Annotated in this window: 60 protein-coding genes and 1 pseudogene (2 of these 61 running past the window's edge); 26 read left to right on the forward strand and 35 right to left on the reverse strand. The window is 43.7% G+C overall.

Features of this window, described 5'->3' with window-relative positions; all coding sequences use genetic code 11:
* The 3 genes from QWZ13_RS19140 to QWZ13_RS19150 all read left to right on the forward strand — a co-directional run.
* Positions 1 to 342, forward strand: the final stretch of a protein-coding gene (locus QWZ13_RS19140) for a hypothetical protein (RefSeq protein WP_290283183.1). It extends 2127 nt beyond the left edge of the window; 342 of the gene's 2469 nt are visible here — the last part of the coding sequence; the start codon falls outside the window, past its left edge; the stop codon is at positions 340 to 342.
* A gap of 144 nt (positions 343 to 486) precedes the next feature.
* Positions 487 to 1704, forward strand: coding sequence for a DEAD/DEAH box helicase (locus QWZ13_RS19145; RefSeq protein ID WP_290283184.1), 1218 nt, complete (start codon positions 487 to 489; stop codon positions 1702 to 1704).
* A 16-nt stretch (positions 1705 to 1720) separates the two neighbouring features.
* Positions 1721 to 2035, forward strand: coding sequence for a flagellar basal body P-ring protein FlgI (locus QWZ13_RS19150; protein WP_290283186.1), 315 nt, complete (start codon positions 1721 to 1723; stop codon positions 2033 to 2035).
* A gap of 15 nt (positions 2036 to 2050) precedes the next feature.
* On the opposite strand, the gene QWZ13_RS19155 is transcribed toward QWZ13_RS19150, so the two are convergent.
* Positions 2051 to 3307, reverse strand: a complete 1257-nt coding sequence (locus QWZ13_RS19155; protein ID WP_290283187.1) for an ATP-binding protein — start codon at positions 3305 to 3307, stop codon at positions 2051 to 2053.
* Positions 3252 to 4607, reverse strand: a complete 1356-nt coding sequence (locus tag QWZ13_RS19160; protein ID WP_290283188.1) for a sensor histidine kinase — start codon at positions 4605 to 4607, stop codon at positions 3252 to 3254. The genes QWZ13_RS19155 and QWZ13_RS19160 overlap by 56 nt, the downstream gene beginning before the upstream one ends.
* A 132-nt stretch (positions 4608 to 4739) precedes the next feature.
* On the opposite strand from QWZ13_RS19160, the gene QWZ13_RS19165 reads away from it, so the two are divergent.
* Genes QWZ13_RS19165 through nosR form a run of 4 tightly spaced genes read left to right on the forward strand, consistent with a single transcriptional unit; the run spans position 4740 to position 7902 of the window.
* Complete coding sequence (locus QWZ13_RS19165) at positions 4740 to 5537, forward strand: response regulator (protein ID WP_290283189.1); 798 nt, start codon at positions 4740 to 4742, stop codon at positions 5535 to 5537.
* Positions 5534 to 5824 carry a hypothetical protein gene (locus tag QWZ13_RS19170; protein ID WP_290283190.1) on the forward strand — a complete coding sequence of 97 codons (291 nt, stop codon included), beginning with the start codon at positions 5534 to 5536 and terminating at the stop codon, positions 5822 to 5824. Before QWZ13_RS19165 ends, QWZ13_RS19170 begins: the two co-directional genes overlap by 4 nt.
* Positions 5794 to 6567: an HDOD domain-containing protein gene (locus QWZ13_RS19175; protein WP_290283191.1), complete on the forward strand. Its 774-nt coding sequence runs from the start codon at positions 5794 to 5796 to the stop codon at positions 6565 to 6567. The genes QWZ13_RS19170 and QWZ13_RS19175 overlap by 31 nt, the downstream gene beginning before the upstream one ends.
* A 3-nt stretch (positions 6568 to 6570) precedes the next feature.
* On the forward strand, positions 6571 to 7902 hold the full coding sequence (gene nosR, locus QWZ13_RS19180; RefSeq protein WP_290283192.1) for a response regulator c-di-GMP phosphodiesterase, NosR family: 1332 nt from the start codon (positions 6571 to 6573) through the stop codon (positions 7900 to 7902).
* Positions 7903 to 7953: 51 nt separating this feature from the next.
* On the opposite strand, the gene QWZ13_RS19185 is transcribed toward nosR, so the two are convergent.
* From QWZ13_RS19185 to QWZ13_RS19210, 6 genes are all read right to left on the reverse strand, one after another.
* Positions 7954 to 9180 carry a 2-oxo acid dehydrogenase subunit E2 gene (locus QWZ13_RS19185; protein WP_290283193.1) on the reverse strand — a complete coding sequence of 409 codons (1227 nt, stop codon included), beginning with the start codon at positions 9178 to 9180 and terminating at the stop codon, positions 7954 to 7956.
* Between the two features lie 10 nt (positions 9181 to 9190).
* The gene (locus tag QWZ13_RS19190; RefSeq protein WP_290283194.1) at positions 9191 to 10168 is read right to left on the reverse strand and encodes an alpha-ketoacid dehydrogenase subunit beta; all 978 of its coding nucleotides are present in this window, start codon (positions 10166 to 10168) and stop codon (positions 9191 to 9193) included.
* Positions 10165 to 11331: a thiamine pyrophosphate-dependent dehydrogenase E1 component subunit alpha gene (locus QWZ13_RS19195; protein ID WP_290283195.1), complete on the reverse strand. Its 1167-nt coding sequence runs from the start codon at positions 11329 to 11331 to the stop codon at positions 10165 to 10167. Before QWZ13_RS19195 ends, QWZ13_RS19190 begins: the two co-directional genes overlap by 4 nt.
* Before the next feature lie 145 nt (positions 11332 to 11476).
* A complete protein-coding gene (locus QWZ13_RS19200) occupies positions 11477 to 12256 on the reverse strand; it encodes an enoyl-CoA hydratase/isomerase family protein (protein ID WP_290283196.1) in 780 nt (259 codons plus the stop codon).
* Positions 12257 to 12269: 13 nt separating this feature from the next.
* The gene (locus QWZ13_RS19205) at positions 12270 to 13415 is read right to left on the reverse strand and encodes an acyl-CoA dehydrogenase family protein (protein WP_377362832.1); all 1146 of its coding nucleotides are present in this window, start codon (positions 13413 to 13415) and stop codon (positions 12270 to 12272) included.
* A gap of 279 nt (positions 13416 to 13694) precedes the next feature.
* Positions 13695 to 14072, reverse strand: coding sequence for a DUF2750 domain-containing protein (locus tag QWZ13_RS19210; protein ID WP_290283197.1), 378 nt, complete (start codon positions 14070 to 14072; stop codon positions 13695 to 13697).
* Between the two features lie 32 nt (positions 14073 to 14104).
* Between QWZ13_RS19210 and QWZ13_RS19215 the strand changes: the two genes are divergently transcribed.
* The 6 genes from QWZ13_RS19215 to QWZ13_RS19240 are packed head-to-tail and all read left to right on the forward strand — an operon-like array spanning position 14105 to position 20146.
* A complete protein-coding gene (locus tag QWZ13_RS19215) occupies positions 14105 to 14233 on the forward strand; it encodes a hypothetical protein (protein ID WP_290283198.1) in 129 nt (42 codons plus the stop codon).
* The gene (locus QWZ13_RS19220) at positions 14230 to 15456 is read left to right on the forward strand and encodes an imelysin family protein (protein WP_290283199.1); all 1227 of its coding nucleotides are present in this window, start codon (positions 14230 to 14232) and stop codon (positions 15454 to 15456) included. The genes QWZ13_RS19215 and QWZ13_RS19220 overlap by 4 nt, the downstream gene beginning before the upstream one ends.
* The gene (locus tag QWZ13_RS19225) at positions 15437 to 16858 is read left to right on the forward strand and encodes a di-heme oxidoreductase family protein (RefSeq protein ID WP_290283200.1); all 1422 of its coding nucleotides are present in this window, start codon (positions 15437 to 15439) and stop codon (positions 16856 to 16858) included. Before QWZ13_RS19220 ends, QWZ13_RS19225 begins: the two co-directional genes overlap by 20 nt.
* 9 nt (positions 16859 to 16867) lie before the next feature.
* Entirely contained in the window at positions 16868 to 17743 is an 876-nt protein-coding gene (locus QWZ13_RS19230) for a hypothetical protein (protein WP_290283201.1), read from the forward strand.
* Positions 17736 to 18785 (forward strand): DUF1513 domain-containing protein, encoded by a 1050-nt coding sequence (locus QWZ13_RS19235; protein WP_290283433.1) that lies wholly within the window; start codon positions 17736 to 17738, stop codon positions 18783 to 18785. Before QWZ13_RS19230 ends, QWZ13_RS19235 begins: the two co-directional genes overlap by 8 nt.
* 53 nt (positions 18786 to 18838) lie before the next feature.
* Complete coding sequence (locus QWZ13_RS19240) at positions 18839 to 20146, forward strand: NAD(P)/FAD-dependent oxidoreductase (protein WP_290283202.1); 1308 nt, start codon at positions 18839 to 18841, stop codon at positions 20144 to 20146.
* Between the two features lie 25 nt (positions 20147 to 20171).
* Here QWZ13_RS19240 and QWZ13_RS19245 read toward each other — a convergent pair whose 3' ends face one another.
* Both QWZ13_RS19245 and uvrD read right to left on the reverse strand, forming a co-directional pair.
* Positions 20172 to 20681: a DNA-deoxyinosine glycosylase gene (locus tag QWZ13_RS19245; RefSeq protein ID WP_290283203.1), complete on the reverse strand. Its 510-nt coding sequence runs from the start codon at positions 20679 to 20681 to the stop codon at positions 20172 to 20174.
* 16 nt (positions 20682 to 20697) lie between these two features.
* On the reverse strand, positions 20698 to 22860 hold the full coding sequence (gene uvrD, locus QWZ13_RS19250; protein WP_290283434.1) for a DNA helicase II: 2163 nt from the start codon (positions 22858 to 22860) through the stop codon (positions 20698 to 20700).
* Positions 22861 to 23012: 152 nt separating this feature from the next.
* Here uvrD and QWZ13_RS19255 point away from each other — a divergent pair, with 152 nt between their 5' ends.
* Together QWZ13_RS19255 and QWZ13_RS19260 are read left to right on the forward strand one after the other, a co-directional pair.
* The gene (locus tag QWZ13_RS19255; RefSeq protein WP_290283204.1) at positions 23013 to 25766 is read left to right on the forward strand and encodes a putative bifunctional diguanylate cyclase/phosphodiesterase; all 2754 of its coding nucleotides are present in this window, start codon (positions 23013 to 23015) and stop codon (positions 25764 to 25766) included.
* Positions 25767 to 26011: 245 nt separating this feature from the next.
* Entirely contained in the window at positions 26012 to 26206 is a 195-nt protein-coding gene (locus QWZ13_RS19260; RefSeq protein ID WP_216000553.1) for a PA3496 family putative envelope integrity protein, read from the forward strand.
* A gap of 51 nt (positions 26207 to 26257) precedes the next feature.
* Here QWZ13_RS19260 and QWZ13_RS19265 read toward each other — a convergent pair whose 3' ends face one another.
* Together QWZ13_RS19265 and QWZ13_RS19270 are read right to left on the reverse strand one after the other, a co-directional pair.
* A complete protein-coding gene (locus QWZ13_RS19265; protein WP_290279890.1) occupies positions 26258 to 26398 on the reverse strand; it encodes a hypothetical protein in 141 nt (46 codons plus the stop codon).
* Positions 26376 to 26921 (reverse strand): gamma carbonic anhydrase family protein, encoded by a 546-nt coding sequence (locus tag QWZ13_RS19270; protein WP_252729015.1) that lies wholly within the window; start codon positions 26919 to 26921, stop codon positions 26376 to 26378. The genes QWZ13_RS19265 and QWZ13_RS19270 overlap by 23 nt, the downstream gene beginning before the upstream one ends.
* A gap of 215 nt (positions 26922 to 27136) precedes the next feature.
* Between QWZ13_RS19270 and QWZ13_RS19275 the strand changes: the two genes are divergently transcribed.
* Positions 27137 to 27697 carry a phosphoribosyltransferase gene (locus QWZ13_RS19275; protein WP_290283205.1) on the forward strand — a complete coding sequence of 187 codons (561 nt, stop codon included), beginning with the start codon at positions 27137 to 27139 and terminating at the stop codon, positions 27695 to 27697.
* Positions 27698 to 27761: 64 nt separating this feature from the next.
* On the opposite strand, the gene malG is transcribed toward QWZ13_RS19275, so the two are convergent.
* The 3 genes from malG to malE all read right to left on the reverse strand — a co-directional run bounded on the left by malG (position 27762) and on the right by malE (position 32001).
* Positions 27762 to 29021: a maltose ABC transporter permease MalG gene (gene malG / locus QWZ13_RS19280; protein ID WP_252729017.1), complete on the reverse strand. Its 1260-nt coding sequence runs from the start codon at positions 29019 to 29021 to the stop codon at positions 27762 to 27764.
* A 16-nt stretch (positions 29022 to 29037) separates the two neighbouring features.
* On the reverse strand, positions 29038 to 30606 hold the full coding sequence (gene malF, locus QWZ13_RS19285; protein WP_290279897.1) for a maltose ABC transporter permease MalF: 1569 nt from the start codon (positions 30604 to 30606) through the stop codon (positions 29038 to 29040).
* 240 nt (positions 30607 to 30846) lie between these two features.
* Positions 30847 to 32001, reverse strand: coding sequence for a maltose/maltodextrin ABC transporter substrate-binding protein MalE (gene malE, locus QWZ13_RS19290; RefSeq protein ID WP_290283206.1), 1155 nt, complete (start codon positions 31999 to 32001; stop codon positions 30847 to 30849).
* Here malE and QWZ13_RS19295 point away from each other — a divergent pair.
* Positions 31973 to 32095, forward strand: coding sequence for a hypothetical protein (locus QWZ13_RS19295; RefSeq protein WP_290279901.1), 123 nt, complete (start codon positions 31973 to 31975; stop codon positions 32093 to 32095). The genes malE and QWZ13_RS19295 overlap by 29 nt on opposite strands.
* Before the next feature lie 10 nt (positions 32096 to 32105).
* Here the strand turns inward: QWZ13_RS19295 and QWZ13_RS19300 are convergent, their stop codons facing one another.
* The 5 genes from QWZ13_RS19300 to serA form a co-directional block, all read right to left on the reverse strand.
* Positions 32106 to 32234: a hypothetical protein gene (locus tag QWZ13_RS19300; protein ID WP_290279903.1), complete on the reverse strand. Its 129-nt coding sequence runs from the start codon at positions 32232 to 32234 to the stop codon at positions 32106 to 32108.
* A gap of 45 nt (positions 32235 to 32279) precedes the next feature.
* Entirely contained in the window at positions 32280 to 32456 is a 177-nt protein-coding gene (locus tag QWZ13_RS19305) for a hypothetical protein (RefSeq protein WP_216000557.1), read from the reverse strand.
* A 136-nt stretch (positions 32457 to 32592) separates the two neighbouring features.
* Complete coding sequence (locus QWZ13_RS19310) at positions 32593 to 34341, reverse strand: methyl-accepting chemotaxis protein (protein WP_290279905.1); 1749 nt, start codon at positions 34339 to 34341, stop codon at positions 32593 to 32595.
* 94 nt (positions 34342 to 34435) lie between these two features.
* A complete protein-coding gene (locus QWZ13_RS19315; protein ID WP_290279907.1) occupies positions 34436 to 34903 on the reverse strand; it encodes a hypothetical protein in 468 nt (155 codons plus the stop codon).
* Positions 34904 to 34943: 40 nt separating this feature from the next.
* Positions 34944 to 36173 (reverse strand): phosphoglycerate dehydrogenase, encoded by a 1230-nt coding sequence (gene serA, locus QWZ13_RS19320; protein WP_290279908.1) that lies wholly within the window; start codon positions 36171 to 36173, stop codon positions 34944 to 34946.
* Positions 36174 to 36204: 31 nt separating this feature from the next.
* Here serA and QWZ13_RS19325 point away from each other — a divergent pair, with 31 nt between their 5' ends.
* From QWZ13_RS19325 to QWZ13_RS19335, 3 genes are read left to right on the forward strand one after another with little or no spacing between them, the layout of a single operon-like run.
* Positions 36205 to 36411 carry a hypothetical protein gene (locus QWZ13_RS19325; RefSeq protein ID WP_290279910.1) on the forward strand — a complete coding sequence of 69 codons (207 nt, stop codon included), beginning with the start codon at positions 36205 to 36207 and terminating at the stop codon, positions 36409 to 36411.
* A gap of 22 nt (positions 36412 to 36433) precedes the next feature.
* Positions 36434 to 36844, forward strand: a complete 411-nt coding sequence (locus tag QWZ13_RS19330) for a c-type cytochrome (RefSeq protein ID WP_290279912.1) — start codon at positions 36434 to 36436, stop codon at positions 36842 to 36844.
* Positions 36845 to 36877: 33 nt separating this feature from the next.
* A complete protein-coding gene (locus QWZ13_RS19335; protein ID WP_290279913.1) occupies positions 36878 to 37084 on the forward strand; it encodes a hypothetical protein in 207 nt (68 codons plus the stop codon).
* 13 nt (positions 37085 to 37097) lie between these two features.
* Here the strand turns inward: QWZ13_RS19335 and QWZ13_RS19340 are convergent, their stop codons facing one another.
* The 5 genes and pseudogenes from QWZ13_RS19340 to QWZ13_RS19355 all read right to left on the reverse strand — a co-directional run bounded on the left by QWZ13_RS19340 (position 37098) and on the right by QWZ13_RS19355 (position 43573).
* On the reverse strand, positions 37098 to 39923 hold the full coding sequence (locus tag QWZ13_RS19340; protein ID WP_290279915.1) for a M16 family metallopeptidase: 2826 nt from the start codon (positions 39921 to 39923) through the stop codon (positions 37098 to 37100).
* 62 nt (positions 39924 to 39985) lie between these two features.
* Entirely contained in the window at positions 39986 to 42052 is a 2067-nt protein-coding gene (locus QWZ13_RS19345; protein WP_290279917.1) for a peptidase domain-containing ABC transporter, read from the reverse strand.
* A gap of 231 nt (positions 42053 to 42283) precedes the next feature.
* The gene (locus tag QWZ13_RS19350) at positions 42284 to 42451 is read right to left on the reverse strand and encodes a hypothetical protein (protein WP_290279919.1); all 168 of its coding nucleotides are present in this window, start codon (positions 42449 to 42451) and stop codon (positions 42284 to 42286) included.
* 18 nt (positions 42452 to 42469) lie between these two features.
* Positions 42470 to 43063: pseudogene (locus QWZ13_RS19970) on the reverse strand (CPBP family intramembrane glutamic endopeptidase); the annotation flags it as partial.
* A gap of 264 nt (positions 43064 to 43327) precedes the next feature.
* Positions 43328 to 43573 (reverse strand): hypothetical protein, encoded by a 246-nt coding sequence (locus tag QWZ13_RS19355; protein ID WP_290279921.1) that lies wholly within the window; start codon positions 43571 to 43573, stop codon positions 43328 to 43330.
* Positions 43574 to 43590: 17 nt separating this feature from the next.
* Between QWZ13_RS19355 and QWZ13_RS19360 the strand changes: the two genes are divergently transcribed.
* Positions 43591 to 43728 carry a hypothetical protein gene (locus QWZ13_RS19360; protein ID WP_290279923.1) on the forward strand — a complete coding sequence of 46 codons (138 nt, stop codon included), beginning with the start codon at positions 43591 to 43593 and terminating at the stop codon, positions 43726 to 43728.
* On the opposite strand, the gene QWZ13_RS19365 is transcribed toward QWZ13_RS19360, so the two are convergent.
* The 4 genes from QWZ13_RS19365 to QWZ13_RS19380 all read right to left on the reverse strand — a co-directional run bounded on the left by QWZ13_RS19365 (position 43703) and on the right by QWZ13_RS19380 (position 48224).
* Positions 43703 to 43861, reverse strand: a complete 159-nt coding sequence (locus QWZ13_RS19365; protein WP_290279925.1) for a hypothetical protein — start codon at positions 43859 to 43861, stop codon at positions 43703 to 43705. The two genes, QWZ13_RS19360 and QWZ13_RS19365, sit on opposite strands and share 26 nt — an antisense overlap.
* Before the next feature lie 197 nt (positions 43862 to 44058).
* Positions 44059 to 44211, reverse strand: a complete 153-nt coding sequence (locus tag QWZ13_RS19370; protein ID WP_290279926.1) for a hypothetical protein — start codon at positions 44209 to 44211, stop codon at positions 44059 to 44061.
* Positions 44212 to 44403: 192 nt separating this feature from the next.
* Positions 44404 to 45705: a beta-barrel domain-containing protein gene (locus QWZ13_RS19375; protein WP_290283212.1), complete on the reverse strand. Its 1302-nt coding sequence runs from the start codon at positions 45703 to 45705 to the stop codon at positions 44404 to 44406.
* 314 nt (positions 45706 to 46019) lie between these two features.
* Positions 46020 to 48224: an ATP-dependent helicase gene (locus QWZ13_RS19380; RefSeq protein ID WP_290279928.1), complete on the reverse strand. Its 2205-nt coding sequence runs from the start codon at positions 48222 to 48224 to the stop codon at positions 46020 to 46022.
* 108 nt (positions 48225 to 48332) lie between these two features.
* Between QWZ13_RS19380 and QWZ13_RS19385 the strand changes: the two genes are divergently transcribed.
* Entirely contained in the window at positions 48333 to 48587 is a 255-nt protein-coding gene (locus tag QWZ13_RS19385; protein WP_290279930.1) for a DUF4404 family protein, read from the forward strand.
* Here the strand turns inward: QWZ13_RS19385 and QWZ13_RS19390 are convergent.
* From QWZ13_RS19390 to QWZ13_RS19400, 3 genes are read right to left on the reverse strand one after another with little or no spacing between them, the layout of a single operon-like run.
* The gene (locus tag QWZ13_RS19390) at positions 48584 to 49813 is read right to left on the reverse strand and encodes a DNA recombination protein RmuC (RefSeq protein WP_290283214.1); all 1230 of its coding nucleotides are present in this window, start codon (positions 49811 to 49813) and stop codon (positions 48584 to 48586) included. The two genes, QWZ13_RS19385 and QWZ13_RS19390, sit on opposite strands and share 4 nt — an antisense overlap.
* On the reverse strand, positions 49806 to 50462 hold the full coding sequence (locus tag QWZ13_RS19395; protein WP_290279932.1) for a TIGR01621 family pseudouridine synthase: 657 nt from the start codon (positions 50460 to 50462) through the stop codon (positions 49806 to 49808). Before QWZ13_RS19395 ends, QWZ13_RS19390 begins: the two co-directional genes overlap by 8 nt.
* Positions 50453 to 50887 carry an SRPBCC domain-containing protein gene (locus QWZ13_RS19400; protein WP_290279933.1) on the reverse strand — a complete coding sequence of 145 codons (435 nt, stop codon included), beginning with the start codon at positions 50885 to 50887 and terminating at the stop codon, positions 50453 to 50455. Before QWZ13_RS19400 ends, QWZ13_RS19395 begins: the two co-directional genes overlap by 10 nt.
* A gap of 57 nt (positions 50888 to 50944) precedes the next feature.
* On the opposite strand from QWZ13_RS19400, the gene QWZ13_RS19405 reads away from it, so the two are divergent.
* A complete protein-coding gene (locus QWZ13_RS19405; RefSeq protein ID WP_290279935.1) occupies positions 50945 to 51919 on the forward strand; it encodes a hypothetical protein in 975 nt (324 codons plus the stop codon).
* Between the two features lie 12 nt (positions 51920 to 51931).
* Here the strand turns inward: QWZ13_RS19405 and QWZ13_RS19410 are convergent, their stop codons facing one another.
* On the reverse strand, positions 51932 to 52189 hold the full coding sequence (locus QWZ13_RS19410; protein ID WP_290279937.1) for a PilZ domain-containing protein: 258 nt from the start codon (positions 52187 to 52189) through the stop codon (positions 51932 to 51934).
* Between the two features lie 213 nt (positions 52190 to 52402).
* Here QWZ13_RS19410 and QWZ13_RS19415 point away from each other — a divergent pair, with 213 nt between their 5' ends.
* Positions 52403 to 55015 (forward strand): bifunctional diguanylate cyclase/phosphodiesterase, encoded by a 2613-nt coding sequence (locus QWZ13_RS19415; RefSeq protein ID WP_290283207.1) that lies wholly within the window; start codon positions 52403 to 52405, stop codon positions 55013 to 55015.
* Here the strand turns inward: QWZ13_RS19415 and QWZ13_RS19420 are convergent.
* Together QWZ13_RS19420 and QWZ13_RS19425 are read right to left on the reverse strand one after the other, a co-directional pair.
* A complete protein-coding gene (locus QWZ13_RS19420; protein WP_290283435.1) occupies positions 55007 to 55756 on the reverse strand; it encodes a DMT family transporter in 750 nt (249 codons plus the stop codon). The genes QWZ13_RS19415 and QWZ13_RS19420 overlap by 9 nt on opposite strands.
* Positions 55651 to 55920 carry a hypothetical protein gene (locus tag QWZ13_RS19425; protein ID WP_290283208.1) on the reverse strand — a complete coding sequence of 90 codons (270 nt, stop codon included), beginning with the start codon at positions 55918 to 55920 and terminating at the stop codon, positions 55651 to 55653. Before QWZ13_RS19425 ends, QWZ13_RS19420 begins: the two co-directional genes overlap by 106 nt.
* Positions 55921 to 56155: 235 nt before the next feature.
* Between QWZ13_RS19425 and QWZ13_RS19430 the strand changes: the two genes are divergently transcribed.
* Together QWZ13_RS19430 and ylqF are read left to right on the forward strand one after the other, a co-directional pair.
* On the forward strand, positions 56156 to 56713 hold the full coding sequence (locus QWZ13_RS19430; RefSeq protein ID WP_290283209.1) for a hypothetical protein: 558 nt from the start codon (positions 56156 to 56158) through the stop codon (positions 56711 to 56713).
* A 38-nt stretch (positions 56714 to 56751) separates the two neighbouring features.
* On the forward strand, positions 56752 to 57323 hold the 5' portion of the coding sequence (gene ylqF / locus QWZ13_RS19435; RefSeq protein WP_290282558.1) for a ribosome biogenesis GTPase YlqF. It continues 289 nt past the right edge of the window; the window shows 572 of its 861 coding nt (coding positions 1-572); it begins with the start codon at positions 56752 to 56754; the stop codon falls past the right edge of the window.

Consider the following 57323-nt stretch of genomic DNA (forward strand, 5'->3'; position numbering starts at 1 on the left):
AACAATAGCTCTGCGCACAACGGCGCCGTATTCTTCCTAGAGTATGGTGGCAAGGGTCAACTTCATGGCTTACCGTGGGAGGGCTCAGAAAATGGCTGGAACCCTATCTTAAGCCTTGCTGATGGCACAATCATGGGCGGCAATGACCAATACGTTATTAAAGCGTTGGATGTAGAGCAGAAGATGGCCACCACGGCGTTGTCGAATTGTTCTGCACTGCCTTTGACTGAACCGTCACAAGCGGTACCTACTAGCATTGCCCAAGCCGTCTTTAACATTGGCGCTATGCCGAATGTTGGTGATCAACCACCGGCAGTGATCGACGGAGAAGTTGTCGAATAACCCGAAAACTACTTTTTAATAAAGCCAGCGCCGCTTGAGAAAGCCGCGCTGGCTTTTTTTTGTTTTGGTTCTCACTTTAGAATCAGGTTCGATTCAGGCTCGAATCTGCTAAACTACCGTGGATTATTCTAATAGGTTGTATTCATGACATTTGCTTCATTTGGCTTAGCACCTGCACTGTTAAAAGCAGTTGAGGCTAAGGGCTACCAACAGCCAACGCCCATTCAATCGGCTGCCATTCCTGAGATTTTAAACAAACACGATGTGATGGCCGGAGCACAAACAGGTACCGGTAAAACGGCCGCCTTCGCCCTGCCCATTTTACATCGGCTGCACGAGACCAACAGCGACCAGCCCTTGGTTAAAGCCTTGGTGCTTGCGCCCACTCGCGAGCTGGCTCAACAAGTGAGCCAAAGCTTTTCATTTTATGGCCAACATACCCATCATAAAGTAGTTATGGCTTATGGTGGCGTTAGTATCAACAATCAGTTAAGCGCCCTCGAACAAGGCGTCGATATACTTGTAGCCACGCCTGGGCGATTGTTAGATTTGCTTTCTCGAAAGGCCGTAGATTTATCGGCGCTTGAATTTTTAGTGTTAGATGAAGCCGACCGGATGCTCGACATGGGTTTTATAGACGATATAAAACGCATCTTAAAATCAGTACCCAGCACCCGACAAACTCTCCTATTTTCGGCCACCTTTGATGATGCGATCTTTAAATTAAGCCAAGGGTTACTGCAAGACCCAAAACTCATTGAAGTGGACCAGCGAAATGCCGCAGCGAGCCAAGTAGAGCAAATAGCCTACGAAGTTGATAAACATAAAAAGCGTGAAATAACCTCTTACTTAATTGGTTCCAACAACTGGCAACAAGTTTTAATTTTTACACGCACGAAAGTAGGTGCCGATACGCTAGCGAAAGAAATGTGCAAAGACGGTTTAAAAACCCAATCTATACACGGAGATAAATCCCAAGGGGCTCGTGAACGCGCCTTAGCCGATTTTAAAAATGGCAGCATCCGTGCGCTGGTTGCAACTGATGTCGCCAGCCGAGGTTTAGATATTGCTCAACTTAAATATGTTATTAACTACGAGTTGCCTCACAATGCTGAAGACTATATTCATCGAATCGGTCGCACGGGTCGTGCCGGCGAAACAGGTAAAGCGATTACCTTGTTAAGTGCCGATGAAAAATGGTTGCTCGATGAAGTTCATAAAATTTTAGATACTCGATTACTTCAGCAATGGCTACCCGGGTACGAGCCAGATTTAGATCAAAACTTTTCGCCCGAAAAGCCCAAAAAATCTAAACGCGGCAATAGCGGAAGCCATCGAAAATCAAGAAGACCACGTCGATAAGGCACTTGGAGGCCATATGAAAACCATCTTTCTCATTTTATTAATATCCTTGAGCATGGCTGCGCATGCCGAACCGCTGGGTAACTTAGCCTCAGTTGAAGATGGTTTAGACTCAACAAACCTTGATAATGTTTCTGATGATTATATAAGGCTGACGTTAAATGTGGCCTCTTACCAAACCGCAAGCGCTATAAAAAATGCGGTTGAATCCTGGTTAGGTCCCGACATGGTGATAGTAGAAAGCGCTTCCTTGTTAAAAATTCAAGCACCGAGAGACAGTACTGCGAGAGTAGAATTTTTGAGTGCGTTATTGAACTTGGATATTCAATAACGCTATAAAGATGCTTTATTCTTGCGCGCTGCTGAGTTCTTCTTCAGTTTGCTCAGGCTGCTCTTTGGGTAGACTGATTATAAAAGTAGTGCCTTCGCCTTCGACACTGTCAACTTCAACATTACCATTGTGACGCTCAATAATCGATTGAGTAATGGCTAAACCAATACCCGTTCCTTTTCCAATGCCCTTGGTGGTGAAGAAAGGGTCAAAAATTTTACGTTTCACTTCTTCGCTCATCCCCTTACCATTATCCGAAATAGAGACAACGATGTTGTCAGCATCGGCGGTAGTCTTAACGCCTATACGACCAAACTCCTCAATGGCATGGCAAGCATTGACGATTATGTTCACAAACACTTGCCCTAACTGCGAAGCAATACATTCCACGGTTGCATCGTTGGCCAAATCAAATTCGACTTCGGCCTTATATTTAATCTCATTGCGCAGTAAATTCACTGACGACTCAAGAAGGTGGTTAATATCGGAATGTTCAAACTTAACTTCACCGATATGAGAATACTCTTTTAAATCTTTCACGATATCACGAACCCGTACAAGGCCATCTTTTGATTCGCCGGTTATTTCTTCTAAGCTTTCCATATACATTGGGATTTTGGTTTTCGCCGACCAAGTAGCATATAGAAGTGTGCCTGCACCTGTTGGGTCTTGTTCACAGTGTTCCTTTAATGCCTCTAATTCTTCATTTATTTTACCCACGTAACGACCAATGAGATTCATATTGGAAGAAACAAAGCCAATGGGATTGTTTATTTCATGCGCCACGCCGGCGGCCAGTTGACCTAGCGCCGCCAACTTCTCTGATTGGATTAACTGATCTTGGGTTGCATTAATTTGCTCCGTTTGCTCCCTTAACCTCAATTGGATAGCGATTCGATTCAGCAAAATTTCAGGGTGAATCGGTTTGGTTACAAAATCTGTCGCGCCGCAACTGAGCAATTCAGACTCGACCGAGCGTTCGCTGTCAGCGGTTAATATCATCACAGGAATATTCTTAGCCTTAAAATACTCAACCACATCTCGGCCTGTGGTGTCTTTCATGTGTAAATCGGATAAAACCATATCCCAACGAGTGCCAGCTTGGTAGGCATTGAACAGCTCTTCGCCCGAACTGAACAGTTCTGAGTCATAGGTTTCAGAAACCACTTTTTGAATAATCAAACGACTGGATTTTTGATCATCAACAATTGCGACTCTATTCATTGACAACCACCTCCTTTGGAAAAAGCATCGTAAACTCAGTACTTTCATTCAAGACACTTTTTGCTTTCACCGCACCATTCACCATTTTCAATAAATTCTCACTTAAGGCTAACCCTAACCCGACTCCTTCACCCACTGGCTTAGTGGTGAAAAACGCATTAAATATATTAGGTAAGTCTTCTTCAGTAATGCCGACGCCGTTATCTAACACGCTGACACCAAAATTTAATTCGTCTTTAAAATAGTACACACTGATTTTAGGGTTTGCTTTGTCTTTAACGGCGTATACGGCATTTCTGACGATATTATCAAGAGCTAGGGTAAACACCTGCAAAGGTAAGCAAACCGAAATTGGTTCATCGGGTAATATTAAATCAACGTACTCAGAGCCTTCTTCCAAACTCATGATGTAAAATTCAATAGAGCTTTTCACATCAAATACTTGCGGTTCTTCATCGGCCAGTTTATTCAATGGTTGTAAGAGCGACACGATATCTGAGACTCGATCCAAGCCTTCAACAGATTCATCGATGACTTGATCGACTTCTTTCAACATTTGACTGGGCTTATTCAAACTATCTAAATTTAACGCTTCAATAGACTCTAAAACTTTAGAGCTTACTTTGCCGATGTAGGATAAATTACTTTTTATGAAACTAATGGGGTTATTAATTTCATGAGCAACACCCGCGGTAAAATGGCTCAAGGCGTTAGCTTTCTCAGTATCGACCAATTCACTTTGGGTACTCGACAAGCTATCGATGGTCGCCTGAAGCTCGCTGGTTTTTTCATAAATTTGTTGTTCGAGCGTGTCGGTCAGCTCATGCAATTCCATTTCCGTTCGTTTACGGATGTACCACTGCCCAAAAATGGTGCCGAAAACCGCTATGACATCCTTTAGGTGCGCGGTCATGGGTGCTCCTTTAATAAGGTTATCACACGCAAACCAGCCAATCGGTTTTTCACCATGCCAGATAGAGACAATTGCGTTCCAACCGGTTCCCACTTCTTTGTCGTAACTTGTGAGGGGTATGTTTTCTTTTACAATTAATGCACCTTTTTGTTCAAGCGAGTCTTTCATCCAGTGATTATCGTAAAGCGACATTTCTAAATCATGCTCGTCTTTAATTTGCCCGTTTTTGTCTGTTCCCCAGGTCCCTTTCACCTTTGTTTGATCATCGGACAGCAAAAGTATGCCTGCCCGATCAATACATAAGACATTTAAGGATATTTGCACCGCTTCATGGCAAATGTCGTCTAAATTTTTACAGTGTGCGAAAGCATGTTCAGCTTCCGATAATAACCAATGTAGATCTACAGATGGCTGTTCGGATGAGTTCAGTTGCATTGTTTCTCCACGCTCAAACGGGCCTAAATTCGGCCGCCCTACTTAAGACTTTAGCAGAGAATTAGAACTTCATTAGAAATCTTTGCGAAAGGTTAACCCCTGTCTATACTGCCATTAGATTACCTAAAGAAGATGCCTAGAGGATATATGGCTAAGATACTCGTAGTAGACGATGAAGCGAACGTTGCTAAGTCTGTGATGCGCCTTTTAGAAGAGCAGGGATTTCAAGTATTTACCGCTGAAAATGGCAAAAACGCACTCGACATACTTAATAGTGAAAGCGACATCAGCGTGGTCATTTCTGACCAGCGAATGCCGGTGATGACGGGGGCTGATCTGTTTAAGCAAATGCAACTCGATCACCCACTGGTGAAACGAGTATTGCTCACAGGTTACACTGAAATGGAGACGTTGCGAAAAGCCATCAACCAAGGGTCCATATTTAGATTATTGCTAAAACCCTGGGATGACAGTGAGCTCATAAATTGCATCCAAGAAGCCGTTGCTGCCTTCAATTTAGAACGTGAGAACAGATCGATCAAAGAAAAATTAACCAAGCTCAATATAAATTTAGAGCGATCGGTAGATCAGAAAAATCGTGAATTGAGTATGAATATTCATTCACTAGAGCGCTATGAGTTAATTATTTCTCAATTACCTATCGGAATAATTTGCCTTAGCGATGAAGGGATGATCGTGCTCGCCAATAAGCAATTTTACCATGACTTTAACATTGACCATGCTATTGAAGGCTTACCGTTCAATAGAATTCTACCAGCTGAGATGAACAACCTTATAGAGAATTTTGAAGACGGTCGCCACCACACTATTGAAACAGACACCGCCAAATTTGATGTCACCTCTAACTTTTTACGAGACAATAACCATGTATTTGGGAAAACGCTCTCAATAAGGGTTTTAACTAAATGAATATACAGATTACGGAAGCCGTAGGCCGAACCACATCTTTGGCCATTGTGAACAGTCGCGGGGCGGTTTTAATTCCAGCCGGTTTTGAGTTGTCTGAAAAAGTTATTGAAGCCTTAATTAAGCAAGGGATTGAATCGGTAGAAGTTTTAGAAAGCAATGAAAACGACGTCATTGCAGAAATCATGCAAAAAAAGATTGATCGAATTGAACACCTTTTTTATCCATACGATTCACTAAAAATGAATGAGCTAAAAACATGCTTGATCAATCAAACCCTGAACTCTTAGAGTGGCTAACGAGCCTTGAAAAGCTCGATCAAACTAAAATCATAAGCTCTGAAACCCAGAAGCTACTAGATGAACTCGGCAGTGAAGATTTAAACATTGCTCGAGTGAGCCAGCTGCTTGAGTCCGAGCCCATTCTTTGTGCCAGAATTTTGATGATTGCCAACAGTCCATTTTTTGGTTTTGCCCGACAAATTGACCGCATTGAAGAAGCCGTCGTCATCATCGGCAGTAAAACACTGACCTCATTGATTTACACCAGTACACTGCTAAAAAGCACCAGTAACCCTTCTGTATTGCCTTATGCAAAGCATTCGCTGACCACAGCCTTGTTCGGCAAAGCGCTGGCTGAAGCTACTAACGAAGACAAAGACCAAGCTTACTTAGGCGGCTTGTTGCATCTACTACCGGTTATTGCCAACTATCACCCGAAATTAGAAGGCCAGCTCAGCAATGAATTATTGCAGGCGGCGGCTTCCACCTTATTGGTAAAAATAGGCATGCCAGAGTCGACATGCCACAATATAACCAACTTATACAGTGACAACCCCAACAATAGCCAATCTAAAATATTGAAATTGGCTAACGCCATGGCGATTATTCTTACCACTGAGGATTGTCCATTCTCATCGATTCCCAATTTAGAAACATTGCTTTCTGAGTTATCCATTAAGCCTTCTGAGCTGGCGACTATGTGTGCCCGCGTTGAATCAGAACAGCACAGTTTATTCAGGTTACTAGGTTAAAATATGACGGAAATTTCGAGTGATCAAATAAAAATATTATTTGTAGACGATGAAGAAAACATTTTAAAAACCCTTAAACGCTTAATGAGTTTTGAGGACTACGAATGTTTTTTTGCCTCTAACGGAAAAGAAGGGTTAGAGCTACTTCAACAAACACCCATTGATATCATTATTTCTGATATGCGTATGCCGGAAATGAATGGCGATGATTTTTTAGCCGCCGCGCGTGAGATTTGCCCAAATTCAATGCGATTTATTTTGTCGGGTTACTCCGACTTTACCTCCATGATTAAGGCTCTGAACGAAGGCGGTGTACATCAATTTATCTCCAAGCCCTGGGATGATGAAGCCCTCCTTCAAAAAATTCACGATGCCGCTGAGTCTGTAAAAATAAGAAGCGAGCGCGATAGACTACGAGAGCTTACAGAGCGACAAGCTCAAGAGCTCAAAGATGCCAACCAAGGTTTAGAAGCAAAAGTTAAGGCACGTACCAACGAACTGGAACAAACTTCCGACATGCTCGATTTAAGCTTTCAAGAGCTTAAAGCCAGTTATGGCGTTTTTATTGATGTGATTGCGCAGGTGCTGAGCCTTCGTTCGGTTGCGCCTAAAGATTACCTTAATGATATTGCCGATACGGCAAAAGCCTTAGCGGCCGCTAAGGGCATGAACGAAGATCAGCAAGATCATGTTTATAAAGCTGCAAAACTGCACGAGCTAGGGAAAATCAGAATACCTGAAAACATTCTAAAAAAACCATTAACACAAATGTCAACTCAAGAGCTTAAAGAATACAAAACCTACCCAATGCAAGGTTATGCGCTGTTAGCAAGCTTGGATAACCTAGGCGAAGTTGCGAACTATATCCAGGCGCACAGCGAGCACTTTAATGGCAAAGGTTTTCCAAACCGACTCAGTGAAGGCCAAATTCCGCTCGGCTCTCGAATCATTTCGATTTGCATGTATTACTTCATGTATCGGAACGGGCTCATCGATGGCAACAGCCACGATGAAGACGAATCGGAGAAGTTTATTCGACAAAAGGCCGGTCAATGGGTCGACCCTGATTTAGTGGAAGCATTTTTAGAATGTGCGGAAGAAGAGTTAGCCAAAAAAGGTCAGTTTGAAAGCCGTATCGCACTGTCACAAGCTCAACCAGGCATAGTGTTATCGCGTGATTTATTTAACGTACGTGGTGTCATCATGCTAACGAAAGGCACCATGGTTACGCTGAAAACATTGGAAAAACTCAGATACATCGCTGAGAAGGACTCCACCGACTACACACTCTATATTGAAGTCACGAATACGTTACCAACAGAAGGTGACGCTTAGTTTTTGTTTAAGACTCATGCACAATTAGAAGTGCATGAGTCTATTTTGAGATTACTTTAATGTCATCATCATTGTCATTGGTGATTCTAAGAATTGCTTCCAGCGATTATTAAAGCGAGCAATGGTGCCACCATCGAGTACACGGTGATCGCCCGACCAGCTGGTTTGAATGATCTCTCGTGCCACGACTTGACCGCTGCTGTCAAAGCGAGGCAATGACTGTATTCGGCCAATGCCAACAATAGCGACTTCAGGCGCATTGACAATGGGAGTTGTCACCGTGCCACCAATAGACCCAATGTTCGAAATAGTTACCGTGCCGCCTTTTAAATCGGCTGGCGATAAACGGCCCGCGCGCCCGGCTTTTGTCAGCCGCTTAATTTCGGCTGATACTTCCGCTAACGACATCCGATTCACGCCTTTAATATTTGGCACCATTAACCCCATTGGGGAATCGACTGCCATGCCAATGTTATGATCAGAGAACTGGTGTATCTCTGTTCCAGCATCATTTACATGGCTGTTAATGATCGGAAATTCTTTCAGCGCCAGCGATAAACTTTTTACTAAAATGGCCATCAAGGTTAACTTTTGCTCACTGTCTTCCGATGCCTCATTCAAGGTACGACGCATTTCGTTGGCGGCGGTAATATCCACTTCTTCAGCAAAGGTGAAATGCGGAATGGTGGAGACACTGTGCAACATTTGTTTTGCCATCGCCGCACGAATGCCTTTAATAGGAATAATATCTACGGCCGATTCAGCTGCGGGCGTTGCGTTGGCAGAGACAGCTGGCTGGCCGCCTTCGACAAAGTTAAGCATATCTTCTTTTAGCACTCGGCCATTTGGCCCTGTGCCTGGAACCTGCGCAATGTCGACATCTTGCTCTCTAGCAATGCGCCTTACCGCAGGCGTAGCCAATACTTTACGGCTGGTGCTTGGTTCAGTTTTTAAGCTTTGCGTTACGGCTTCTACTTTGCTTGGCTTGGTCTCTTGCTTTTCTTCAGCCGCAGGTTCTGCTTCGGTACTACCGGCTGAAGCAGATAACTCTATTTGGAACAATGGCGCATGCACTTTAGCAATCTCACCTTCTTTCACATAGTGTTTTACTAAAACGCCAGCGTGCTTGGCAGGAATCTGCACCAACGCTTTATCGGTTTGAACATCGGCAATGGCCTGATCTTCTTCGATCACATCGCCTTCTTGTGCTAACCATTCAACCAGCTCACACTCCACAATGCCTTCGCCGATATCCGGTAAAATAAAATCTTCTTTCATGGTCGGCTCCTTAATAATTCATGCTGTGTTTAATGGCTTCAAATACTTTACTGGCATCAGGAATGTATTCGGCTTCATGCGATAACGGGTAAGGGACATCCATTCCGCACACGCGTAATATTGGCGACTCTAAGTGCAAGAATGCATGTTCTTGAACCGTCGCAGCCACTTCAGCACCAAAACCATTTGTCAGGGTCGCTTCGTGGGAAATGATCAGTCGGCCAGTCTTTTTCACTGAGTTAACGATGGTCTCGACATCCCAAGGTACAATGGTTCTTAAATCGACCACTTCACAAGAGATGCCCTCTTCTTGCGCTAGCTTGGCGGCTTCAGTAATGATCTCCATCTGAGCACCCCAGGCTAACAAGGTGATGTCAGTACCTTCTTCAACGACCTCAGCCACACCCAAAGGAATTTCATAATCTTCTTCGGGTACTTCACCTACAGAGGCGCGATACAAGCGTTTCGGCTCAAAGAAAATTACAGGATTATCGTCTCGAATAGAGGCCAACAATAAACCTTTTGCTTGATGAGGATTGCGAGGCACCACAACTTTTAAGCCTGGCGTATGGGCGAAATAGGCCTCGGGCGATTGTGAGTGATAATGCCCACCATGAATGCCACCACCGTATGGTGTTCTAACGGTAAGACCACCAACATTAAATTCATTACCACTGCGGTAACGAAATTTAGCCGTTTCATTAACGATCTGATCAAAGGCTGGGAATATGTAATCGGCGAATTGGATTTCTGCAACGGCTTTAAATCCGTTGGCTGCCATGCCATTGGCAAACCCTAAAATGCCTTGCTCCACTAATGGAGTGTTAAACACGCGATCTTTGCCAAACTTTTCTTGCAAGTGGCTGGTTGCTCTGAAAACGCCGCCAAAGTGGCCGACATCTTCACCAAAACAAACGCACTTTTCGTCTTCACGCATGGCCGTTTCTAAAGCGCTGTTTACGGCCTGAAGGAGATTGATTTTACTCATGAGTCTAACCTCCCAGAAGTTTTCGGATAAGCCGACGGGTACTTTCTAATGTGTGATTTAAGATCGGCCAACTGGCTTTCTAAAATAGCTGAAGGTTCATCAAATACGTCGGTGATGATGTCATCAATTTTATTCACTGGACGTTTTTCAGCTTCTTTCATTTGCGCAAGAATTTCTTCGCGGTATTCGGCATAGAGCGCGTTTTCTTGCTCATCGTCCCACCAGCCTTTTTTGGTCAGCCAATGCTTATAGCGTAAAACTGGGTCTTTAGTGGCCCATTTAGCTTCTTCTTCTTTTGAGCGATAACCAGTAGGATCATCTGACGTAGAATGCGCACCTAAGCGATAACTCATGGCTTCGATTAACACAGGCGCATTGTGCTCGATGGCATACTCACGAGCGACTCGTGTGGCCTCATAAACTGCGAGCAAATCGTTACCATCTATACGAATGGTTTTTATCCCATAACCTACGCCTCGGCTTGCAATGCCGTCGCCAATGTATTGTTCTGAGGCAGGGGTTGAAATGGCATAACCATTATTTCGACAGAAGAATATGGTTGGGCATTTAAGTACGGCCGCCATGTTTAAGCCAGCATGAAAATCACCTTCACTTGCGGCGCCTTCACCAAAGTAACAAATAGTACAGGCTTTGTTACCTTCTAATTTTTGACTGTAGGCGTATCCCGAGGCTTGCGGAATTTGCGTACCCAAAGGTGAGGAGATGGTCATGTAGTTCAATTCGCTAGAACCATAATGAATAGGCATCTGACGACCTTTACCCAGATCGCGCTCATTTGAAAAACACTGATCCATGAACTGCTCGGTACTAAAGCCACGATAACGCAAGGTGCCCTGCTCACGATATTGAGCAAACACCATATCTTTGGCTTCTAACGCTGCTGCCGAACCAATCGACGCGGCTTCTTCACCTAAGCAAGGCATATAGAATGAAATACGACCTTGACGTTGGGCGCTGACCATTCGTTCGTCAAACACCCGAATAAAGGCCAGGTCGCGATATATTTTAAGTGCAAATTCTTTCGACATCTCAGGTTCGACAGCCTTGGGGTACAAGGTGCCATCTTGCTTCAACACTTTAAAGATGGGTATTTCTAAAGCGTCGCCTGAGATAAATGTAGGTTTATGAATGGTCTTACTCATAAAAACCTCCTCTCGTGTTATTTTAATTAGACGTGGTTAGCCCAAGAATCATTCTGATAAACTTAGACAGCCTTTTTCGAACTGAACTTGTGTTACTTTTTATTATTATTTTCATTTTTAATATTTTAATTTTAGTTTGGCGCTTTTAATTTAAGAACCAATTAGGTTTTCGTTTTTCAAGAAAAGCACTCAACCCTTCTTGGCCTTCATCTGAAACACGTTGATTAGCAATTCGCCAAGCTAAGTTTTCCATCAATGTTTCATCTATCGTTCGAGTGCTGACATCTCGAACCAGCTTTTTAATTTTTCGATGCGAATTTGGTCCGCCGGCACACAAGTGATTCTCGAGCGTTGAAAGCGTTTCATCGATTTCATCAGAAGCAACTACCTCGTGTACGAGCCCCAAGCTTAGCGCTTTTTCGGCACTGAAACGTTCACCTGTTAGCATATAACGTTTAGCTTGTCTGGCGCCCAATGCCTTGACGACAAATGGGGAAATAGTGGCCGGGCTTAATCCTAACCGTGTTTCAGACAACGCGAAAAAGGTTTGCTGTTCAGCAATAACTATGTCGGCACAGGCGGTTAAACCAACACCGCCACCCATTACAGCCCCATGAACAATGGCAATAACAGGCTTTCGACAATGCGCGAGATTAAACATGAGATCGGCCAATTGCTTCGCATCGGCTACGTTGTCTTCCATGCTGACAGCTTTCATGCCCTTCATCCAATTCAAATCGGCACCGGCACTAAAGTGCTTGCCATTTCCGCGCAAAACAATGGCACGAATATCCTCTGAATCTTGAGCGTTCTCTATGTGCCCATTCAACGTGTTGATTAACTCGTTATTAAAAGCATTAGAAACGTCTGGTCTGTTCAGACGTAAGGTTAAAATGTGATTTTCTAGTTCGGCTATTACGGTCATTGAGACTTACCTATTAACTGAATCGTTTTTCAATGTCGCGCGCAATGATCATTTTTTGGATGTCACTGGTGCCTTCATAAATTTTTGCCACACGAACATCTCGATAAATTTGTTCTAATGGGAAGTCATTTAGGTAACCGTAACCACCTAACACTTGCATGGCCTCTGAAACGACCGATTCCGCCATTTCACTGGCCATCAGTTTGGCCATCGCCGCTTCTCTCAGTGCGGCTTCACCTCGATCTTTTTTACATGCCGCCAACCAAACCAACTGTCGCGCTGCTTCTATTTTGGTGTCCATATCGGCCAATCTAAACGCAATGGCCTGATGTTCCATTAACGGCTTATCAAAACTTTGTCGTTCAAGGGCGTAGTTTGCAGCAATATCAAAGGCGGCTTGAGCCATGCCGACACATTGTGCCGCGATACCAATACGACCACCTTCTAAATTAGCTAAGGCAATTGCGTAGCCTTGGCCTTCCTTACCTAATAAAGCATCACTAGGTACAATTACATCGTTGAAATGCAATTGAGCCGTATCAGAGGCATGTTGACCCATTTTCTTTTCAATGTTGGTCACTTCAAACCCAGGCAGTTCAGAGGGCACTAAAAACGCACTCATGCCTTTTTTGCCTAATTCTGGGTTTGTTACGGCGAATATAATAGCAACATCGCAGATTGAGCCATTGGTGATGAATTGCTTAGTTCCACTGATTCGCCAACCACCGTCTACTTTGGTGGCTTTGGTTTTTAACGCCGCGGCATCTGACCCGGCTTGTGGTTCCGTTAAACAAAATGCACCCAGTTTTTCGCCAGTCGCTAATGGGGTTAGCCATTGCTCTTTCTGTTGGTCTGAGCCAAATGCATTTACTGGTCCGCAAACAACCGAATTCATAACCGAAGTCACTGTGGATAAAGCACCATCGCCTTTGGCAATTTCTTCCACCACGAGCGCTAGAGATAAATAGCCTGCGTCACTTCCACCGTAAGACTCGGGTACTAACATACCGTAAAAGCCCATTTCACCCAGCTCTCGAATGGTATCAACGGGGATTTCGCTGCTTTTGTCCCAGAGTGCACTGTTCGGTTTTAGTGCATTAATAGAAAAATCTGAGGCGGCATCACGCATCATGCGTTGAATGTCGTTTAGCTCTATCACAGTGACCTCTTCGGCAGTTCGCCTTGGTAAGGATAGCTTAAGTCATCCGCTCTAGGCTGTTTATACAGCTTCTTTAGACGCAGAATCCCTAAGGCTTAAATCGTTCATTTTTATTTGGGGTGTAGGCTAATTCAGGTTTACGTTAACGTCAATTCGGTGAAAATATAAATTTGTCAGTTAATGTGTACGGTTAACTCAGAAAGGCTGATAAACAGGAGGTTACAAGCAGAGTGAGTGTGTGCTCACTCACTCGAATCGGTGTTGTAAGGCAAGCCTTACTTAGAACGACATGGCATTTGATAAATCATCATCGATATCACTTGGGTTAACCACTATGGCTTCCTCTTGGCGATTTGGGAAGACCGCGACCACAACTTGATCTTCTGTTAACCCAGGCACCCAACGAGTCTGCCATGCGTTTAAATCTATCGACTGAGGTTCACAAGCTTTCCAATCTCCATGAACCCACTGCTGCGCACATTCTTTATGAGGCCAAATAGGTAAACAATCACCATCTTCACTGTTCAACAACACAAAGCCTTTGTTGTCGGACAGGATCCAAATTTCCTGCTGCTCAAGCGCCGTTTCGACAAGGTATTCATACCTTTCTTGTGAATCGAGTTGCTCTAGGTGCTGGTAAGGGTTTGGGTTACTCATAAAACTCTTCATCGTTGATATTTGAGCACAGTGTGCGGTGGTGTAACGCAAAGGTCGAGGTTTTTTATGTGAATATTTACTTTGGTATTGATAATCATTATCAACTAATGTTTAATCGCACGCAAATGATAACCATTCCCAATAGAAGAGAGTCTCCATGAAAAAGTTTCTGCTCGCCCCACTTTTTGTTTGCGGCATTGCTCAAGCCGACATTACGCCTAGCCAAGTGATTGAAGGCTATGCCGATTTAGCGCTGGCCACTTACAGTGATGCTCTACATACGGCGGAGCATCTGCATGAGCATTTAGAGAGGCTGGTTAAATCACCCTCACAGAGTGCACTAGACGAGGCAAAGGCCGCTTGGATTGCAGCGCGACCTTCATACCAACAATCTGAAGTATTTCGTTTCGGGAATAGTATTGTTGATGATTGGGAAGGCCAGTTAAATGCTTGGCCGCTCGATGAAGGCTTAATTGACTATGTCGACAACAGTGCCTATGAACATGAATTAGGTAACGATGGCAGTATGGCTAACATAGTAGCTAACAAGAAGGTTGGCGATCTAAAAGTATCACGACTTAACCCGAAAACATTAGCCAATTTGAACGAGTTTGGCGGATCAGAAGCAAACGTTGCCACCGGATACCACGCCATTGAGTTTCTACTTTGGGGTCAAGATTTAAATGGTCACGCGGCCGGTGCGGGTAATCGACCTTGGACCGATTATGCAAAAGGCAGTGAGTGTCGCGACGGTCACTGCAAGCGCCGTGGGCAATATTTATTGGCCGCCAGTGAATTGCTGATTGATGATTTAGCCTACATGGTGAATCAATGGGCACCAAACGAAGACAACTACCGAGCTGAATTATTATCGCTAGATTCAAAACAAGCGTTAAACAGAATGCTCTTTGGTATGGGCTCATTAGCCTTAGGTGAACTGGCAGGCGAACGCATAAAAGTAGCTTTAACCGCTAACTCTACCGAAGATGAACACGATTGCTTTTCTGACAATACTCACAACTCTCACTACTACAACGCTCAAGGCATCGCCAACCTTTACTTTGGCCACTACACCGATGCTAATGGTGAGACGTTGTCTGTGCCTAGTTTGCGCGACTACTTTGCAAGCCAAGGAGATTTTGAGTTTATTAACAACGCCGATGCTGCTTTTAATGCGACCGAAGCAAGCTTAATGAAAGTGGTTAAAAGCGCTGAAGCGGGCATTGCATTCGATCAACTCATCGCACCAGGTAATGCCACTGGCAAAGCCTTGTTAACAGACGCCATTAATAGTCTTGTAAATGAAACACATGTCATTGAGCGTATGGCTCAGCTTTTAGACATTGCACAACTAACACCTGACGATGCTGGACATGAATTTTAATCACCTCACCAAACGCTTAGTTGGTTTAAGTATGGCGGTGGCTGTTTATTCAGCCACCGCTTTTGCGCAACTGCCACTGACTGGCGGGCAAACCACCACACAAAAAACCGGCTCTGCGGCCTTTAGCCAACCTGCGGCCAACTTACCTTTACTCGATCAAGTCGATTTCAGCGTAGGGAACTCATTTTTTCGCAACCCTTGGGTGATTGCACCCAGCTCCACCATAGCCCGTGATGGGCTCGGGCCACTATTTAATACCAATGGCTGCCAAAACTGCCACATACGCGACGGTCGTGGTCATGCGCCCATGAATAAAGACGATACAGCGACTTCAATGCTGGTGCGACTATCGCTTGCGGCTTTGACCGCCGAAGATAAACGCCAACAACTTAAGAAGGGGCCAATAGCCGAACCTAGATACGGGCACCAATTTCAAGATGGTGCTGTACCAGGCGTGGCTCCAGAAGGTCGCATTGAAATGGCTTGGACTACCGAGTCGTTTCGTTACCCAGATGGCGAAAAAGTTACGTTAAGATCTTCGCAATTATCACTGGCCAACCTTAACTATGGCGAGCTGTCTGAACGGGTACAAACCTCAATACGAATTGCGCCCCAGATGATTGGGCTTGGGTTGCTCGAACAGGTAAGCGAACAAAGCATTCTCGCAAATGCTGACCCAGATGATGTCGACAATGATGGTATTTCTGGCCGAGCCAATTTTGTTTGGAATGTTCGGCAACAACAAACTCAGTTAGGTCGATTCGGTTGGAAAGCTGGCATGCCCACCTTAGAACAACAAAATGCTGCGGCTTTTAACGGTGATTTGGGGATAACCAGTGAGATGTTTCCTAAAGATCACTGCACAGAAATTCAACGTCAATGTCTTAGCGCCCCCAATGGCGATTCAGGTGCTGAAAAAGAATTGCAAAAAGATATACTCACCGCGGTCACTTTTTACACTCGTCATTTAGCCGTGCCTATGCAACGTAACCATGATAATAAAGAGGTTACGCAAGGAGAAGTGTTATTTAAATCGACAGGTTGCGCTGCTTGCCATACACCCACAATGAAAACACCTTATCTAGCCGATTTACCCGCGCTGTCTGAGCAAACCTTTCATCCCTTTACCGATTTATTGTTACACGATATGGGACCTAAGTTGGCTGATCATCGAGAAGAATTTTTAGCCAGTGGTCTCGAATGGCGAACGCCACCATTATGGGGGACGGGCTATGCACTTGAAGTAAATGAACAGGTGGCGTTATTGCACGACGGTCGCGCGCAAAGTGTCGAGGAAGCTATTTTGTGGCACGGTGGTGAAGCCGAACAAAGCCGACAACGTTTTATCCATTTAACGAAGCAAAAGCGAGACGCCTTAATTGCATTCGTTAACTCACTTTAAAAGGTTTATATGAAGCGCTTTCTATTTTTACTGGCCACTGGCTTCTATTCTTTGCTGGGTTCATTGAGCGCGGAAGAAAACCGTTACGACTTGGACGTTTTAAGGCAATTTAAAACCTATACAGCACAACTAGAAAATGCTGTGACCAGCCAATGCGCAACCGGATCTGGTGTTCACTTCACTCAACTATGGACAGAAACCGCATCGCAATGGTTTTTAATTAAAGGGTTAGGGTTACCCGCGCTTGAGTTTTTACAGTTAGATCATCAAGTTGTGTTTTGGCCCGATTCAAAAGATCGTTTACGGCAACAAGTAATCAATGCTCTCACCACACAACCAAGCTCATCTCAATTAGATGCCTTACCAAACTCCGTGATGAGCTTATCGGCCATTGAATACATTCAAACGCTTACGCCCAGTGATAAACATTGCCAATGGCAAAAGGCCATAATGGAAAAGCAAACTGGAGTCGCAATAAAACTGTTTGAACTTCAACAGTATTATGAGTTTTCAACCTTCGAACAAGTCACCGCGTTGCACTCGAGTGTGTTGCTTAGTCAGAGTTTATTGAAAGAAGTATTATCGAATAGCGATAAAGTTAACTGGGCTTTAGCGCCGGGGTGGCGGTCTCAATCTGGTTGGCCAATTTTACAGGCACTGAGCGCTCAAATTAACACCTTGTTTACGCAGCTCGACCCTGGTTCTGATCAGCGTGCACGAACAGAACAGTTGCTTTCTCAAGTGATTAATTCAGACTTATCTTTAACTCAATCAGAGTTAACAAACTTAAACCAACAACTCAAATCGCTTGCGCAATATATAGAAAATGATCTTGCCTCATCACTCGATGTTTATTTAGGGTTTAACAATTTTGACGGTGATTAGTCGGCGAGCGTTTTTAGGCCAAGGGTCGGCTTTGGCGTTAGCCACTCAACTTAAATCTTTAGCCTTTGCAAACGCCACGACCAATACTGACGAGCTAATCATTGGCGCGTCCAGATTAGGCAGCGACCACTTTGCCATCAGCGCGGTAAACCTCAATGGCGCGCTGCAATGGCAACTGCCTTTACCGGGCCGCGGGCATGATATTGCACTGCACCCAAGCCTAGACTTTGGTATTGCCATTGCGCGTAGACCAGGCCGCTATTTACAGTTATTTAGCTCACGAACCGGCCAAGATTTAGGGCTAGTCAGAGTTAGTAATCATTTAAAGTTAAACGGCCACGCTTGCTGGGTAAACAACAAGCTCATTGTCAGCGCCAGTCATCGAGCCAGCTCTCAAATGTGTTTACTCAGCTACAAATTAGCTGACAATAAATTGGTTGAAGTTGGCCAGCAGTTTTTTGATTATGTTGGTCCACATGAAATCGCCTCTACGCCCAATGCCATTTGGGTTGCTGTTGGCGGCTTAAAAACCAAGGGTCGAGAAGTGACCAACAAAAATAGTCTAACCTCATTTTTGCTTCAGCTATCACCCAATAACTTGACTGTTGAAAAAGAGTTCCCGGCTCCTTTTGCCGGGCTTAGTTTAAGGCACCTTGCCTGCTCTGACAGCGGAAGCCCTTATATTGCGGGCCAATACCAACTGGACCCAGGCGACAGCCCGCCACTGTTGTTTGCGCTAAAAAATGAAACGCTCACGCCACTGAAGGCACCGCCTAGCCTTTGGGCTCAACTGAAAGGCTATATTGGCAGTGTGGAAGTCAGTGAAGGAATGATTGTAGCAACCAGCCCTCGTGCTCACTGGCTAGGCTGGTTTGCAGAGCATAATTTTGAATTGACCGATCAGTTTTTACTGCCAGACGTATGCGCGCTGGCAGCAACCTCGCAAGGTTTGTTCGCAGGTTCAGGCACAGGGAGAGTCTACAACCAAGGAGATGTGATTCCGAGCAAGATACGATGGGATAACCATTTCAGCGTGACTTGAACACAAGCTAAAAGCCTGAGACTATCAGGGCATATATCACACCCGAGGTCTGTATGATTTTTCCAAACAATGATGATGGCTGTGGCTGGCTTAACCAACTCGCACCACGTACGCCTAACGTTGAACTAAAAAAAGCGATCCAATGCGATTGGCTGATCATCGGCGCGGGTTACACGGGCTTGTCTGCAGCACGACAACTTGCAGCACTGCGACCCAATGACCGTATTGTTATTGTTGATGCACAACGCGCGGGCGAAGGTGCCAGTGCCAGAAATTCTGGCTATTTAGTTGACTCAACTTTGAACGACGGCCACCTGACCGGAGAGCACCTCAGTTTATACAAGCAAAAATATGATTTAAATCGAGCCGCCTTAGAAACAGTTAAAAGATTTGTGGATGCTTATCAGGTAGATTGTGATTGGGATGACTCAGGAAAATTTCACGCAACGTCGATGCTCAAAAACGAAGCAAAGCTCACTCAATTTCATCAAACATTGGCCAGCTGTGGCATTAAAAGTTCATTGCTGGCGGGTAGCGAGTTACACGAGCGCCTTGGTACCAAATTTTATCGCATGGCGGTGCACACGGAAGGTGGAGTCATGTTACAACCGGCTAAATTAGCGCGCGCTATGATTACCGCTTTACCCAATAATGTGGCGTTATATGAGAATACGCCTGTCCACAAAATAGAATACGGCTCCAAAAAAGTATCGGTGACTACACACCAAGGTTCAGTGACGGCGAAACAAATTTTATTATGTGCTAACGGCTTTTTGCCATCGTTAGGTGCATTCACGCAACGCGCCTTTCCTTTGACGTTAACCGCTAGCTTAACCCGTACGCTTACCGAACAAGAATATTCATCAATCGGCTCGCCAAAACCTTGGGGGTTATTGTCGGCACAAGCTATGGGCGCAACCGTACGGTTAACCGAAGATAAACGCATTATGATTCGTAATACGGCTGAAGCGATCACCGGTGTTCACTTATCAACTCAAGGGTTGCAACGGCGTATTCATGTTCACAAGCAGGGCTTAGAAAAACGTTTCCCTTCTCTGCCCGATAACCTCATAGAGCACAGCTGGGCAGGCATCACCTGTATCAGCGGAAACTCAGCGAATATTTTTACTCGGGTCTCAGAAAATTGCCTTGCCGCTGGCTGCTATAACGGTGGAGGTATTGGCTTGGCTACGCACTTTGGTGAGCAGCTCGCTTATTTAGCCATCGGCGAGAACACGCCAGAAATTGAACAGATAAACCAGCGCCCACAACCGAATTGGTTGCCACCCCAACCCTTTTTACAGTGGGGAGTTAAAATGCGTTTAGCCAAAGATAGGCTGTTCGCAAAAGCCGAGCGTTGATTAAAACGCTTAAGTGAGTAGTTCTCTAAAAGTACAAAGATAAGCATTGGTGCCATTGCTGACACTTTTGTTCAAATGACATCGCCGCAAAAGCAGGGCTTGTTGATGGCAACTTGTGTGTGGCGATGTTGGCAAATACAGGCTGCTTGGCAAATACTTTTTTAAAACTGGATTCTGCTTTACCCCCGTTGAATAAAATAGCCTCCACACTTGTGTGTTGCGTTATAAAAGCATCAATGGGGTTTGCTTGTTCCGTTTGTATATTGATGGCGCTGTCTAAACTGCCTTGACGCTCTGCCCGGCCAAGCACATCCCACAAGGCTATATTTTTATCGAGTAAGCCCGCTAGGCGGTGTTCATAGTCTGACTGTTCATCTAGACCAAAATAGCGACACATGATGGACCAAAAAGCATTTCTTGGGTGCGCGTAATATTGGTGCGCGTTGAGAGAAGCAACGCCAGGAATCGAACCCAAAATTAATACTTTGGGCTCGCTCTTTGTTTCCGCATCAAAAGACTGAATGGCGTTATTCATAAACTGCTATTTTTGCTTACAACGGAATCAAGTTAGCGTATTGCAGCATGAGCACGCGCTCTTTACCTTCATCAAAGGCAACGGTAATTCGAGTTTGGGCACCTCCGCCTTCGGCGTGAACAATGGTGCCTTCGCCAAACATGGCGTGTTCGACGCGCTGCCCCATAGACAAACCTGCATCTTCTACAGCCATGTTTTGTTGCAAACCAAAATTAACTGGACGAGAGACTTGGGCGCGTAAGCGAACTTCATTTAAGTATTCATCGGGTATTTCACGTACAAAGCGTGACACACTATTAAATGTTTCATTACCGTACAACCGTCGGCTTTCTGCATAGGTCAGCGTTAACTCTTTTTTGGCACGCGTTATACCAACATAGGCGAGTCGACGCTCTTCTTGAATGCCGCCGACATCATCCATCGACATTTTATGAGGAAAAAGATTTTCTTCCATCCCGGCTAAAAATACGTGATCGAACTCGAGCCCTTTTGCACTGTGCAACGTCATTAGATTTACGCTGTCTTCAAATTCATCGGCTTGGCCGTCACCAGCATCCAACGACGCTTCCCCTAAAAATTGCGCCAGTAATTCACCTGTCGATTCAACATCGACTTCGGTTGAAAAGCTTTGTGCCGCGGTAATCAACTCGTTTAAGTTCTCTATACGAGTGCGCCCTTTTTCACCCTTTTCTTTCTCGTGGTATTCGATCATGCCTGAAGCGTCGTTTACAAACTTCACTATATCGCCCAGATCATCTTGTTCGATAACCTCAACTTCGATATCTGAAATGAGTTGCATAAAATTCTTGAGCGCATTGCCTGCGCGTGCGGCAAATACACCATTTTCTAGCGCTAGCTCTGCCGCTTGCCACAAAGAGCAGCCCTGATCGCGAGCAAATAATCGCAAAGTCTCAACCGTTTTATTACCAATGCCTCGAGGAGGAACATTGATGATTCGCTCCATAGATGCATCGTCTAATCGGTTAACCACTAAACGTAAATAAGCGACTGCATTGCGTATTTCCATTCGCTCGTAGAAGCGAACACCGCCATAAATTCGATACGGCACCTGAACCTGAATAAGCGCTTCTTCGAGTACGCGTGATTGAGCATTTGAACGGTAAAGTAAGGCTATTTCGCTCGGGTTTGTCGAGGATTCGATGAGTCGCTTCATTTCGTCTGCAATAAATCGTGCTTCATCTTGCTCGTTAAAACCCGCATATAAACGGATAGGCTGGCCATCGTCGCCTTCTGTCCAAAGTTTTTTACCTAATCGGCCGCTGTTGTTTTCTATTACCGCATTCGCGGCATTCAAAATATTGGCCGTCGAACGATAATTTTGCTCTAAACGCACAACTTCGGCATCACTTTGAACCGCCGAAAAATTTTGAATGTTTTCTACTTTCGCACCACGCCAACCGTAAATTGATTGGTCATCATCGCCTACGATCGTTAAGCTTAGCTTCTCTCCGACCAGAACACGTAACCAAGCGTATTGAATTTCGTTAATGTCTTGAAATTCGTCGACCAAGACATGCGTAAATCGGTCTTGGTAGTGGGTCAATAAATCAGGTTGATTCAGCCATAACTCGTGAGCACGCAACAACAATTCACCGAAATCGACCAAACCGCTTTGTTGGCAAAGCTCTTCGTAGCGGCTATATAAATCTTTTAATGTTTCTTGATACCAATCACCTTGGGTTTGAACATATTCCGCTCGGCGACCCTCATCTTTTTGCCCGTTAATAAACCATTGAACTTGCTTAGGCTGAACACGATCATCGGTAATATTGAGATCGGCCATGATTCGTTTAACTAATCTCAGCTGATCGTCAGAATCCATGACCGTAAAGTTTTGCGGTAGATTAGCTTGTTGCCAATGTGCTTTTAACAATCGATGCGCTAAACCATGAAATGTGCCAACCCATAAACCGTGAGAAGGCGTTTCCAATAACTCTTCAATTCGGCCTTTCATTTCTCGTGCAGCTTTATTTGTAAAGGTAACCGCTAAAACACTGTAGGGAGAGGCAAGCCCTGCTGCAACGAGCCAACCAATGCGATGCGTTAATACGCGTGTTTTACCAGAACCAGCGCCCGCTAATACGAGTAAATGCTGTGCATCGCTAGTTACCGCTGCTCTTTGTTCGGTATTAAGCAAATCTAGTTGCAGAGAATTCATGAAAAAGCCTACTGTATATAAAAACAGGCTAAGTTTATCAGAATGAAATAAAAAAGGCTTGGCCATTGAAAATTTTCAATGAAATCAAAGAAAAGCGCGTCATATCCCAAAAACTTGCTTAAAAGTATCTATAATTAATTCACAGACTATAAATGAAGATACAGATGTACTCAGAATTTGAGACTTTAAGGCACCGACGCCTACAATATTTACTGAAAAATGCACCCTATTATTGGCTCACTAGCCTTGGTTTAAGCATCCTCTGTGCAATATATGAGCTCAATTTCAAAGAAACTCTGCACCTGGGTTCTATCGCTGTATTAGTGTGTGTATCTATTGCGGGTTATTTATCAACAGTTTTCAGCCAAGTACAGGCTCGCAAAGACCCTTTGTGGAGCCCGGTGTTATGGTTTTTGGCTATTTTATTGTGCAACAGCATGGTTTGGGGGCTTTTTGCACGCCACGAGCCCTTTTTTAACTCGCTTGCCCTTGTATTAGCAGCGGTTGCCAGTATGGCCTTCTACTCGCATGGCCGCCTAAGTGCTGCAGCCATCATTCCAGCAACGTTAATTCCAATTCCTTTTTTGTATTTTTCAAACCTTGAGTTTTTATGGCAACTTCATTTGCCCGCGATCATTTTAATATACATTGCCAGTAAGCAGCGCCACTCAATGGGTTTGGCGAACGTCCGGAGCGATTTTGAAGCATCGCGCTTGAATCATATGATGACGACAACGCAAACCGATCTGCAAAAAACCATTCAGCAAAAAACCCACGAATTACAGGAAGCAAATGCACGACTCAGTACTGAAGTCGATCTGCGTAAAGACGTAAACCAAGCGCTTATTAATAGCGAAGAGCAACTTAGTCTAGCTATTGCAACTGCAGGCATTGGGTTTTGGGATTGGGATATTCCCGCACGCAAAGTTTACCACTCAGACACCGAGCGCTTTTTTGGGTTTCAGCAATTGCCAGGACAAGAACCTTTGGATTTGTTCGATATCGTGCTTGAAGACGATATCCTTGTGATCAGAAAAGCCATGCTTGACCACCTACGTGGAAGGACAGATTACTATACCGCGCGGTATCGCGTTAAAACGATACGCAACCAAGATATCAAGTGGATCGAAGACACCGGGAAAATCAGCGAACGGGATGATTTAGGACGCGGCGTTCGTTTACTGGGAACGCGCCGAGATATCACCTTAGATATGCAACAGCAAGAAGAGCTGAGTTTGGCGGCCAGTTTATTTAATACCAATCCAGACGGTGTATTTATTTTAGATGCACAACAAAACTTCAGAACCTGTAACCGTGCATTTTGTGACATTTTACAACGACAAAAAGGTGAGTTACTTGGTGAGCCTTTATTCAAAGTATTGAGGACAGAGCAGCACGCACGGATAGAATTAGGTGTAGCCAACAATGGACGATGGAATGGCGACATTGTCGCCGCCAGAGGAAAAGATGAGCGTATACCTATTTCCTTAACTCTGACCGCCGTCACTCGAGATGATAAATCTGTATCGCATTACTTAGGCATTTTTAGAGACTTATCCGACGTGAGCTCGGCCACGGCCAACACAGAAACGCTCGGTCATACCGATAAACTCACTGGCTTGTATAATCGTGGTTATTTTCATCAGGTTTTGAATCAATTCCATGAACACCGCCCATTGCAAGAAAATCATTACGCCGTGTGTGTTTTAAACTTGGACCGATTCAAAACCATCAATGAAAGCTTAGGCATCGAAGTTGGGGACCAACTGTTAAGTGATTTGGCGGCTCGCTTAAACAACTTGCAAGAGCCGGTAAGGCAGGTGTCTCGCTTAAGCAGTGATGAATTTGCTTTAATTATCGAGTATGAAAACGACCAAAATCACCTGCATGAAATTTTAACCGCTATCCAAGCCGATGTGACTCGTCCATTCTTAGTGGACGACCATGAGCTCATAGTTACGGCCAGTATTGGGGTTTGTATCGTTTCAGAAAATAACCTGAGCCAATTAATGAATCACGCAATTGCGGCTATGAATCAGGCGCGTTATAAAGGCGGCAATAATTTTCAGTTCTATCATCAAAAACTCGCGACTTCGCCTTTAGAGCGGTTACAACTTGAAAAATCGCTGCGCAAAGCCATCGTAAACCATGAATTCTCTGTCGAATTCCAACCTAAATTGAACCTCTCCAGTGGCATTATCGATTCTGTCGAAGCGCTGGTTCGCTGGCGGCACCCACACAAGGGCTTACTCGATCCACAAGATTTCATCCCATTAGCAGAAGAAACAGGATTAATATCGGCCATTGGCGAGCAAGTGCTGAATAAAGCCTGCATGGAGGCCTCTACTTGGCGTGACCGAGGGTTTGGTGATATATCCGTTTCGGTTAACTTATCTAGCCACCAGATAAGACGTGATGATCTCTACGAAGTGATACAAAATGCACTCAAAACCTCGCAGCTACCGGCTGAGTACCTTGAGCTAGAGCTGACCGAAAGCATGTTGATGGAAGACATCAATCATGCTCAGGACTTTTTGAATCAATTAAGATCTCTCGGTGTGCGCTTGGCGCTAGACGATTTTGGCACGGGTTATTCCTCTTTAAGTTACTTAAAGCGATTGCCAATAGATACCCTGAAAATAGACCAATCGTTTGTGGCAGAGATACGCCCGGGAGAAAAAAGCCCGATCGTTGAGGCCATTATGGCTATGGCCGACAGTTTGAATTTAAGCGTTGTCGCAGAAGGCGTTGAAACTCGCCAACAACTGGAATATTTAGAATCGCTGGCTTGCGATTACGCACAAGGATTTATCATTAGCCGAGCGTTACCTGCATCTGAAATTCTCACCTTAATCAGGCATTCAAACTTACAAATGCTGAATCAAAGCCCCGAATCAGTGCATTAGAAATGCGCTGATTGACCTCTCAAGACATAAAAACGCGACTTTAGCATTGTTGGCGCGACACTTGCTTACTTAATAGCGACCAAGTGACCTAGCCAATTTGGAAAGCGTCTTCATTGCTACGATGAAGTTCACAGAAATGTCATCCGAAATGGCTAAAATTACTCTCGAACTGAGCGATGATACGTACTCTTGGTTGAACGACTTATAACAATAATACGGCAGTAGCCTCTAAAGGAGCCATGTAAATGTCTACAAACCTTTTTGAACTCGAATTGGCCAATATTGAAGACTCTATCCTCCACAAGCCAGCCGATGCTAGCCAAAACAAGCGACAAGAAAACCATCGTCGTCTTGCGGCTCGTCGAGCTATTGAAGACTATATGGAGCAGCAAAGAATGCGCTCTGAGTATCACGACCTTGAGTTAGACGTTTTTAACTAACAGGGTAAACAATAAAGGCCGCATTAGCGGCCTTTATTGCTTTTGAAGCTGTTACTTAACTCTACGCGAGATGTTACCGATGGTTACCTGATCGCAGCACTCACCTTTTTCTTGATGGGGAGAACGGCCAGTCTGCTCAAAAAACTTACAAAAATTAACACCCTGCCAGTTATACGACTGATAAACCTTCATCAATGTACTGGTCTTTCAATTTACAATAGTTTTTGGCTGAGTATTTAAAAAAACTCAATTCTTTGTCGGTCAACTTTCGAGCTTGTTTCGCGGGTGAGCCAATGTACATATAACCCGATTCTAAGCGTTTTCCAGGTGGTACTAAAGCACCCGCCGCAATGATGACCTTATCTTCTACCACAGCACCATCTAATACCGTTGCTCCAATACCAATCAACACTTCACTTCCAATCGTACAGCCATGCAAACAAGCTTGATGCCCAATTGTGACATCTGAGCCAATAGTTAAGGGGTATCCTAGTTCATTGTAATCACTGGCGTGAGTAATATGCAGCACGGCACCGTCTTGTACAGAGGTTCGAGCACCGACGGATATTCGATGCATATCGCCTCGTATAATTGCGCCAGGCCACACAGAGACATCATCTTCTAAGGTAACATCACCCAGCACAAAACTGAGTTCTGCAATCATTACTCGTTGCCCGAGCCTAGGCTGCTGATCTCCTAACGTATGAATTGCCATGCGACTGTACCCTCCTGAAGTTTTTGGTTTTATCGCAAAAACTTACCACAGACACAGGTTAAAACACATGATTCTTTCGGTAAGCGCTCCTGAGCTTGCTTAAATGCTGAGATTATTGAGCGAACCGTTGCAATTTAAACTAAAATTAACCCATTCTCGTCAAGGTCGTTTATAATTCTGGCCAACAGGTTAACTTTCCTTTTAAGGTTCTCAACATGACAGACAAGGTTTTTATCAGCTCGCAAGAGCTCTTGCAGGACTCCTTTCGCTTGGCACATAAGGTATTAGAAGATGGCTTTCGTCCAGATTTTATTATTGGTATTTGGCGTGGGGGCGCTCCGATTGGTATCGCAGTACAAGAGTACTTTGATTTTAAAGGCATAGAAACCGATCATATTGCGGTTCGAACATCGTCTTATTACGGTATAGGAAAGCAATCTAAAGAAATTAAAGTACATGGTTTACACTACTTAATTGATCACGCCAATGCTGACGATTCGCTACTTATTGTTGACGATGTTTTTGATTCAGGTCGCAGTGTAGACGCCCTGATCAAACAAATTCGCCAGCAGTCTCGGTTAAACACACCGAAAGATATTCGCGTTGCCTGCCCGTGGTATAAACCTAAAAACTCACAAGTGGACATTGTTCCTGACTACTACGTTCAGCAAAGTGAAGAGTGGTTGGTTTTCCCACATGAATTATCTGGCCTTACGCCAGAAGAATTAGTCGAAGGCAAAAAAGAACTCAGTGCGATTAAAGATATACTTCTTTAAAAATGCCGATATAAAAAAGGCTCCTAAACGTAAGTTTAGGAGCCTTTTTTTGTGCTGTTAGAAATTAACCTTTCACACCACCAGAGGTTAAACCACCTACAAGGAAGCGCTGAGCAATTAAGAATACAATTGTAATTGGAACGCCGGCTAAAACGGCGGCCGCAGCGAAGTCGCCCCACAATAAATTTTGATCTTGAATGTATTGCTGTGATCCTACTGCGAGCGTCATCTTATTAATGTCACTGATTAACAAAGCCGCCAAAGGGTACTCATTCACAATACCAATAAAAGCCAAAATAAACACGACGGCCAATATAGGTACACTTAATGGCAATAAGATTTTATAAAATGTTTGCCACGGTGTTGCGCCATCGATTGAAGCAGACTCCTCCATCGCGGGATCAATGGTATCGAAATAGCCAATGATCAAGAAAATATTCAAAGCCATCCCGCCCATATAACCAAAGATGAGCGCCGAGTGCGTATTAAGTGCCAACAGATCAATAAATGCACCCAACTTATCAAAGATTAGGTACAACGCGACCAAGAATAAGGTATTCGGAAACATTTGAATAACCAGTAAACTTTTAAGCATCTGATCTTTACCCGTAAAGCCTAAACGCCCAAAAGCGTATGCTCCCGTGGTAGAGAACAATAAAATTAGGAAGCCGGTAATACTGGCTACTTTTACTGTATTCATTAACCAAGACAACACAGGGAATTTAGGAACCGCTACATAAGCATCCCCGTATTGTAAGGTCGTTCGCGTTGCACCTTCTGGTAAACTCGGTACATCTAACTGCCCATTGATCGAGCCCTCGGGCGTTGTGAAATGAACATCACTTGAGTATTGATCACGGTTTTCTTCTAGATCTAATACAATTTTCTGATAATCGTAAAAGCCTCGCTTGTCTGCCCCTTCAATGATGATTTTGTCGCCTACTTGATTCAAGAAGGAAATCGCCAAGTAACTGGTAATAGGAAAGTCTTCTTCACTGAATTCCGTGTCTGCTTGCAACGACCAGCGACCATCAGCGTAAAAAGTAAGATCCCCTAAGCCGTTATTTAACTCAACAACCTCGACACCGTCTAAATCTTTCTTAAGCGGGTTCATACCGGTGTAATTGTTCTCCAGCGCTAACGCCCAGTGCTCCATTGTAGGGCTAGACGGTATAAGCAAATTAACTGGATCTACTAAGGTTTGGCCACTGCGAAATGAAATCGAAATAACATAGAGCAATGGATAGATAACAAAAAACAAGAATGCTAAGAGTAAAATGTGTACGCCAACAACTCGGGCGAAAAACGATTTTGATTTAACCATGTGAATTCTCCGAGAATTATTTTTGCACGCCAATTTTTACTTTCAATGCTTTGAGATAAAACACAGCCATGATGCCAATCATCACAAAGATAAAAGTCGATATGGTTGCACCCAGTGCATAATCTTGCGTATCACCCAAAAAGGCCAATCGGTAAGCATAGTTCACCAGTAAATCGGTTCCACCAGCGGGAGGATTAGAGGCCAACATCAGTGGAGCGCCTCGGGTTAAGAGCTGAATTAATACAAAGTTGTTAAAGTTAAATGCAAAGGAGGCAATCAACAACGGCAACAAAGGTTTAATGATTAACGGCAAAGTAATCTTAAAAAAGTTTACGATGGGGTTCGCTCCCTCTAAGCTCGATGCTTCGTATAGATCTTTCGGGATTGATTGCAACATGCCTAAGCATAAAATAAACATATAGGGGTAACCTAAATAAACATTCACCAGCAAGATTTTGGTTTTCGACATGGTGATGTCAGTATCCCAAGCCACCTGAAATTGAAACAGCGCATCTAAGGCGTGGTTAATCTGCCCAAAGTTCTGATTGAACAGTGCTTTAAAAACGAGCATTAGAATAAAGGCTGGCACCGAGTAAGGTAAAATCAATAGCAGCTGATAAATACTGCGGCCTTTGATTGGGTCCCATTGCACGAAACTCGCTAAGACAATTCCCAGCATAAATGTTGCGGCCACGGAGAATATAGAAAAGAAAATGGTCCAGGTAAAAATTGATAAAAATGGTTTTAACATATCTTTATCAGTGACGACTCTTATGTAGTTATCCAAACCAACGTTAACTTGGAAACCGGGAGAGACATAATCGCCATTGGGTAGCTCGAAGAAGCCAGTTTCAAAATTTGCGGAAACCTGCTCCCCTGTATCTTGATTGACCAACACATCGTCTTTTTCAGCGATCCACAATGGGTGTATTTCTGCATATTCCCGTAATTTAGATTTCGCGAGCTCTGTACCATTAGGCAGCACCAGCTTGATATCGGCGAGTGGTTGTCGGTAAGTAATCACAGACTTTCTTGGGGCTTCTTCCAGCGCTGGCTCTTCGTTGATTGGCACCATGGGTAGTTTAATGGCTTCAGAATTGTCTAATCCAATCGGATCTTGCGTGATGAACATTTGATCATCGTTCGCCACCAGCGCTAGGTGAAACTGATCACCTTGGTGATAAATTTTTAAACCATAAGATTCACTGCCTTCGGCAATATACGTTTGGCTTAAGAAATAATTCTTAGCTTGCTCATATTCGAGTAAGTGCAGGTTTGACTTATTCGTAAAGGTCAGCCCTAAGGTGTATAAAATCGGCATGATGATAAAAAAGGAAACGCCAACAAGTGACGGGAATATATAGCGCCAGACATAAGCTCTATCTGACGTAAATACGAATGCAAAAGCACACGTAAACACCAGCATAATGCCTGCGTATAGCATTTCACCTTGGGCATACATTAAAAAGGTAATGTATAAAAAAAACACCGACAACGTGCAGACTAAGCCGTACTGAATTACCGTTTTCCATCGCTCCTGGGCCGTCATTTCTGGCGCCATCGGGATGGCGTTTGCATTCGCCATGTTCCATCCTTTAATTTACTTGTAATTGATAGGGCTAAGATTAAAGTTTAATCGTTGATTTGTAAGGGTTGAATTTAACACAGTTGGGCAAAACCCAGCTTAATCCATTTCGTTGGTGGACTGCCCCTTAAGCTCTTCACTTAGATTATAGTTAAGCTCAAAAAAAAGGGCTTACAGCCGCAGCTATAAACCCTTTTTTAACCCCCGAATAGAGTTACGGGGGTCTAGCTAACGGATCACTTATTCAGTGATACGAGCCGCTGCATCATTCAATGCCGCTTCAGCTGTTTGCGCACCTTGAGTAATAGAGGTTAACGCAGCTTCCATGTTGCTCCAGAACGCATCCATTTCTGGTACGTTTGGCATTGGCTCACTGGTTGTCCAAACTTTAAAGGCTTCAGCAATACGCTTATCTTCTTTACCCACTTTCTTCATGAATTTCTTATGAGTCACGGCACCTAGGGCACGATCATCATTAACCATGGTCAAACCTTCTTCAGTTAATAGGTAGTTTTCAATGAACTCTACCGCTAACTCTTTGTTTGGAGAAGAAGCGTTGATACCAGCAGAAAGTACGCCAGTGAAAGCTCTTGGCTTACCTTTTCCTACTTTAGGATAAGGTGCAAGTTCGAAATCGATGCCCGCTTTTTGGTAATCAGCCCAAGCCCATGGTCCGTTAATGACACAAGCTACTTCGCCAGCTTTAAATGCGGCATCGAATACGCCGTAGTCAACACCAGCCGGCATAACACCTTCGTCGATTAAATCTTTAATCATTTGAGCACCAGCAATGGCACCCGGAGTATTAACACCCGTTACTTTAGAATTGTAAGAACCATCAACCTGTTCAAACGCGTAACCACCTTCAGCTGTTAAGAAGCCATAAGTGAAGTAAGTGTTGTTGTAATCCCACATAAGCGCTTTTTTACCTTGAGCTGCTAGGCCAGGCGCTGCTTCACGTACTTCATCAATAGATTTAAATGGCTTGTCAACGATATCGGTGTTACAGATCTGAGTAGGACCTTCAACGTTGATTGGGTAACCATAGACTTGACCGTTATAAGATGTAGCCGACCAGAAAGAGTCATCTAATGCTTTCATAACATCTTTACTTGGAGAAATTGGAGAGATCAAACCAGACTTCGCCCAAGAGCCAAATCGATCGTGTGCCCAAATGAAAACGTCTGGACCTTTACCAATAGCAGCTTCTTGCTGGAATTTACCGGTTGCATCATCAGGCGTTTCAACAGTTACAGTAATACCAGTGTCATCGGCAAAAACATCACCGACTTCTTGCAAACCGTTATAGCCTTTATCTGAACCAATCCAAATGGTCAGAGAGCCTTCTTCCCAAGCCATTGCTTGAGTGCCTAAGGTAGCACTGGCAACAGCCAACGCCGTAACTAATGTTTTCTTCATCATTGTTGGAGCTTCCTATCTTATTATTGTCGTGTGCCTAAGAATTACTTCATTACAGCACTTAAATTAACGTCTTCTACTTAAGTGTCCAAGATCGGTTTTTTCATTCTACGGTAAAATCCACCTAACCCACCCCATCTAACTACCACTTTTGGCAAATTAGACGGAATGGCCATGAAATGTTTGACGATCTTAAGTCTATTGCTCAAAGGGTGAACAATAGCTGAATGCCAACTTTTTATTTGCCTTACGCTCTATTCATCGTCTAATAACGAATAATGCGTTTGCAATTGATACGCCACCAAAAAGGCAATCAACGCCCCGAGTGTGCAAAAAATCGATAAGCTGAACAGGCCACTGTCAATAAGTACCATGGCAGTACCTAATAAAGCGCAAGCGGTAAAAACGGTAATCAAGAACAACCCTTTCATACAACCCCCTCTCTTCAGAATTCTAGCGCACCCTGCGCCAACTGGTTAAAGAGAGTTTAGTTCACATATTTCAGGCCTGCATCGAATCGTACAAAACAACACTATTTGACGACAAATTGACAGCTCAAAAGACCCCTTATGATTTGAGCTGATCACTTATTTTGTGCACGGAGCCTGCCATCTGATCAAGCAACAGGGCATGTTCAGTTAAGCGCGTAATCTGCTCTGTGATACGCATGACGCTGTCGTCGACACTGATGGCTACCGAAGATTGCTCACCCGTTGCCTCGGCTATTTGATTATTTAACTTTTGCATCTCACTCACGAGCTGAGCCACCTGCTCTATCGAATCTTGAACTTGCCGTGCATGTGCCATATTTTTTTCGCTGCTGGCACGAGATTCACTCATTTCTTTTACGGCCTGCTCGGCACCTTGCTGAAGCTTTTGTACAGTCTCTTGAATCTCAACGGTCGATTGCTGGGTTCGGCTGGCCAAGCTCCGTACTTCATCCGCGACCACGGCAAAGCCGCGGCCTTGATCCCCTGCTCTGGCGGCCTCAATAGCAGCATTCAATGCAAGTAAGTTGGTTTGCTCTGATATTCCACTGATCACTGACAACACCGTGCCGATTTCTTCGGTGTTTTTAGCCAACTCGTTCACGACTTCGGTAGAATTGTCGATCCGATGAGTTAATCGCTCCAAGCTTTGAACGCTCTCAGCAATCGTTTGCTGACCAAAAGTGACTGCACTGGTTACTTGTGAAACTAATTCAGACGCCGTTTCCGTGGTGGATTTTACCTGCTCCGCACTGTCGGATAATTGATGCGTGGCGACCGATACCATCTCTATTTCTTTTTGCACTTTGTTGGTATTTTCCGATAACCCTTCTTCTTTTGGACTCGCTTGAGCCATTAAAGAATCAAGTAGCTGAGCACTGTGTTCCGTTGCTTGCCGTGATGAGTTTATTTGCTCAACTAGCTTGTTATAAGCAGTAACTACGCCATGCAACTCTGGATCGCTATGCGCTTCTAAAAGCGGCCATTCGTTTCTTTTAATACCAGCCTGTATCCGTTTCGATAACTGTTGAATAGGTTTTAACAGCATTTGGAATGCAACCGCCGCCGCTATAACAATAATAACCAATAATGCAACGCTGTAGGTCAGTGCAGATCCGATAATACTCTTTGCGGTTCGTCCAATATTTTCTCCTGCAGCATAGGCTGCATCGCCAGCTTGCTTAATCGCGTTAGAGCCTTGGCTAATCTGATCCATTGAATTGGCTTGTTCATTCACGTATTGGTCACGTAAGGCATTGAGCAACGTCAATACTTTATCGGCCTGCAATTTTGCACCTTCGCCCATCGACTTACCCATAGACACCGAATTACTTTCGAACATTTCAAACATACGCTCAGCGTAGAGTTGAAAGCTTTCAGCCTCTTTTGTGATGCCTACAAAAACTGCAGCATTTTCGGGATCACTTCGGCTCATAGCCGTAAGCTGTTGCAAAAGCTGGTCATGCTTTTCTCGGCCAGACTCTAATGAGGCGGTGACCAACGTCAACGCTCCTTGAAAATACCAATAGGTGGTCTCATTCAGTAAATTAATGGCACCGTTTATTTGATGTACCCGCTCGATATTAATTTGCTGATTTGCGATTAACTCGATGTGCTGTGTTGATTGCGCTGCTTGCGTTGCTATGAGGGTTAATTGTTGATCGACTATCGGATGAACCGTCTGAATCTTTTTTATAATAAATAGGTTTACAGCAAGCACTGCCAGCGCAATCGCTAATATAAAACAGGCAAAACGCACCTTAAGTGACCCGCTTCGAGACTTAGGCTTTTCTGGGGAGTGGTTTTTCATTAAAGGCGCCTCAAACATAACTATACCTAAGGAGTAGCCTAGCAGCCTTTGCAAAAATAGTGAGATCAGGCTGATAGAGAAACAGAGTCTTATTTATCGGCCATTGTTTGAGTTACTTGAAGGGCTTTTCTTTCTCGAAACGAGCCTTATAAAAGGCATCATTCTCTGGGAGACCAATTAATAGCCACAATTCGCCTTTAGGACTGACCCGGCTACGAATGACTCGAGCTTCTCGGTCTAGGTATTTTTGTAGCCACTCTAAAGCGGCTTGCCTTGAATTAGGGAGCCGATACCACTGGTTCGCCCATTCATTACTCCATGCCATTATTTGATCTTCATACACATGGCGAATGCGCTCATCGACACTGGCGTCCGATAAAGGAGACTGCCGAAGTTGCGTAACAGGGTAACCCGGCATTTGAGGATCACACACAAATGCCGGCGCAGGAGTGCGGGGGCTATCGGGGTATACGCAACGAGTCATCTCGGTATTTAAAGACCGAGAACTACAGGACAACATCAAGCACCCTATGGCCAAATAGGCCAACAAAGACTTAATGTGGAGCCAAACGTTCGCCATAATTACCCTCGTACTACCTTTAAAACCCGAGCCTGTATTATTAAAACAATATACGAGCTCGAATTGTTCCCGTTACTGCCAATACTTTTTCTAATGCCGTTTCAGAGCAATCTGCCGAAACATCAATAACAACATAACCGATTTGCTCAGAAGTTTGTAAGTACTGACCAATAATGTTGATGTTATTTTCAGAAAACACGGTGTTAATTTCCGATAATACGCCAGGAATATTTTTATGAACATGCAAAATTCGATGCGCATTGGGGTGCGATGGTAATGCAACTTGTGGGAAGTTAACGGCCGACAGCGTAGTACCGTTGTCGGAGAATGTCGCCAGTTTTTCGGCTACTTCAATGCCAATGTTAAGTTGCGCTTCAAGCGTAGACCCACCGACATGAGGTGTAAGAATGACATTGTCGAACTCCCTTAACGGTGAGACAAACTCATCCGTATTTGAGCGTGGCTCAACTGGGAACACATCAATAGCGGCACCTAAAAGCTTGTTACTTCGTATGGCATCGGCTAAGTCGTCTATATCTACTACTGTGCCTCTAGCTGCATTAATGAAGACGCTATTCTCTTTCATTTGATCAAACTGCGCTTTTGCCATCATCCACTTAGTTGAAGTCGTTTCTGGCACATGAAGCGATACTACATCGGCTTTACTCAGAAGATCATTTAAAGAACCGACTTGTTGAGCGTTGCCCATTGGAAGCTTGGTCACAATGTCATAAAACAGCACTTCCATGCCCAGCCCTTCAGCAAGCACACCTAACTGGGTGCCGATACTGCCATAACCCACAATACCGAGCTTTTTGCCACGGATTTCATAGCTGTTCTCGGCTGTTTTTTTCCAACCACCTTGATGGCAGGCGGCGTTTTTCTCAGGGACACCGCGTAACAATAATATGGCTTCGGCCAAGACCAACTCAGCAACCGATCGAGTGTTTGAATAAGGAGCGTTAAAAACAGCTATACCACGGGCGGCTGCGGCTTTTAAGTCTACCTGATTGGTTCCTATGCAAAAGCAACCTACCGCGACCAGCTTTTTCGCGGCTTCGAATACTTTTTCAGTCAATTGCGTGCGAGAACGGATGCCAATAAAGTGGACATTTTTGATTTTTTCGATCAGTTCGGCTTCAGGAAGCGAACCTTTCAGTAATTCTATGTTGCTGTAACCAGCATTGGTTAGTGTATCTAAGGCGCTTTGGTGAACGCCCTCTAAGAGTAAAATGCGAATTTTGCTTTTATCGAGGGAAGTTTTGTTCATCTTTGGGCTCTGCTAAAGGTGACTAATAGGGTTGCAACTCCATGATAACACAGGCTTTATGTGGATTTTCAGCCAAATATTGCAATGTAATCATTCATTTCAGGGTATTTTCGCCCTTTTTCTAACTCAATCACAACCAGATACGAGTTATATTGAGTATTCTAACCTCTTTACCCTTGGGTTATTGCCGCCTAGGCCACTATATCGTTATACTTGCCGCCATTCTAAAAATTGCTGACTTGAATAAAACGGACTAATACATGAAAAAACTGCTTATTTTAATTAGTACATTGACTGCAAGCTTCGTGTTTGCCGACTATACAAGCTATGAAGACGAAGTAGCCGAACGTTTGAAACCGGCCGGAAACGTCTGTGTGCAAGGCGAAGAATGTACAACCGCCACGGCTACAGCGACCGTTGCTGACACGGGTCCTAAAAGTGGTGATCAAGTTTATACAACAGCCTGCGCCGCCTGCCACGGCACTGGTGCCTTAAATGCGCCGAAATTAGGTGATGCCGCAGCTTGGGCGCCTCGCCAAGCCAAAGGTTTAGACACACTTTACGCAAATGCTATTAATGGCTTCAATGCGATGCCGCCTCGTGGTGGTAATGCCGCGTTGAGCGACGATGAAGTGAAAGCCGCCGTTGATCACATGTTGAATGGTCTATAAAACATTGATCTGAGTACAAGCAAAAATTTAAGGGTGGCCTATGCTGCCCTTTTTAATGCCCATCCTTTGAGCGTCAGCGCCAACCCTGCTTTTGTGAACAGTTCGACTTCAACTTCTGTATTTAACTCCAATGTACGTACTACTGAGTCTACCACCAAAATAACTCTTCGTTTTTTCACTAATTTATACAGCCAGGTAAGAATAGGGCTAAAGACAAACACCTGCTTTAACCCTAAATAAAACCAATTCGACGTTATGGGTGGTGTACCGCGACAACTTTTTTCCCATTTAACAACAAACCAAGTAAGTCATTCACCTGCTCAGTTGTGACAGTGGCTAGCATAGCCTCACCATTATCATAATCTGTAATATCGCCGCCTAAAAATAGAATACCGGTTAGATTATTCAAAATACCTGTATTGGTGGCGAGGTTTTGTTTTTCTGATTCCGCCACACGATGACTTGCTTCCAAGACCTCCTGGTCCGTCAACGGGGTTTCTATCAGTTTTTGCAAGGTTTCATCCAATGCGGTTAGGGCTTCTTTTTCTCGAGCTGGTTCTGTACTCAGGTGAATTTGTAATTGCCACTGCTGTTGATCAAAGGTCTGAATACCCTGAGAAACCGCCGTTCCGTATGTGAGACCCGAATCTTCACGTATCGCTTTATGCAAGCGTTTTTCTACAGCTTGAATCATCACTTCCGACGCTAAGTAGCGTTGCACGTCAACGGGTAATTCTGTCTGTGCAAAAAGGTAGGTTATGTCGGTTTTTTCTTCAGCTTGACCCGCAACGCGGATAAATCGGCTCTCTGTGGTAATTGGTCCCAAGCTTCTGCTAACACTTGGCCCAGGCAATGGCAAACCCGCCAAATAAGTCTTTAAGGCGGGGGCAACTTGATCTGGCGTTACATCACCCACAATAGCCACTATAACTCCCTGATTATCCTTTAAAATCGACTCTTGCACCGCAACAAGATCAGCACTTGTAACCGCAGCAATATCGTCTGGGCTGAAATAGACATAACGTGGATCTTCAACGCCATAAACCGCCGCTAAGAACTGCTTTTCAAATTCATACGTCGGGGTAGTTTGGTATTGTGCACTGTGTTCCACACTGCTGTTTAAGGTAAGAGCGATCATTTGCTCGTTCAATGCAACATCGGTCAATGAACCAGATGTTAGCTTTAACATTTGGCCTAGCTGGTCTGCTTGACCGGAAAGTTCGACCCCGCTAGCGTTTCCATCAATAAAGACATTGTAACCAATGCCATCAAGATCTAATTTATCGAAAAAATCTTGGCCGCTTCGGCCTTCTAGCCCAGAACGAATACGGACCTCACTCCATTGCTCCGAAGCCGCAATGAGGTCATTGCTCATTTGACGGTTGCCACCAAAAACCATAGTTTGGGTATAGACACGACTCGGTTCAATGTCACTTTGCTTAAGAACGACGGTAATTCCATTCTCTAGCGCCCAAATAAACAAACCTTCCTCTTCTGTTAGGTCAAATTCTTGGCTAATGGAGCCTCGGAATTCATAATTAAGCCCTCCCCCTGCAGCAGAAGTTTCAACTGGCGAACTCACCTCTTGCTGCCAAGCCTTCGCGTATATTGCGGCCCAGTCTTGCGTCTCAGGTGTGATTGTTTTTGGGTGATAAAAATAGGCGGCCAGGTCTTGTGAACCGATGGTTTGAGCAATGTAGTGATTGATCTTTTCAAGTTTAACAGCAGCTGCCATTTTTTCCGATTCAATAACCGCGGCATCAATGTCTTCTAACGCCATGTTTGTGCTTAAAAAGTACATCAAATAATCGGCATGACTCCCGCTATCGGCACCTTGCAACCAGCTTTGAATGTTCTTATTCTGCATAAGAATTTTTTGTTTGGCCGTTGCAAACTCGGAGGCCGTAATACCATATCGTTGTAGGCGGTTAAGCTCTAGTGTTATATCGTTTAGCGCTTGGTTTTGTTGCCCATCATAAGCCGTCGCCCATACATTTAGGTATTTAGTTTGTTCAAAGAACTCCCCTATTTGAGAGCCAGCATCAATAATTGCAGCATCTGAAACTTCGCCCAATCGTTGTAACCTTGCACTTAAAACAGACGTATAGACCTGATCGATAAAATCAATCTCGCGGGCAATTGGCGTGTCTGAGCCATACCGATGTACTGGCAAATATAACTGCCATTGATGGCTTGTGACATTACTGTCGGTGACACCTTTAAAACGAGATCCTTCTATTGCTACGGCACCTAATGCGTAATTGATTTCAGGGGTTGGCTCAGCAGTCCAGGGCGTAAAAACAGTATTAATCGTTTCAACCGCATCAAAAACGCCTTCTGGATACACCACAACAAACTCAGCGTTGTCTGGGCGGTACCATTTCTGATAATAATCTCTTAGCTGTGTGGCCGTTGCGCTGGCCACGATATCATTGTCGCCAATAGGCAAACGATTCAGTAAATGCGTCCCCTGATACAAGTCGTTATATTCTTGCAACCAAGACTGCTCTTCTGTTCCAAAGTTAGAACGCCATTCTTCAATGACCACTGGAGCCTCTTTAGACACCTCTTCTTGCGCAAAGCTAATGGCCGTTGCCCAGTCGTACATTACTTCAAAAGCGGTTTTGATAAGCTCTGGTTGATCGGCGGGAATAGTCAGTTTGTAAACAGTCTCGCCAAACGAGGTATGAGCGTTGATATCGCCACCAAAACTCATGCCTGCCGATTCAAAAAACTCGACGATGTCATTTTTAGGAAAGCGTTCAGTGCCATTAAAGGCCATGTGCTCAACAAAGTGCGCAAGTCCTAATTCAGTATCCGTCTCAACCAACGAACCTGAGCGTATCCGTAAGCGCAACTCTACTCGGTCACGAGAACCGTTATCGGGTAACGTTTTTACATGCCAATCTAACCCATTAGGCAATGTACCACTTTGGATATGCCGATCGGGCACCGCCTGCCATGCTTGCTCAGCGCTGAAAGAAACGACTTGCGAGCGTTCTGTGGACTGCGATGACAGAACACTGCAACCTGCGAGTACAACTGCAGATAAGGTAGCTCCGATTACTGACTTTTTCATTAAGGTTCCTTCTATGATTTTAGTAAATAACTAATGGGTAAATATGCTTAGATTGGTTAATATCAATTACTTACAGAATTATTAAGCTGGCCCATATTAATAGCCAAGTCCGCACTTTTTATAGTTTCAGGGCGATGGGCAACAATAATGCGTGTCACGTCCATTTTCTTTATATTGCTATTCACAACGGACTCACGCTCAACATCTAAGTGACTGGTGGCTTCGTCTAGAAATAATAATTTTGGTTCACGGTAAAGTGCTCGCGCTAGGATCACGCGTTGTTTTTGGCCGCCGCTAAGAGAGGTGCCCATGTCCCCGACCAAGGTATTGTATTGCATGCCAAACTTTAAAATATCTTCATGCACGGCTGCTTTTTGGGCGCATAAGGCTATTTTCTCGAAATCGAGTTTAGGATCAAAGCAGGCTATATTGTCAGCTACCGAACCCGACAAAAGCTGATCATCTTGCATCACTGCGGCTATTTGGGTGCGATAATCATCTCGCTTAGTAATGTCCACTCCATCAACTAAGACTTGCCCGCTATTAGGTTTTAACAAACCCATCATTACTTTCAGTAAGGTAGTTTTGCCGCAGCCACTAGGGCCGACGATAGCAGCCGATTGACCTGCGGGGATGCGAAAGCTAATATTTTCAAAGATAGAATCGTCTGTTTCAGAATAACGGAAAGTTAAGTTCTTAACTTCAATAGATCCTTTAACATCAGATAGATGTTGAAGCTTTGAGGTATAACGGTCTACATCTTCGGCTTCGGTAAAGGTTATATCGGCAAGCCGATCAAGATGAAGGCCAATCATTTTGAATTCGATGAGCATATCTATTAGCCCATCCATACGGGCAACAAACTGGTTTTTATAGCTCATAAACGCATAGAGCATACCCAAAGACATTAGGTTACCCATCACCGACGTTGCCAATAGGTATATAACGACTATGTTTTCTATACCAAATAGCAGACTATTTAGGGTTTCATAGGCAATGCCCCATTTTGCAACGGACACGTCGGTATTTAGAGCTTCAGTGTATTTATTTTGCCATAAATTTTGTCGGTCATTCTCCCGCTGAAAAAGTTTAACCGTTTGAATGGCTCGAACAGACTCCATAAAATTAGAATCTTCTTTGGCATGTGCAATTATACTTTCTTCAGATAAGCGACGAAAAGGGCGATAAAGAGCAAAGCGCAATAGGGTGTATAGGCCTACGATAACTAAGACCACCAAGGCAACTTTTACAGAGTATATAAACATCGCCGTTAACGTGATTACAGCCATTACGCCATCGACTATGGAGCTAACTAAGCCCGTGGTAAGCAAATCTTTAACGGACTGTAACGACCCAAAACGAGAAACAACATCACCTATATGGCGTTTTTCAAAATAGTCTAAAGGCAACCTAATAAGGTGACGAAATAAATTGGCGGCCATCTGATAGTTCAATTTTGTCGATAGATGCAAGATCACAAAGCTACGCAGAGTATCAGTTGCGGTTTGCAACAGCATAAGTAAGCCAAACCCCAGCGCCAAGACCAACAACAAACTGCTGTCGTTCCGTAACAGCACATCATCAACAACCGTTTGCATATAAAAAGGTGCAACCACTGCAAAGAGCTGCAATAGAAAGGACAGCGCCACAATGGTGATTATATTTCGCTTAAGTCCAAAAATACGCTGCCAAAAGTGAGACAAGGTCAGCTTTTGTCGCACCTCCTTTCTCTCGAATTTTGCAGTGGGTGTTAGCTCAAGCGCAATTCCCGTGAAGTGCGCTGAAAAATCAGTGTGGCTATAAGTGACTTCTCCGATCGCAGGATCAAGAACCGTAACTTTGTTTTTGCCTACGGCCTTTAAAACAACAAAGTGGTTCATATCCCAATGCAAGATGCAAGGGAGTTGAAGCTTATATAAATCAGCAAGGTCTAATTGCAAAGCTCGACCCGCTAATTCTAACTTCGCAGAGATATCCATGAGCTGCTTTAAGTTTGTGCCTTGTGAAGAAATCTTAAATTGATTTCTTAAATTTGAGAGGTCAGATACATAGCCATAGTGGCCCGCAATCATGCCGACGCAGGCAAGTCCGCATTCTGAAATTTCCGTTTGTAGTATTAATTTAAGCATAAGTTATCTTGATTTTACTTCCTTGTTTTACTTTTTAACGTCGAAACACATAAACCCTATTAATACTTACCCAACACCTCTAACAATAAAGTCGGTAGTAGCTATATGTAAAAATAACAATTTATTTTTATTGGGTTAATATAAACGAAACTTTTATAGCAAAAATCTCGCCCAGAAAACAACGAAACTAAGCTTTGTAACTTCATAATACCTCACGTTATTTAGAGGAAATTAAACTTCTTCAAGGCTTCTAATATACCGCGTCGTAAGCCAGTATATTGAAATACTTGAAGTTACTATTAACATCATCAAAACAGCGATGTTTTCACTTAGGTAGACAGACGCAAGAGTATCTAGATCACCAATAATTTCATTGTCTATAAAGAACTGAAAAACCACCAAAAATCCGTTAAAAGTAGCATGAATAAAAATATTATTAGCAATACTTATAGAGCTTATATAGTAAAAGCTTAAGACCATCGAAAAAACAAATGATCCAATCAGGTCAATATGTACAATTCCAAAAATAAGTGCTACCACAATGATACTAAAAAGAGGCTTCATTCTATTTTTCAGTTTTTCATAAAGCCACTGTCGAAAGAAAATCTCTTCTACAATTGGAGCAATGATGATGAAGAGAAAAACATCCGAAATGAAATAAGGAATATTACTGTATTTTAGATTTGAGCCATCCTCAACCAGCCAACTCCAACCCAACACCTCCGTTTGCAAAATTATACAGCAGTAGGAAAAAGCTAAAAGGGAAATAGCAATCGGAACAATAGGCATATTGGGGCGAGTACCTACTTCGTCTATATACCTCTTTGGTTCAAAAGCTATTAATAGTAGAAATCCGTATATAGCGAGTACATATAAAAGAGTAACTACCCACTCTTTAGACAATGCCAAGCGATCCAAAAGAAACAATGTTATAATTATATATACAATGGAAATATAATATCTATTCTTTAACAATCTATCTAATATATTCATTAAATTTTTCCAAAACATAAAATTGTTACACAGAACCGTTTAAACTACATTTAGAAAATTTTCATTTCATTAATTTATTATGAATAAAATGAGATTTAATATAGTACTTATCAAAATAATATTTTTAAACTTTAGATTTTATTTTCTAGATTAAACCGATTCCGTGAATATAACACCAGCATTTTAAAACTACTAAGTTCTACAAGAGTTCCAAGTCAAACTAATATCATAAACAATTTTTCACTTTAAAATTAGAATAATTCCAAGTGTATATTTACATTGTCAATTTTCGTTTAGCTTTAATTTTAGGTGTTTTAAAATTTTAGAAACTCTAGTTAACGCATACCAAGCAGAATAAAGTAAGAAGACGTTATTCTCACTGTATTCAAAAGACACATTTATGTATACCACGCAACTGAATATGGATAGAAGCAATACTTCAGCAATAAGTCTAGCAGGCTTAACGCCTGCTATATTCTTACTTTTGGTGTCCACTATGTCGTACACTTTGGACTTCAGAAATAGCACCTATTGATGCTGCCGTCTTGCTCTTTGAGGACCTTCTAATTTTCTTAGCTGCCCATTTAACACTCTTAATTACTAGCCTGCCAACACCTCCTCTAACATGGGTGATATCTTCATCAATCAAATATTTCATTATCTTCCTCCAGTGCAGTATTTAATTCCACCGTTTGAAACATGGCATGAACCTGAAGACTTTCCGGAGTTAGACTTAGGTTTGGTTAGCATTTTGTAAGCCTTTTCAGCGGCCTTGGATACCGCATATCCTGCTGCAGTGTTCCCTAACCATTTCACACCTCTTTTAATAGCCTCAATTCGGCCACCACCAATTACTTGCTCTTGATGAAAATCTGCTAATTCTTTCATTTTATTTTCCTTTCCGTTTAAAAAATAACAACCCCAGTCATCTTGGCGATTTCCTCAAAGGCTGCTTTGCTTTACAAGCAAGTGAACCATTTCACTCCCTCGATTTGCTCTATAGAGCAAATTCTTTAATACTTATTTAGTCCAACTATCCCTGGCGTCGGCAATGGACGTTTCTGACCGCCTGCTTTTGGCAATGGTCTGTTTTGGCTTCTTATTACTACCGTACTTCGACCTGCGCCTTTTACTTCTACTAGATTTTTAGTGCCAATATCTTTCATGTATTTTCCTTTTCAAGTTTTATTGCTAAACTCGAAAGACCTCATTCCTTTTCGAGTGTTGGTTAGGGGCGCTTCCAGTCATCTTGGCGGATATCTCAAGGGGCGCCCCGCTTTTGTCACCATCAAACGAGTGATTCTTGTCTGTTCGTTTATCATTTCTAATTTTCACTATTGCAATTATGCAGCCAAGCACTACAACCTACCTTTTAAACTGAATAGGGGCTCAAATAACCATTCTAATAGGGTTCGTTCTGCTAATTTAATATCGGCTTCTAATGAAATACCTTCTTTAAGGCTCAAAGGTTTTCCATATGCGTCAATATTCTGCTGGGCAAGCTTTGCAGTCACTCTGTACATGGGTTCTTGAGCATTGATAGCCAAGCCTGTTAATTCATTCGGCAACAATACGGTTTGAGAGACATTCGTTATCGTTGCATCATATAGGCCAAACTTTTGGAAACTAAAAGCCGAGTAACGTATTTTGACGGCTTGATCTTTTTCAACAAAACCAATTGCACGGGCGGGCACCAATAATTCTGCCTCAAGCTCGCTGCCCTCTGGGGTTAGAGTAAGCAACGGAATATTACCAAGTGCTTCTTGCCCTTCACTTATTTGAATATTTGAAACAACACCTGCACTACTTGCCTTTAATATGTACGCTTGCTGGCCATGAAGCTGTGTAATACTTTGCGCAATAGCTGAAAGGCTGGCTTGCAACTGGTCTTCGCTATCCATTTGCTCAAAGCTTAGAGCCGTGCTTTGCAGTTGAAGTGTTTCTAGCGTTATTTTATGGGCATCTGAAGTACGAGCGATCTCTTGGAGTTGGGACTTTAACGACAGTACTTTTTCTATGGCTGCATCGACATCGCTTTGAGTTGCTAAGCCCTGATCAGCTAATGACTCCATATTTACTAGCTGTCTTGAGGCTAAATCAAGTTGTTGCGTTATTAGAGTTCGCTGTTTAGTTAAGTGCTTTAGATCACTCTTTGTAGCCTCTATGCGCTTGTCTAGCTCATTCGCCTTACCTGCATATACTTCTGGCAAGCGACCAATTTGATTGGAAAGTGTATGTTTCTGAGATAAAAATTCATCTAACATCAATGTTTCTAGGTGATCACCACTGGCTAGAATTTGATCGCCGTTTATCAATACGAGTGCTTGATCTTTAACAACTTTGTCACCTTCTTTTACGAAGATCTGGCGAACTATCCCTGAGCGCGATGCATATACTTTTAGCACTCCGGTATTGGGTACCAGAAAGCCCTGCACAGTTTCTTTACGCGCATAGCTGCCATTGACTAATAGAACCATAGCGGCTGTCACAAACAATATGAGGGTGATCGTTATGATGGAATACGACAGTGGCGGGATTACTAGAACATCGCCTAACAGTCTGTCTTGTTGTTTTTCAACAGCTTGTTTGCGAAATAAACCATGGCGCTCTTCTTTTTGTTCACCAGTATCTAGCGATGCATTGTCCATGTGAGTAGTCATTGCCAATCCCTTTTAAACCAAATAAAACATGACAAACTCTATTGTCAGTTCTGAGCAATCCTTGCTCGATCTGGCTTATATATTAGGGTGTTTTTTGAAACAAACAACAACTCTTTAAAGCAACAATCAATTTTGTGACCGTGATCAATAATTAGAATTAGCTAATTAATAGGAATGAAGAGATTGGTGTTACATGCGTTAAGAACATTGTGCTGCTACTAAAATTTTAATTGGCGATTCCATATAAAAATATTACTTAATAGGAATTTATCTCTTACTCTTTTAATACTTTAGTCAAGGAGTATTCAATCAAGTTAAAATTTAATCAACGGCAGCACTATGTCGCGTTCAAATTCTCTTATTTTCTTTTCGGTCAAAAAATGGATCGAAATTCTACTTGAGCTTTCTTTGACTATTTGCCCAATTCCTAACTTTGGATGTGAAACTGTTTGCCCAACCAGGCTATCGATCGTACTGCCAATAGACCAATCAATGGTTACTTCACTTTGAAAACTCTCTTTGTAATGCCCGACGCTGGGTCGGTGCATTAACCTAGGTAAAGCAACAGTGCTCTGGTCATTTTTTATTGCCTCTAAAAACTTTGGAATACCTTCGATAAAGTCCATCGGTAAAAAAGGCGACATGGGCAATTCAGAATCTTCTTTTGGGACACACAACACTAGCCTTTCTTGTGCTCGGGTCATGGCGACGTACAACAGCCGTCGCTCACTGGCTAACGAACTAGGGCTGGCCATTTCATGCTCTGGCTCGTAAGGGTAAAAGCGTCCATTCAACTCTGGAATAATCACCAGTGGCCACTCTCGACCTTTGGCTTTATGAATCGAAGAGATTAAAACACCTTCACCGGTGTTTTCCCTTTTTTGCTGCAACAGCACGGCCAAATGTTCAGTCGTATCGCTCGCGGCCCAATTGTTTTGGCGAAGGAATTTTGCGAAGGCTTTTACCGTTGCGATTTGATCGTCTACTTGCGAAACGGAAAACGCATTGTCTTTTAAAGCATCATAATAGTCGGTGCCTTGCACCCAGCCGACGGTCAGTTCATAGGCTGTGGCTTTGCCACGCTCAGCTTTTTCTATCCATCGTGCTCGCTCTAACAGCTGCTCAGCTTGATACTTCGATAAGGTTTCAGGAATGGCATTTCGAAGCGCTTGCCCCCATTTATGGGTATGGCCTACGAGCGAGCGCATCATGGTATCCGTCAACGATTTTTTAATTTTCAAAAATGGCTGCGTTAATAATGCTTGCCATGCAGCTCTGCGAACCGAGCTATTCCATGTGGTATTTGCGCCAGAAGCGAGCTGAAATAACACTCTAAAAGGCTTTAACTCATGACGCTCCAACACCACCTTACTGTGATCTAATTGGTAAGGTATGTTTTCCGATAACAACATTAACTCTAGACGGACACTGTTGGACCAAAGACGATTCAAAACCGCTATCTCGTTTAGTGCCCGATGCTCTGCCCATTGCTTAATTTCGGTTAGAGCTAATGCCGCACTGTCTACTCCTCGCAAAGCTGTTACGGTTGTTGAGGGTGTTGAATCATGCGAAAAACATTGGGTTCTAGGGTGATTGTCTTGATAATTTCCAGCAATAACTTGGTTGGCCAGCAAACTGATTTCATGACCAAAGCGAAACGTATTACTCAACTGATAATCTTTCACGTTGGCAAATGTTTCTGAAAAAGTATGCGTTAGCAAACTGGGGCGAGAGCCACGGAATTCATAGATCGTTTGGTCAGGATCGCCGACAACGATTACCTGCCCTCTGTTGCCATGCAGAGTATCTAGCAGAAATTGCTGGGTAGGATTGATATCTTGAAACTCATCAACAATTATTTCATCCATATGCGCGGCAAAGTGCGAGGCAATTGCAGGTTCTTTTTTAAACCTTAGGGCAGGCTCATAAAGTAGATCATTAAAAGAGAGTTTTTGCTGCTGGGCTCGCCAGTCTTCGAAGTGATCAAATGCTTCAATAAAAAGCTGGCAACTTTTGGGTAAACCTGAGCGTTCAAAGACATCCGTTGGCGAATCTAACGTACTTTTGACCTGCTCGATAAAAGACAGCATGGGTTCTACCCATTTCTTTTTTCGTGCGAGAATATCCTCTGCAAGCGTCGCATCGGCTATCGACCTTAAAATGCGCCACAACACTTGCTCAATCTCGCTGTCTTTGAGAAGCGCTCGATCAAATGCTGGCATGTGCCCTTGCTCAACCAAGCTTTCGCACAGCTTAAAACCCAAAGAATGAAAGGTACGAACATTAGGTAACTGACTCGGAGGCAGGCCCGATTGATCGATTAATCTACGCTGAAAATCTTGCTGCGCCGATTTATTGTACATTAAGATCAGCATGCGTTTGGGCGACACTCCCGCCGCTAAACGAGCGGAGACATAGGCCGTTAAGGTTTGGGTTTTACCTGAGCCGGCTACCGCGATAATACGGGCATGACCAGACGGATGCTGAATGATGTTAGATTGTTCGTCGGTATAGCGCACAGGTTGGTAGTCTGACTTTGAAGAGAGCGCTTAGAATAGCATTTTGGCGGGCTCCAACAAACCTTGCTATAGTGAATATCTAACAATTACAAAATCGGAGCACAGATTATGCCTAAAACCGAGCTAAAAAGTTTGTTCCAACGCCTTAGAGAGAAGTTGCCAGAATCGGAAGCCAGCCCAACGCAACAAATGCTGATGGAAAAAATACAGTACCATTTACACGATGAAGGGGAGGCAGACCCAGCCGAACCTAACTTAAGGGAATCGGTTGAAATTCTGCTTGATGAGATCGAAGCTGAGCACCCAAAAAGCGCAGCCATTGCACGCAATATTCTTGAAACGCTAGCCGCGATTGGTATTTAGCTTTCTTTCTCTACTTGCTTGCCGTGGTAGTTTTCGGGCATTGTTTTAGACGTCGGTGCCCCTAGGTCCTTTAATTTTTCAACCTGTTCAATTAATGAGCCGCGACCATCTCGTAGCGTCCCCATCGCTTCTTGCCAGGTTGATTGTGTTGTTTCCACTTGCTGCCCGAGCTTTTCTAACTTTTTCACCAGCACCGTCATTTTGTCGTATATTTTACCGGCATGTTGAAACAGGATAGATGCATTTTCATTCTGCTTTTCTAACACCCACATGGTGGCAACCGTTTTTAATGTTGCCAATAAAGTTGAAGGCGTGACAACAACAATATTGCGCTCAAAAGCCTCATCAAATAAACGCGGCTCCGCTTCGAAGGCGGTCACAAATGCGCTTTCTATCGGCATAAACATCAGCACAAATTCAGGCGCATTTAAGCCTTCTAAGGCCGGGTAGTTTTTGTCACTTAAGCTTCGAACATGCTGGCGTACGGCGGCGATGTGTTGTTTTAAGTACTGTACTTGTGTCTCTTCGTCATCTGCGCTGACATAGCGTTGATACGCATTTAAAGTAACCTTACTGTCTATTATGATGTGCTTGCCCTCGGGCAAATTAACGACAAAATCGGGCCGCTGATTCTGTCCTTCAGTGGTTTTGAAGTTTGCTTCTCGTTGATACTCTCGACCATTTTTAAGACCAACGCTTTCTAATATGCGCTCTAACTGCAACTCACCCCAGTTACCTTGCAACTTTTTGTCGCCACGTAAAGCTAGGGTAAGGTCTTCGGCTTGCTTATGCAGCTGGCCATTCAAATCTCTAAGCTGATTCAGCTGCGATTGCAACATCGCTCGGCCTTGAGTATCGTGCGTGTGTATTTCATCAACTCGCTGACGAAAGTGAGACAATTGCTTTTCAAAAGGCTCTAACATAGCACTGATATTGGCCTTTGATTGCTGTTGAAATTGATTGTTTTTTTGTTCAAACAAATGGCTAGCCAATAAACTAAATTCTTTTTTTAGTTGTTGTTTAGTGACATCCAATTCTTGTGATTGAAGTAATTGGCCTTGAACTTTTGCGAGTTCTAATTCGTATTGCTTCAATGTCTCCAGTAATTCGCCCTGTTCTCTCTGTCCACGACCATAGAGCCAAAGATAAGCCAAACTGCTGACAGCAAAACCCAATACAAAGACCGCTGCAAATAAGCTTTTATCGGCAAACAACCATTCAATCATTTTGATCACTCTCTAACCATTGGCGAAACAAAGGGTCTTTGGGCGGTGCTATGACACTGTATTTTCTACCCTCTAAATCAAACGCTAATTGCCAGGCGTGTAAATACAGACGGGCCGATGGCGACCCAGAATATAATGCATCCCCTAATATTGGGCTTCCAATGCTTTTCATCGCTACTCGTAACTGGTGCGTCTTACCAGTTTTTGGGAACAACTTAAATCCGCGTATTCCTGGCTCTATCAATTCAGATTCGAAATAAGTTATTGCGGGGTTTTCTTGGCTACGCAACAATTTATACTGACCGCGGCGGCTGGACGCCATATCACCTTTGATCCAGCCTTGCTTTTTTTTCGGCTTTTGATCGCTGATCGCTAAGTATGTTTTTTGAATTTCCTTGCTCGCGAACAATTGGCTAAGTTTTTGATTCGCATCACGAGTTAGGGCCACAATCAGTAACCCTGAAGTAGGCTTGTCTAATCGATGAACAGGAAAGCACGGCACAGAAAGCGTTTGCGTCACCCATTCTAATATCCCAGGCGCTTGGGCATCTTTTTGAACTGTCCACCCAATGGGTTTAAAGACAATACAAAAACCCTCATGACGCTCAATAATATAGGGAGTATCTAACGGTTGATTTGTTAGGTCCATAAACCCAAGTCTACGTCATCGTTTGGATTAACTTCGCTGAGTAAAGATTGTTTGAGTCGATCAATGGTCACACCCCAAAAGGTGTTTAGCCCAGCAGCATGTTGTGACGTCACTTGAAGATCGCGATGCTCCAACGTTAAGGTTTGACGATCATCTTGGCTCTCTAAGCGCCAATGAATCAATGTGTTCACCCAATCTTCAGGGCCTTGCACGCACAACCACTCAAGCGCTTGGTCGGGTATGTCTTCAACGACCTTAATGATGATTGAAGATTTTGTCGCCTGGTGCGTTAAACACCAGCTATCGCCGCCAGAAATTGAAACATCATCGGGCCACCACTTTAATAACCCTACACGCGTAGTTAACGCGGCCCAAACATCACTTGGAGAAGTTACTAAACTAATTTCATGATAGAGTGTGGACATAGTTGGGTTCTTCCAAGTAATAAAACTGAATGAGATAAGTTTACCAGAGTAATCTAGATGCGTAACCGCCCTGACAGCAAATCATTGACGATGACGCCTGATGGCTCGTTGAATCACTTAGAAGTTGAATGCTCACTGTTATCTCAACAGGACCCATTACTGGGTGCAGAAAATCTCACTGGGGCTCAATTGGCCTCTAGCCTTGCGTTACAGCAACTTATCACACATTTTATCGTGGATCGCTCATTGAATATTCGCCGATTTTTGGACGAATTCAGCGATAAAAATGCGCAACATAACGATATTCTCGATTGCTTCAGCCGCCGACTCGCCAGTGTGATTCATACCGCCAAAGCAGGTCAACGGTGGCCATCAAAAGCCAATACAGATTTAACAGCGTTGATGCACTATTGGCAACATACCGACACCATCGTTATTTCTGGTGGCTTAACAACGGGTTTATTTGGTCAATATTTAGCCTCTCGTATTGAAGCATTGCTTCCTGAAGTTACCGTATTGAGCTCGCCTTGGGCCGGTCAAACGGCGTTAATTGGCTTAGCCCAAACCGTAAAAAGCGCTACGGATTTACTGGTGATTGATTTCGGAGCTACAGGCATTAAACGAGCGGTGGCGTCTAATTATGGTAATCGCCTAAAAGAACTAACAGAATTTTCTACGGCTTCCTTTACTGACGCGCATGGCCACATTGGTAAACAGGGAGTATTAGAGGTTTTGAGGCAGACACGCCGTGAGTTATCGTCGCCGTTACCCGTAGCCATTAGTTTAGCTTGCTACCTAAACGAAGGTCATCCATTTCAATATAAATCTGGCATTTACTATCAATTGGAAGCTGATTGCGAAAACCTAACGAAGGCTTTAAACGATGATTGGCTGCCCAGTTGTGGGTTAGGCTCGCTTGCATTGCTAGAACATGACAGTTCAGCAGCGGGGCTAGCCTTTCGGTTCAATCAACCGGCAATGATGATTACATTGGGTACCGGTTTGGGCTCCGGGCCTTGCCCGTTAGCCTAATTAATAGCCGAGTTATACAAACCTAACGGCAAACCCATCGGCCTCAACGCGTTCAACAACAATCGATACGCTCGTTAAAGTGCCCCTTTTAAGCATTTTCGTCTGAAACATAGTCCCTACTTTTACTTCAGCTAAGGGCTCGGCGGGTCTTAGATAGGCTCCGGTACTGGAGATATTAATACATGAACAAACCAATGGCTGGTTGTCTTGTGTGACCAATGTCAGTGGTATTTCCAGCTGTCCACATCTTGGCGCTCTCGATTCTGTCACTTAACTCACCCTGTTTTAGTGTCGTTTTTTTGACTACAGTATCACGCTATTTTTAAAGCTTGTACCCCAAAGCCTTCTGTGGCCTTGCTCTTTATTTAATCGTTTTTTAACACAGTTAAAAACTTTAGCACGAAAAAGTGACAGATACGCTGACTCAGCTATACTAAATCGAATGAAACTAACTATTCTCCTACCGAAGATTAACTGGCAACTATGACATTTATTCTCACCATTATCGCATCTGTCTGTTTAGTTGCTATTTTACTGCTTCCATCAGTCTGGATTAACCTCTTACTCACAATGCTCGGTGTGGCAAGTTTAATCTATGTAGTGCAAAAATCGCCCAAAATGCTATTGCCCGGGTTTGCGTTGATAATGGCATTGATCGTGGTTCCGGTAACTAAATGGTACCTACCGGCACTGTTAAAACAGTCTACTTCGGTTTTAGAAAGCAAAATTGAAACAGAATTCGATGTTATCGAGAGTACTCTGCAGCAATTTTTCTTCAACAACTCTGCCGCTCTCGATTCTTTGAATCTGTTAATCGCCAATGAAGAAGTACTGACGGACCGAGTTTTTCAAAACTGGATGAAACAGCTGCTGCCTGATTACCGCAACAACTACTTAAATATTGCCATCAGTGAAGATCTTATTGCGAAACACGTTTACCCAAAATCTGAAGCCAATTTAAAGGTACTCGCACGCAATTTAGGCGAAACTCCCAACATGGGGTTTGTATATCATGAGGTATTAAAAACCAATGTACCTGGCATCATCGGCCCGGTCGATTTAATACAAGGCGTGCCTGGAGTGATTCGAGTGGTACCAGTCGAAGGCAAACCAAATGTCATCATTTCTGGCGTCCTTTCTTTACAAAGCCTAAAAGAACAGCTGATTCCTCTCGTTTCGGAGTCCAGTAAGCTATCTATTGCCGTCACCGGTTATGCAGACCCTTATTACCTAGTTAACCAAGCAGAACCTCAAAAGAGCATCCTAAAACGAGTTGAGTATCAGGATATTAAAGTAGATATCTATATTCAATCTGATTTACTGCAATCGACGATCACTCGAACGCGATGGACCTCTTATGCGGTGTCTTTTTTAGCTTGGCTGCTATTAACGTCTAGCTTCACATGGCAAAGGCATTCTATTCGCTTAAGAGACCAACAACGCAGCGCCATTTTAGAAAACAAAAACGCCTTAATCGAAGCTCAGCGCCTAGGTCAACTGGGCTCTTGGCGGCAATCGGGCGATGACTCCTTCAAGCTGTCAGAACCGCTGCAAAGTTTAATTGGCGTGATGAAAGAAACAATTGCGCTCAAAGACTTAGATAGCTTGGTTCATCCGAGTGAACACAAAAAGGTTCAGACTGCATTTGAGGAACTCTCCTCCGGGAAACTCACCAGAATCACGACTCAGCATCGCCTTAGAGTTGGCGAACGCTATCGCTGGTTTGAACACCGAATCGCACGCTCTGAAGATGGTGAGTTAACTGGCATTGTGCGCGATATTCAAACGATTAAAGAGCAAGAAAAGCAAGTGGCAAAGCTTGAAGCATTTGACCCGCTGACAGGTGCATCTAATCGTCGACACTTTCACCAGCTCGTGTCACAAAACATCGCCCTGTGTGATCGTCGTAATACCACTCTTGGTTTAATGCTGATCAACATTGATGACTTTCGATCCGTCAATGAAAAATACAATCAAGCCGTTGGTGATGAGCTGCTAAAACTAATCGCCAGCCGATTAACCACCATTTGTCGCAAAACAGATTTTATTTCTAGATTAGGTGGTGACACATTTGCAGTAGCACTTGTCGATGTCGGCACAGCAAGCCAGTCGGTTATCGCGGTTGAAAATATCCTTCGAAAGTTAAAAATGCCTTATCGATTAAATAATGAAGAGGTATTTCCGCAACTTACCTGTGGTGTGGCTCTATACCCAGACGATGGGCTAGATTTTGAACATCTGTTACAGCGGTGTGAACAAACATTATCGATCGCTAAAACTAATAAACGCGGACACTATTCATTTTATTCAGCCGAGTTGGATTCTCAAACGAACCGCCGGCAGCGAATTTTGGCTAGCCTTCCAAGCGCTCTGAAGAATGATCACTTTTACATTGTCTTTCAACCTCGGGTCAGCAGTACTGGGGATCACTCATCACTGAGCATGGAGGCGCTGGTACGCTGGCAAGACCCTGAGCTAGGGTTTGTCTCACCTGGCGAGTTTATTCCGATTGCCGAAGGTACCAGCCTAATAGCCGATATTGGTACTTGGCTCATGAACGCGGCTTTTTCAGCACTACATCAATATAAAGATCAGCTACCCAGAGGATTATCGATATCCATCAACCTATCTCCTCGCCAGTTAGAAGACACTACCTTAGTAAGCAAGGTAAAACAGGCACTCGATAAGTTCGATATTGACCCTAATTGTATAGAGTTAGAAGTTACCGAGCATTCAATCGCGGTCGAGTCTGATATCGTGTTGAGCAATATGAAGGAACTTAATGACTTAGGGTTTAAGTTCGCCCTTGACGATTTTGGTACCGGTTATTCTAATTTAAGTATGTTGCAATCTTTACCGCTACACGTTCTTAAAATCGATATGAGCTTCATTCGAAACATTGGCTTTAGTGATAAGTCGAATGAGTTGGTACGAGCCATTATTGATTTGGGCCACACCTTAGGGCTACATACGGTTGCAGAGGGTGTTGAGACCATTGAGCAAGTCTCTTATCTAGAAAAGTTAGGGTGCGAAGAGCTCCAAGGTTTCTACTTTTATAAACCAGCCCTTGAAGATCTCATCAACAGGTTAGCGTGATGCCGTTTTATTCAACAGCAGTGTAGCGGCAACACCTGCACTGACCAATGCAATGCCCATCCATTGTATTGGGCTTATTGTCGCGTTTAACACCACCATGCTTAAAATTGCGTTAAACAAAGGCGCAGTCGTGATCATTAAACCTGCAATAGTTGCGTTTGATCTGTTAACGGCCGATATCCAACAAAAGTAAGACACCAATGAAGGGAACAGGGCTACAAACAGAACAGCCCAATATTGATCCTTAGCCGGAACAATGAATGCGCCTTCTCGAACCATATCAAATACCCAAAACGGAACAATAAAGAGCGTTCCAACACCCATAAAAAATGTCAATAAAGCCACTGAACTGATACCAATGGGTGACAGCTTTTTCAATAATACGGTATAGAAAGACCAACTGAGCATGGCGACCACAAGCAGCAATTCACCGACTCCAGTACCAGATTCTCTTAAAACTGACCAGTCTCCCTGCGTAACAACGACAAGTGCGCCAAAAACCGCCAGTGTAAAAGTAATCCACTGGATAAGTGATTGTTTAGCGCCACCAAATATACTCGACACAATGGCAATAAATACTGGAAGCATAGCTAAAAAGGCCCCTACATTAACGGGCTGGGTATATTCTAATGCCCTTATTGGAAGGTGTTGTACAGGGTAACACTTAAAATGGACAACCCAACCAATGGCCAAAAATTCGCTTTCCAGTTTTTTTGGGCGAGGAGTTTTGGCAAACCGAATGGCAGTAAAATTAAAAAGCGGTAATCCAACGAAACTGTGAAAGGGTAAAAGCCGGTAATGTTGCCACTACCATCTTTCCTACAATTGCATTGGCCGCCCAAAAAAAGCTGGCGGTCGAAGCGAGCACTACTGCAATTACTGTTTGATTTGCCATTGTTTCTCACTAAAAAAAAAGCGACCCTAGGGTCGCTTTTAACTTAAACCAATGGTTATTAACGAAGTGCTTTTCGTGCCTGCTTAATGGTACGAAGTTGGCCAACAGCTCTTGCTAACTGAGAATCACCTTCAGCATGCTTTGGCTTTTGTCGCTAAAGAATATGGTCTTCCTTCTGTTGGCATTGTCCAAGGTTATCCCGATCAAGAACTCACCCCACGTTAAAAGATTGTCAACGCTGGGGCATGGTGTTGCATTGGGTCAATAAAGTTGAGTTCCAAAAACGCTACGAACCCGAGTTTTGGCTTAAATGGCAAGAAAAGTACCCCAACAGTGAAGTCGTTCTTGAGGGCGGTTGGAGCGAGTCCTCTATTAAAGGCAGTCAGCAATGGTGGAGTGGAATCCCATCAGACACTGATTTAGTTGTTACGGCTGTTGGCTCAGGTACCACGTTGGCCGGGTTAGCATTGGCTGCACCAAAGCACGTGAAGGTCGTCGGAATCCCCGTTTTCCAAGATCCAGATAATTATTCCGCTCTAAAACAAAAAATGATTCAAGCAGGAGTGTCTCAAGACCAATATGAACTTTGGTCAGGTTTTGCTGGGAAAAAATTTGGCAAACCGAGTTTGGAACAAGCCGAGTTTTCTAAAACTTTTTATAAAGATAACCGAATAAAACTCGATACGGTTTATAATTCAAAAGTGTTTCACGCAGTTCAAACAAAGTTAGATCAAGACAAATCATTGCTAAGTCAGCAAATAGCCGTTTTGCATACCGGCGGATTACAAGGGAACCGAAAATAACTGTGTTACACTACCCTTTTTAGTTACACAAAAAGATCATGGCAAAAATAAACTGGTTCCCCGGCCATATGGCCAAAGCAAAGCGTCAAATTAGTGAGATTATTCCTAAAATAGACGTTGTTATTGAAGTGTTAGACGCACGAATCCCTCTTTCTAGTATGAATCCGGTACTTACTAAAGTACGTCGAGATAAACCAGTTTTGCGCCTACTCAGCAAAAGTGATTTAGCCGATCCGACCGTTACCGAAAAATGGCAGCGGTTTTATGAGCAAGAAAAAAACATCATCGTACTGCCCATAGTGATGCAAGATAAAAAACAGTTGGCTCGTATTCCTAATTTATGTCGAAAACTAGCCCCTTTTAGAGGCGGAATCGGAAAGCCTGTGCGCAGTGTCGTGGTTGGCATCCCGAACGTTGGGAAATCTACCCTGATTAATGGGTTGGCGGGCAAAAAAGTAGCCCGAGTGGGTGATGAACCCGCTGTCACGAGAGCTCAGCAACGCATTCAGATTGCCAATGACTTTACGTTAATGGATACGCCCGGAATTATGTGGCCATCGCCAGAGAGTGAGTTAGGCGGGTACCGTTTAGCAGCTTCTGGGGCCATTAG

The organism is Reinekea marina, assembly GCF_030409715.1.
Classification (GTDB): Bacteria; Pseudomonadota; Gammaproteobacteria; order Pseudomonadales; family Natronospirillaceae; genus Reinekea; species Reinekea marina.

Bases quoted from the DNA above. Each gene is read 5' to 3' on its own strand.
- QWZ13_RS19415 (WP_290283207.1), top strand. From the start codon at position 52,403: ATGACATTTATTCTCACCATTATCGCATCTGTCTGTTTAGTTGCTATT.
- QWZ13_RS19275 (WP_290283205.1), top strand. From the start codon at position 27,137: ATGACAGACAAGGTTTTTATCAGCTCGCAAGAGCTCTTGCAGGACTCC.
- QWZ13_RS19310 (WP_290279905.1), bottom strand. From the start codon at position 34,341: ATGTTTGAGGCGCCTTTAATGAAAAACCACTCCCCAGAAAAGCCTAAG.
- malF (WP_290279897.1), bottom strand. From the start codon at position 30,606: ATGGCGAATGCAAACGCCATCCCGATGGCGCCAGAAATGACGGCCCAG.
- QWZ13_RS19370 (WP_290279926.1), bottom strand. From the start codon at position 44,211: ATGAAAGATATTGGCACTAAAAATCTAGTAGAAGTAAAAGGCGCAGGT.
- QWZ13_RS19345 (WP_290279917.1), bottom strand. From the start codon at position 42,052: ATGCTTAAATTAATACTACAAACGGAAATTTCAGAATGCGGACTTGCC.
- QWZ13_RS19260 (WP_216000553.1), top strand. From the start codon at position 26,012: ATGTCTACAAACCTTTTTGAACTCGAATTGGCCAATATTGAAGACTCT.
- QWZ13_RS19220 (WP_290283199.1), top strand. From the start codon at position 14,230: ATGAAAAAGTTTCTGCTCGCCCCACTTTTTGTTTGCGGCATTGCTCAA.
- QWZ13_RS19155 (WP_290283187.1), bottom strand. From the start codon at position 3,307: ATGAAAGTACTGAGTTTACGATGCTTTTTCCAAAGGAGGTGGTTGTCA.
- QWZ13_RS19240 (WP_290283202.1), top strand. From the start codon at position 18,839: ATGATTTTTCCAAACAATGATGATGGCTGTGGCTGGCTTAACCAACTC.
- QWZ13_RS19255 (WP_290283204.1), top strand. From the start codon at position 23,013: ATGAAGATACAGATGTACTCAGAATTTGAGACTTTAAGGCACCGACGC.
- malG (WP_252729017.1), bottom strand. From the start codon at position 29,021: ATGGTTAAATCAAAATCGTTTTTCGCCCGAGTTGTTGGCGTACACATT.
- QWZ13_RS19385 (WP_290279930.1), top strand. From the start codon at position 48,333: ATGCCTAAAACCGAGCTAAAAAGTTTGTTCCAACGCCTTAGAGAGAAG.
- QWZ13_RS19145 (WP_290283184.1), top strand. From the start codon at position 487: ATGACATTTGCTTCATTTGGCTTAGCACCTGCACTGTTAAAAGCAGTT.
- QWZ13_RS19395 (WP_290279932.1), bottom strand. From the start codon at position 50,462: ATGGACCTAACAAATCAACCGTTAGATACTCCCTATATTATTGAGCGT.
- QWZ13_RS19150 (WP_290283186.1), top strand. From the start codon at position 1,721: ATGAAAACCATCTTTCTCATTTTATTAATATCCTTGAGCATGGCTGCG.
- QWZ13_RS19225 (WP_290283200.1), top strand. From the start codon at position 15,437: ATGCTGGACATGAATTTTAATCACCTCACCAAACGCTTAGTTGGTTTA.
- QWZ13_RS19185 (WP_290283193.1), bottom strand. From the start codon at position 9,180: ATGAAAGAAGATTTTATTTTACCGGATATCGGCGAAGGCATTGTGGAG.
- QWZ13_RS19330 (WP_290279912.1), top strand. From the start codon at position 36,434: ATGAAAAAACTGCTTATTTTAATTAGTACATTGACTGCAAGCTTCGTG.
- QWZ13_RS19165 (WP_290283189.1), top strand. From the start codon at position 4,740: ATGCCTAGAGGATATATGGCTAAGATACTCGTAGTAGACGATGAAGCG.
- QWZ13_RS19160 (WP_290283188.1), bottom strand. From the start codon at position 4,607: ATGCAACTGAACTCATCCGAACAGCCATCTGTAGATCTACATTGGTTA.
- QWZ13_RS19190 (WP_290283194.1), bottom strand. From the start codon at position 10,168: ATGAGTAAAATCAATCTCCTTCAGGCCGTAAACAGCGCTTTAGAAACG.
- QWZ13_RS19405 (WP_290279935.1), top strand. From the start codon at position 50,945: ATGCGTAACCGCCCTGACAGCAAATCATTGACGATGACGCCTGATGGC.
- QWZ13_RS19375 (WP_290283212.1), bottom strand. From the start codon at position 45,705: ATGACTACTCACATGGACAATGCATCGCTAGATACTGGTGAACAAAAA.
- QWZ13_RS19245 (WP_290283203.1), bottom strand. From the start codon at position 20,681: ATGAATAACGCCATTCAGTCTTTTGATGCGGAAACAAAGAGCGAGCCC.
- QWZ13_RS19400 (WP_290279933.1), bottom strand. From the start codon at position 50,887: ATGTCCACACTCTATCATGAAATTAGTTTAGTAACTTCTCCAAGTGAT.
- QWZ13_RS19200 (WP_290283196.1), bottom strand. From the start codon at position 12,256: ATGACCGTAATAGCCGAACTAGAAAATCACATTTTAACCTTACGTCTG.
- QWZ13_RS19430 (WP_290283209.1), top strand. From the start codon at position 56,156: ATGGTGTTGCATTGGGTCAATAAAGTTGAGTTCCAAAAACGCTACGAA.
- QWZ13_RS19265 (WP_290279890.1), bottom strand. From the start codon at position 26,398: ATGAAGGTTTATCAGTCGTATAACTGGCAGGGTGTTAATTTTTGTAAG.
- QWZ13_RS19390 (WP_290283214.1), bottom strand. From the start codon at position 49,813: ATGATTGAATGGTTGTTTGCCGATAAAAGCTTATTTGCAGCGGTCTTT.
- serA (WP_290279908.1), bottom strand. From the start codon at position 36,173: ATGAACAAAACTTCCCTCGATAAAAGCAAAATTCGCATTTTACTCTTA.
- QWZ13_RS19230 (WP_290283201.1), top strand. From the start codon at position 16,868: ATGAAGCGCTTTCTATTTTTACTGGCCACTGGCTTCTATTCTTTGCTG.
- QWZ13_RS19270 (WP_252729015.1), bottom strand. From the start codon at position 26,921: ATGGCAATTCATACGTTAGGAGATCAGCAGCCTAGGCTCGGGCAACGA.
- nosR (WP_290283192.1), top strand. From the start codon at position 6,571: ATGACGGAAATTTCGAGTGATCAAATAAAAATATTATTTGTAGACGAT.
- QWZ13_RS19170 (WP_290283190.1), top strand. From the start codon at position 5,534: ATGAATATACAGATTACGGAAGCCGTAGGCCGAACCACATCTTTGGCC.
- QWZ13_RS19210 (WP_290283197.1), bottom strand. From the start codon at position 14,072: ATGAGTAACCCAAACCCTTACCAGCACCTAGAGCAACTCGATTCACAA.
- QWZ13_RS19340 (WP_290279915.1), bottom strand. From the start codon at position 39,923: ATGAAAAAGTCAGTAATCGGAGCTACCTTATCTGCAGTTGTACTCGCA.
- QWZ13_RS19315 (WP_290279907.1), bottom strand. From the start codon at position 34,903: ATGGCGAACGTTTGGCTCCACATTAAGTCTTTGTTGGCCTATTTGGCC.
- QWZ13_RS19195 (WP_290283195.1), bottom strand. From the start codon at position 11,331: ATGAGTAAGACCATTCATAAACCTACATTTATCTCAGGCGACGCTTTA.
- uvrD (WP_290283434.1), bottom strand. From the start codon at position 22,860: ATGAATTCTCTGCAACTAGATTTGCTTAATACCGAACAAAGAGCAGCG.
- QWZ13_RS19175 (WP_290283191.1), top strand. From the start codon at position 5,794: ATGCTTGATCAATCAAACCCTGAACTCTTAGAGTGGCTAACGAGCCTT.
- QWZ13_RS19305 (WP_216000557.1), bottom strand. From the start codon at position 32,456: ATGAAAGGGTTGTTCTTGATTACCGTTTTTACCGCTTGCGCTTTATTA.